Origin of the sequence: Tistrella bauzanensis, from assembly GCF_014636235.1 — a bacterium.
Taxonomy (GTDB): domain Bacteria; phylum Pseudomonadota; class Alphaproteobacteria; order Tistrellales; family Tistrellaceae; genus Tistrella; species Tistrella bauzanensis.
Map to the genome: position 1 here is coordinate 115,344 of NZ_BMDZ01000002.1, position 56,486 is coordinate 171,829.

Consider the following 56,486-nt stretch of genomic DNA (forward strand, 5'->3'; position numbering starts at 1 on the left):
GATACCGCTGGACAAGCGACCGGCTGTCCTGCTGACCCCTGCCCTGCTGTCGCTGGACGCTCGCGGCCGGGTGGGCGTGAAGGTCGTGGATGGCGACGATCGCGTGGCATTCGACGTGGTGTCGATTCTGTCGGCCAGCGACGAGGGGGTCTGGGTGACCGGGCTTGACGAGGATGCGCGCGTGATCGTGGTCGGCCAGGGATATGTCGCGACCGGCGAGCGTGTGGCACCGGTGGAGGTGACGCCGGCCGAACTGCGCGGCCTGGTGCCGCTGCCCAGGGAGATCGAGGACGCGCTCGACGCCATGGAGATGTCGCGGGCAATCCCGGCGGCCGGCATGGACGCGCGGTCGGATGCGGAGGACCGCTCGTGAGGGCGCTGATCAACGCCTGCCTCGCCCGCACCCGCACGGTGATGAGCCTGCTGGTGCTGCTGCTGATTTCCGGCGCGGTGGCCTATAACGACATCCCGAAGGAAAGCGACCCGGATGTCGCGATCCCGATCCTGTACATCACCATGAAGCATGACGGCATTTCGCCGGAAGATGCCGAACGGCTGCTGGTGCGGCCGATGGAACAGGAATTGCGGTCGATCGAGGGCCTGAAGGAGATGCGGGCGACGGCCGAGGAAGGCTTCGCCACCGTCGTTCTGGAATTCGAGGCCGGATTCGACGTCGAAAAAGCCAAGCGCGATGTCCGTGAGCAGATGGATATCGCCAAGGTCGAACTGCCCGGCGAGACCGAGGAACCCGAACTGAACGAGGTCAATGTCGCGCTGTTCCCGATTCTGGTCGTCACCCTGTCGGGCGATGTCGATGAACGGCTGCTGATCCGGCTGGGGCGCGATCTGAAGGACAAGATCGCGGCTCTTCCTGGCGTGCTGGAGGTCGATGTCGCCGGCGATCGCGAGGATCTGGCCGAGATCGTGGTCGATCCGCGGGCGCTCGACAGCTATGGCATCTCGCAGGACGAACTGGTGCAACTGGTCGGCCGCAACAATCAGTTGGTGCCGGCCGGCGCACTCGACAGCGATGCCGGCCGCGTGTCGATCAAGGTGCCCGGTCTGATCCAATCGGTCGACGACATCCTCGACATGCCGGTGAAGGCGGTGGACGGGCGGGTGGTCACCTTCCGCGACATCGCGGTCGGCCAGCGCGGCTTCAAGGATCCGGCATCCATTGCCCGCGTCGACGGCCGGCCGGCGATCGCGCTGGAGGTCACCAAACGCATCGGCGTGAACATCATCGACACGATCGACGAGGTCCGGGCACTGGCCGAGGCCGAAAGCGCGCTGTATCCCGACGGCGTGGAGGTTTCGTACAGCCAGGACAAATCCGAGCAGATCAAGATCATGCTGTCGGATCTGTCGAGCAATGTCGCGAGCGCCATCATTCTGGTGATGATCGTGGTGCTGGCCGCCCTCGGCCTGCGCTCGGCAATCCTGGTCGGCATCGCCATTCCGGGATCGTTCCTCACCGGCATGCTGGTGCTGTCGTCGATGGGGTTGACCGTCAACATCGTCGTCCTGTTCGCCCTGATCCTGGCCGTGGGCATGCTGGTGGATGGCGCGATCGTGGTGACCGAATATGCCGACCGGCGGATGCTGGAAGGTGCGCATCGGGTCACTGCCTATCGCGAAGCCTCGAACCGCATGGCCTGGCCGATCATCTCGTCGACCGCAACCACGCTCGCGGCCTTCCTGCCACTGCTGTTCTGGCCGGGCATCGTCGGCGAATTCATGAAATATCTGCCGATCACCCTGATCGTCACGCTCACCGCCTCGCTCGCCATGGCGCTGGTGTTCGTGCCGGTGACCGGCAGCATCATCGGCAAGCCCACCGCCGGCAGCAGCCGGGTCGCCGAGATGATGCAGGCGGCCGAGGAAGGCGATATCCGCTCGGTCGGCGGCATGGCCGGGCTGTATGTCCGCACTCTGGACAAGGCGGTGCGCTATCCGTGGGTCGTGATCGCGATCGCGATCACGACTGCGGTTCTGGTGTTCACGGCCTATGGCACCTTCGGCCGCGGTATCGAATTCTTCCCCAAGGTCGAGCCCGACAACGCCCAGGTCCAGATCCGGGCGCGCGGCAATATGTCGATCCAGGAAAAGGACGCCCTGGTCCGCGAGGTGGAAGCCGAGGTTCTGGAACTGGACGGGTTCAAGACCGTCTATACCCGCACCGGCACGATCCGTGGCGAGGATTTCCCTGCCGATACCATCGGCATCATCACCCTGGAATTCGCCGACTGGCGGACCCGCCCACATGCCAGCGAGATCCTGCAGACCATCCGCGAGCGCACCGCCGAACATCCGGGGCTGGTGGTCGAGGCCCGCGAAGAGGAATCAGGGCCCCCGGTCGGCAAGGTGATCCAGATCGAGCTGTCCAGCCGCACGCCCGAAGCCCTGCCCGATGCGGTCGAGCATGTTCTGAAGGGGTTGAACGCCGTCGGTGGCTTGATCGACATCGCCGACAGCCGGCCGGTGCCGGGTATCGAATGGGAGATGGTGGTCGACCGTGCCCAGGCGAGCCGGTTCGGCGCCGATGTCATGGGCGTGGGCAATGCCGTGCGCTTCGTGACCCAGGGCGTGAATGTCGGCACCTACCGCCCCGACGATACCGATGACGAGGTCGAGATCCGGGTGCGCTTCCCCGAGGTCGACCGCACCGGCGACCGGCTGGACCAGTTGCGGGTACAGACCGCCATGGGCCAGACGCCGATCAGTAATTTCGTCATCCGCCGCGCCGCGCCCACCCAGGGCACCATCGAACGGGTGGATGCCCGCCGGGTGCTGACGGTGGATGCCGACGTGCCGGATGGCGTCCTGCCCGACAACAAGATGCGCAAGATCCGTGCCTGGATCGCCGCCAACCCGCTCGATCCGCAGGTGGAGATCGCCTATAAGGGCGAGGATGAGGAACAGCGCGCCGCGCAGGAATTCCTCAGCCGCGCCTTCGGCATCGCGTTGTTCCTGATCGCGATCATCCTGGTCACGCAGTTCAACAGCTTCTACCAGACCGCACTGGTGCTCTCGGCGGTGGTGTTCTCGTCGCTGGGCGTGCTGATCGGCATGATGGCGACGGCGCAGCCCTTTGGCATCGTGATGGCCGGCATCGGGCTGATTGCGCTGGCCGGCATCGTGGTCAACAACAATATCGTGCTGATCGATACCTATAACGAGATCCGCGCGCGTGGCGTGGGTGCTGTGGAAGCGGCGCTGCGCACCGGCGCTCAGCGCCTGCGGCCGGTGATACTGACCACCGTCACCACCATGCTGGGGCTGGTGCCGATGATGCTGTCGGTCAATGTCGACATTCCCAACCGGGTGATCGCGGTCGGCGCGCCATCCACCCAGTGGTGGACGCAGTTGTCGACCGCCATCGTCTATGGCCTGGGCTTCGCCACCCTGCTGACCCTGATCCTGACCCCATCCATGCTGGTGCTGGGCGACCGGGTCGGCGCCTGGGCGCGGCGGATCATCCGGCGCGAGCCGCGGCCCGCCGCATGATCCGCAAGCAGCCGGGCGATCCGTCCGGCTGCCTCATCCGATGATGACCTCGCCGACCAACTGGCGGAGCCGGTCGAGTTCGGCCAGATCGCGCGCGCCCATGTCGGTGACCAGCAGATCGATCCGATGGGGGCTGCAATAGCTGACCCGGCTGCGCTGGCCGATCTTGGCGTGATCGGCCAGGATCACCACCCGATCGGCCCGATCGGTCATCGCGCGCGCGATCTCGGCCTCGTCATGATCGAAACTCGTGGCGCCATCCGTGCTGTCGATGCCGACCGGCGACAGCATGGCCATGTCGACCCGATAGCGCGCGATAGCGGCGATGGCCGCGGCCCCCAGCGTGGCCGCGGCGCCGGGGGCGACCTGGCCGCCGATCTGGAACACGCGATGGCCGCGATCCTCGCGCCCCGTGGCCATGATGCGCGTGGCGACGTCGAAGGAATTGGTGATGATGGTCAGGCCGTTGAGGGTGGCCAGTTCAGCGGCCAATGCCGATACCGTGGTGCCGGCATCGATGAACAGGGTCTGACCGGCGCGCACGATCGATGCGGCCGCGCGGGCGATGCTCCGCTTCTGCGCCTGACGGATCAGCACCCGTTCGCCCAGCGACGGTTCGGCGGGCGGTTCGATCGAGACCACGCCGCCATGCACCCGGCGCAGCGCGCCCCGGGCATCGAGTTCCAGAACATCGCGGCGCACCGTCTCACGCGACACCGCCAGATCCGCCGCGATCCTGTCGGTCGACATCCGGCCGAAGGTTGCGAGCATGGCCAGGATGCGCTGATGGCGTTCGTCCTGAAGCATGATGTTCCGGTCTTCCAGCGATCGACTTTAAGAAGGGGGACGGCCCGTCCGCGGACCGGCCCCATGACGTGCCAATAGTTACCGCACCGCCGGCATGGTCTGGCCGGTCGCCACGTTCAGCACGCTGCCATCTTCCAGGCTGATGCGATAGATCTCGCGGGTGACATTGCCGGCAAAGCCCAGTTCCACGATCGATACCGTGGTGAAGCGGGTGTCGATCGGCGCGGGGATGATCTGGTTGAAGGCGCTGGCGGTCTTGTCCATGGCCGCCTGCACATCGGGCGTGAACCGGGCCATGCTGTAGACCAGGGTGGTATGCGGATTGTGCGACCGGACTTCCGTGCCGTCCTTCATGACATTGACGCCACTGACGCCCACCGTTTTGACCAATTCCTTGCCGGCGTCGCTCATCGCCGCATAGACCGGGCCGGTGACACGCGGCAGGGGGCCGTCGCGCAAGGGAGTCAACGCTGCGGTGGCCGTGGTATCGAAGGCCATCATCGCCTCGTAGCCAGCCCCCTCCTTCACCACGCCCAGATCCAGCCACCAGGGCTGACCGGCACCCTTGGCCGCCTCGGTGGTGTAGAACCGGGTCAGGGACACATCCAGCACCGGCGGCAGATCGGGCAGCGCCGCCAGCATGCGATCCGGCGTCGTCGGATCGGCATTGTGGACATGGACCACGGTCACATGCGGAATGTTGGGCGTCACCGCCTCGGCAATCAGCCCTTCAGTCAGCAGCGCCTGTTTCAGCGGACCGGCAATGGTGCGGGCAAGCTGCTCATTCACCGCCGCCGGCAGCGTGTAGACCAGCCCGAAGGTCCGCTCATGGGCGCGGAAGCCCGTCTCCGACAAGGCGCTATTGTCGATCTGGTCGGCGGCAACCGCGGCGGCCGGGGCCATGAACAGGCTGCCGCCGATCAGCATGGCGGCAGCGATGGTGGCGGTGGCACCACCTGCGAGGCGCTTGAACATCTGTCCGATCCTTCATGCCCGTCTGGGGATATCCAGGTCATGCGGCACTGCCGGGTGTGCAGGTCGCTGCCGGATCATGGGGACCAGCCTTTGCGGAAATATGGCGGCATTATGTATTTTTGTGTTTTTTTGTATTGTTGTGGATATTAACCCGCAAACGGCGCGCGACAGCCCTCATCGGAACTGCCGCATCGCCGCGGCGAAGCGGGTTGCGGTGGTCAGCAGGCACAGGCTGCCGAAGATCCATGCCGCCCATGGAAACAGGCCCGGCCACAGGCAGATCACGATGAACAGGGCGATGGTCTCGGTGCCCTCGGTCAGCCCGCCCAGATAGTGGATCGCCTTCAGGCCGGTGTGCGGCGCCGGTGGCAGGCGGCGCCGGGCCGCGATGGCGGCGAAGGCGAGAAAGCTGGATCCGGTACCGACGAAGCCGACGATCAGAAAGGCCGCCGGCAGAGCATTGGCGGCCGGGTCGGCCAGCGCGAAGCCGAAGGGCACGGCCGCGTAGAACAGAAAGTCACAAGCGATGTCCAGAAACCCGCCGCGATCGGTGCCGGCAGCCGGGCCAACGGCCGTCGCCGGCGGACCGGCGCGTGCCAGGGCGGCACGTGCCACAGCACCATCGAGCCCATCTGCAATCCGGTTAACCAGAATGCAACCAAGTGCGATCCAGAATGCGTGCAACGCCAGCGCCGGCACGGCGCCGAGCCCGATCCCGAACCCCGTCAGGGTCAGGGCATCGGCGGTGATGCCGGCGCTGGCCAGTCTGTGGCCGATCCGGTTCAGGGCCGGGTCGATCCGGCGGCGGATGATGATGTCGAACATGGACCCGATGATGCGCGCGGCGGATGCCCTGTCACAAGTCACGAGCCCGTGTTCCGGCGGCTCTTTATCCGGCGGCCTTGCCCGATCGCCATACCTGACATTCCGTGGCGTTCGTGCCTATAGTCTTAATGAAGAGCCGGCGGGTCCAGTGGGACCGGGGCCGCAAGCCATGGATTGATCGACAATGACCGACCGTGCAGGCCATGAAGGCGCAGACATGACCGCAAGCGGCCAGACGGGGGGCGCGCGCAGCGGCATCAGCCCCTATCAGGGGGAGACGGCTGCACAGCGCCGTGAACGGATGATCCGGTTCATCTCGTCGCAGCCGCTGCCGATCATGCCGATGAGCGTGAGCATCGGGTCGGACGGCGAGTTCAAGCGCAATGACAGCCTCCAGCCGCTGCGCTTCACCTTCCGCTGGCGCAACATCGCCTATACCGGCACCTTGCGCAATGCGCCGGAAGGCGTGTTCCTCAGCCTGATCGCCGATCTGGGGGTGCTGCCCTATTCCGCCGAGGCGCCAGAACGCCGGCAGCGCTATCTGTCGCTGGTGGGCCGCAAATCCTGGTCGGGCCGCACCGGCATCGGCGTCGAGGTGACAAATCGTCAACATATCGTGGTGGTTAACCAGGAACAGCTGATGTCACCTCCCTATACTGCCAATGCGATCGTGGGCGAGGTGGCCCGCCTTGCATTGACCGCGGCACCGGTGGTGAACTGGCTGCACGCCGAAATCGCCCCCGACAAGGCCGAACCGGATGCCTCCGCCCCCGGCCGCAGTGCCGGACCACGCCCGCGCAGCACCCGCGCCTTCACCGCCGACCGGCGCCCGACCGACCGGCCATAACGACCGAGCGGCCATAATGACCGAGAGGACATAGCGGTCGCGGAACCCGCCGAGCCCCGGCGGGTTGGTCTCGCCCCACCCCCATAACGGGAGACGAGACATGACCGCGATCGATCAGGCCCGGGTTCTGATTCTGGCCACCGATGGATATGAGCGCGCCGAACTGGTTCAACCGCGCGACGACCTGCGCCGCCGCGGTGCCGAGGTGCGGGTCGCCGCCCCCAGATCCGGCCGCATCCGCAGTTGGGACAAGACCGACTGGGGAGATGAGGCCGATGTCGACCTGACGGTCGCCGATGTCGCGATCGACGACTTCGATGCCCTGATCCTGCCCGGCGGCCAGATCAACCCCGACACGCTGCGTCAGGACCGGGATGCGGTGAAACTGGTGGCGGATTTCGTCGCCAGCGGCAAACCGGTGGCGGCCATCTGCCACGGCCCGTGGATGCTTGTCGAGGCCGATGTCCTGCGCGGCAGGACCGTGACCTCCTATCCCTCCATCGCCACCGACGTCAAGAATGCCGGCGCCACCTGGATCGACGAAGAGGTCGTGACCGATCAGGGCATCGTCACCTCGCGTAATCCGGGCGACCTGCCGGCCTTCATCGACAAGCTGGTCGAGGAGATCGGCGAAGGCCGCCATGCCCGTTGAGTGCATCCCGTTGCGCCGACGCGGCTGGCGGCGTCAACGCGGCAGCATGCTTTGCGGGGTTTGATAGACCTCGGCGAAATAGCCGCGGAACAGCTTCATCGCCGGCGTCAGGTCCACTCCCTGGCGCCAGGCGAGGCCGACATTCATCGGCGGCACCTCTTCCGCCATCACCACGGTTTCGATGCGTTTGCCCTCCAACGACCACGGCCGATAGACCATGTCGGACAGGATCGAGATGCCCTGGCCATTGGCGACGGTCGAGCGCACGGCCTCGATCGACGAGGTACGCAGCCGGATATTCGGCTGGAGAGACGAGCGGTTCCAGTATTTCAGGGCCGAATGTGCCGCTTCGTCCACTGTCAGCATGATATAAGGCTCGGCTGCGATATCGGCGAACCGGACCCGGCCGCCGCCGAGCAGTGGGTGGCCGGCGGGTAGCCACAGCCGCCGCTGGCTCGACATCAGGGTCTCGGTGACCAGTTCCGGATTGTTGACGTTCGACGTCAGCACCACCGCCATATCGAAGCGGTTGGTCACCAGCCCATCCTCGATCATCTCACGGCTGAGTTCATACAATTGAATGCGCAGATTGGGATAGCGACGCTCCAGTCGCTCAAGGTGCTGCGGCAGGAAATAGCCCAGCACGGTATAGCTGGCGGCCACCGACAGCGTCCCTGACAACTCGTCATCCGTCGTGCCGGGGTGCAGCGCTTCCTCGATACTGGCCAGAATCCGATAGCCGGCGGCCAGAAAGCGCCGCCCGGCATCGGTCAGTTCCATGCCATGGGCGGTGCGGTCGAACAGCCGGGTGCCGGTTTCCGCTTCCAGTTCCTTGATCGCCGAGGTGATGGCCGATTGCGAAATCGACAATTCCTTGGCGGCTCGCGATACCTGCCCCAGCGTGGCGGTGGCAACGAAGTACTTCACGTGACGGAAGTTCAGCGACATCGGCCGGTGGCCTTCTGATTTTTCGATAGAGATGGGGCATGTTTTCCAATGAAATGGATAATCCGCCCTGTCATGATCCGATCATAAGATGATGAGCGAAGGATTTGGAAGGCTGAAGCGCAGACAGTAATTTCTGATTTTTCGATAATATATCCTCAGAAAATAGAAATTGCGAAGATGACAGACTCTCCCGCACGATATGTGAAGAAACCGGCGCTCACGACCGCATGCCATCGCGGCGGTTCGCCAGAACGGGAGAGAGACGCTTGGCAAACAGACTGGTCGATCTCAATTGTGATCTGGGTGAAAGCTTCGGCCACTGGACCATCAGCGAAGCATCGGACGACGTCCTGCTCGACCTGATCAGTTCGGCCAATGTCGCCACCGGGTTTCATGCCGGCGATCCCAATCTGATGGACAGGGTGGTCCGTCTGGCCGCCGAACGGGGCGTGGCGCTGGGTGCCCATCCGGGCTTCCGCGACCTTCAGGGCTTCGGCCGCCGGGTGATCCAGGCCAAGCCCGACGAACTGGTCAACGACATCCTGTATCAACTGGGCGCGCTGCGCGAATTCGCCCGCCGTCACGGCGTGCGGTTACAGCATGTGAAACCCCATGGCGCGCTGTACATGGAGGTCGCCCGTGACGAAACCCTGTCACAGCTTCTGGTCGAGGCGTTGCTGAAGTCGAGCCCAGAGACCTATCTCTACTGCATGGGCGCATCGGTCACCTATGACATCGCCCGCCATGCCGGCCTCCCGGTGATCCGCGAATTCTATGCCGATCGTGATTACGACCGGTCGGGCTCGATCGTCTTTGCCCGCCGCATGCGCGCGCTGGCCCCCGATGAGGTCGCGCGCAAATGCGTCCGTGCCTGCCTGGAAGGCAAGGTTCGCACCGTCGATGGCGACGATATCGAGATCGCCTTTGACTCGATCTGCTTCCATTCCGACACGCCCGGCGCGCTGAAGATCGGCACCACCCTGCGCGCCGCGCTGATCGATGCCGGCATCCGCATTGCAAACGCCGCCGAAGTGTCCGCCGTCCCCGCGGCCTGATCGCACCAGCCCGCTGCCGCCTGCTCCGCTCCCCCGCGCCGACATCGAGTCACCGCCCCTGCCGACCTGACCCTCTCCAGAAGGACTATATCGATGGCCGAAATCCGCTCACCGCTTCCCGGTACGTTCTATCGCCGGCCCGCGCCGGACCAGCCGCCCTTCAAGTCCGACGGTGACACGGTGACACCCGGCGAGGTGATCGGTCTGATTGAGGTGATGAAGTCGTTCATCGAGGTGAAGTCCGAGATCGGCGGCACCATCACCCGCTTTCTGGCCGAAAACGAAACCCCGGTGATGGCAGGCGCCGTCCTGGCCGACGTCGAAGGCTGAGGCCGATGGCGATCAAGCGGCTCTTCATCGCCAATCGCGGCGAGATCGCGGTCCGGATCGTGCGCGCCGCCAGTGCGCTGGGCATCGAGACGGTCCAGGCCCATTCCGAGGCCGATGCCGACATGCTGGCGGTGCGGCTGGCCGATCGGGCGGCGTGCATCGGGCCGGCACCGGCCAAGGCCTCTTACCTGAATGCCGCGGCCATCATTGCCGCTGCCCGGGAAACCGGCTGCGACGCCATCCATCCGGGCTATGGCTTCCTCGCCGAGAATGCCGCCTTCGCCGAGGCGGTCGACGCCGCCGGCCTCGTCTTCGTAGGCCCCACGGCCGCAACCATCCGGATGATGGGCGACAAGGCCGCCGCCCGGGCGGCAGCCATTGCCGCCGGCGTGCCGGTCGTCCCGGGATCGGATGGCCGGCTTGCCGACACCGACGCCGCATTGGCCGCCGCCGAGGTGGTCGGCTATCCGGTGATGATCAAGGCTGCAGCCGGCGGTGGCGGGCGTGGTATCCGCATTGCCAATGATCCGGCCGAATTGCGCAAGCTGGCCCCGCAGGCGGCATCCGAAGCCGAGGCCGCCTTCGGCGACGGCGGGCTGTATCTGGAACGGGTGATCATCAACGCCCGCCATATCGAGGTTCAGATCCTGGGCGATGGCAGCCGCGCGGTGCATTGCTTCGAGCGCGAATGCTCGCTGCAGCGCCGCCGCCAGAAAGTGTGGGAGGAAGCGCCCGCCGCCTGCCTGGACGACGCCACCCGCGCGACACTGTGCGCCTCGGCCGTCGCCCTGGCCGAAAACGTCGGCTATCGCGGCGCCGGTACGCTGGAATATCTCTATGACGAGCCGTCCGGCCAGTTCTTCTTCATCGAGATGAACACCCGCATCCAGGTGGAGCATCCGGTGACCGAAATGGTAACCGGTATCGATCTGGTCGCGGAAATGATCCGCATCGCCGGCGGCGAACCGCTGAGCCTGGTCCAGGACGACATCCGGATCAGCGGTCATGCGATCGAGGTGCGGATCAATGCCGAGGATCCGGCGAATAATTTCATGCCCTTCCCCGGCGTGGTCGGCCGGATGGAGATACCGGAGGCCCCCCATATCCGGTTCGACGGCATGATCTATGAAGGCTATCAGATCCCGCCCTTCTACGACTCGCTGCTGGCCAAGCTGATCGTGGGCGGGTCCGACCGGCTTCAGGCGATCGATAACCTGGCGGCAGCACTCGACGCGCTGGTGATCGAGGGGCTGAAGACCACCATCCCGCTGCACAAGGCGCTGGCCGCCGATCCTGTGATACGCGATGGCCAGGCCCATACCCGGTTCCTCGAAGCCTGGCTGGCCGACGGCAAGCTTGCCGCCCATTCCGCCATTGCCCAAACGCCCGCCACGGCCCAGCCGCCCGCCGCCGCCCACTCGCCCGCCGCCAGCTAGGAGGACCGGATGAAGACGCGCTATTCCTTCGGAGGTGACGAGCACATTTTCGTCGAAATGGACGAGGAAATGTCGCTCGACGCCTTCTTCAAGGCCCTCACCATGAGCAAGGCGGTCCGTGCCGCCGACATCGACGGTGTCACCGAGGTCTGCCCCGCCAATGCGAGCTTCCAGGTGAAGTTCGATCCCGACCGGATCAGCCCGGAGGAGATGCTGGCGCGGCTGAAGGCGTTTGAGGACGAAGCCGGGACCGCGACCAAACGGCTCGACACCAGGATCATCGAGATCCCGGTCTATTATCAGGATCCCTGGACCCACGAGACCCTGATGCGCTTCCGCGAGCGCCATCAGGATCCAAGCGGCACCGATCTGGATTATGCCGCCCGCATCAACGGTTTCGACAGCGCCGCCGAGTTCATCACCGCCCATCATTCGGCGCCCTGGTTCGTGTCGATGGTCGGTTTCGTCGCCGGGCTGCCCTTCCTGTACCAGCTGGTCGACCGCGACCGGCAGTTGCAGGTGCCGAAATATCTGCGGCCGCGCACCGATACCCCCAAGCACACGGTCGGCTATGGCGGCTGCTTCTCGTGCATCTATTCGGTGCGGGGTGCCGGCGGCTATCAGATGTTCGGCATCACCCCGATGCCGATCTACGACCCGGAACAGTCGGTGTCGTATCTGAAGGACTTCATGGTGTTCTTCCGCCCCGGCGACATCGTGAAGTGGAAACCGATCGACCGGGCCGAATTCGACCGGATCACCGCCGAGGTCGCGGCCAACCGCTACAGCCCCCGCATCCGCGAGGTCTCGTTCGATCTCGACGATTTCAAAGCGGATATCGACGGCACCAATGCGCGGCTGATGGAGGCTCTCCATGGCGATTAAGGTTCTCAACCCCGGCCTTGCCACCACCGTGCAGGACCAGGGCCGCCCCGGCTATTTCCATCTGGGGATTCCGGTATCGGGGGCGATGGACAGCTATGCGCTGACCGCCGCCAACCTGCTGGTCGGCAATCCGGCGACCGCCGCCGGGCTGGAGGCGGTGTTCCTGGGGCCGCAACTGGAATTCCAGCGCGACGCGACTGTTGCGATCACCGGCGCCGATCTGCCGCCGAAACTGGATGGCGAGCCCCGCCCCGGCTGGACCGCCTTCAAGGTGCGGGCCGGTCAGGTGCTGTCCTTCGACTATCTGAAATCCGGTGCCCGCGCCTATATCGCGGTCTCGGGCGGCATCGATACACCCCTGGCCCTGGGCAGCCGGTCGACCTATGCCCTCGGTGCTCTGGGCGGCATGCATGGCCGCGCGATCGCCGCCGGCGACCTGCTGCCGATGGGTGATGGCCCCGGTGCCGATGACGGCCGCAGCGTGGCGCCCACCCTGCGCCGCATGCCCGGCAATCCGGCCGAACTCCGCGTGCTGCCGGGCCTGTACTGGCGCCTGATCACCGAACAGGCCGGCCGCAACTTCTTCGACGACGAATGGAAGGTGGCACCTGAAGCCGACCGCATCGGCTATCGCTTCCGCGGTGGCCGGCCGTTCAGTTTCGAGCCGCGCGAACAGCCCTTCGGCGCCGGCTCCGACCCGTCGAACATCGTCGATGGCTGCTATCAATATGGCTCGATTCAGGTGCCGGGCGGGTCCGAACCCATCGTGCTGCACCGCGATGCCGTCTCGGGCGGCGGCTATTTCACCCTGGGCGCGGTGATCTCGGCCGATATGGATCTGGTCGGGCAGTTGCAGCCGCACACCCCCACCCGCTTCGTGAAGGTCGACATGCAGGCGGCGCTTGCCGCCCGCAAGGAGCGGGCGGCGCAGATCGCCCGGCTCCACGACGCCCTGAGTTGACCCCCGCCCTGAGCTGACCAACGGCCTGAGTTGACCCCCGCATACCTGCATCCGGACGTGGGAGAGCGTCCGGATGCAGCCCTCACCGCCAAGGCCTGAGCAGGAAAACCTGCCGAAAACAAGAACAAACACGCAACAACGTGAACGCACAAGACGACATCAGAGGCTCCATGTCATGAAAAAGCTCGCGATCGCACTCATGGCCGGCACGCTGTTTGCCGGCATCGCCCAGTCGTCCGGGTCCGCCCGGGCCGCCGACTGGTTTCCCTATCCCGCGGCGGAGATCACGCCTGCCTTCGCGGCCGACGGCACCTCGGCGGATGTCGATTACGTGCCGCTCGACAAGGCGTCCCAGCCCTGGAACATCTGCGTCTCGTTCCCGCATATGAAGGACGCCTACTGGCTGGGCGTCGATTACGGCGTGGCCGAGGAAGCCCGCCGGCTGGGCGTGAAGATGAACGTGGTCGAGGCCGGCGGCTATACCGAGCTTGCCAAGCAGATCAGCCAGATCGAGGATTGCGTCGCCGCCGGCGCGCAGGCGGTGGTGATCGGTGCCATCTCGTTCGACGGCCTGAACAATCTGGTCGGCGAGCTGGCCGCGAAGAACATCCCCGTGGTCGACGTGATCAATGGCATTTCCTCGCCCAAGCTGGCGGCGAAGTCGCTGGTGTCGTTCTACACCATGGGCAACGAGACCGGCCGCTATCTGGCGGCCAAGCACCCCGCCGGATCGGACCCGGTGAAGGTGGGCTGGTTCCCCGGGCCGGCGGGCGCCGGCTGGGTGGAAGCGGCCCATAAGGGGTTCATGGAGGCCGTGAAGGGCTCGGCGGTCGAGGTGCTGGAGCCGCGTTATGGCGACACCGGCAAGGAAGCCCAGCTCCGGCTGGTTGAAGACGTGCTTCAGGCAACGCCGGATGTCGCTTATATCGCCGGCACCGCCGTCACCGCCGAAGCGGCCCAGGGCCTGCTGCGCGAACGCGGTCTGACCGACAAGGTCGGCATCCTGGCGTTCTATATGACGCCGGGCGTGTATCAGGGCATCAAGCGCGGCTTCATCGAGGCGGCGCCGGCCGACAGCATGGTCATTCAGGGCCGGATCGCCATCGATCAGGCGGTGCGGGTTCTGGAAGGCAAGGATTACGTCAAGCATGTCGGCCCGAAGATCTTCGTGGTCGACCAGAAGACCATCGGCGATGTGGCGCGCGAGAGCATTCTGCCGCCCGAAAACTTCAGCCCGGTCTTCAGCGTGAACTGAGGCACGGCACCGGTTCCATGCCGGTGCCTCGCCGTCAGACCGGCACAGGCCGCCGGGGTTCAAGCCCCCGGCCCGGCGGCCCGCCGGCCGACCTGCCACGTCCCCCCGCTGGACATGTTCACACGCAGGCAAGCCCGAGGCCATGAGCCAGACACTGATCGAAACCCGCGCGCTGACCAGGCGCTATCCGGGTGTCGTGGCGCTGAACGCGGTCGATTTCGACCTGAGGCGCGGCGAAGTCCATGTGCTGTTCGGCGAGAATGGCGCCGGAAAGTCCACCCTGATCTCGATGCTGGCGGGCGCATCGACACCCAGTGACGGCCAGATCCTGATGCATGGCCGGCCGGTCACCTTCCAGTCGGTGGCCGACGCCCGCGCCGCCGGCATTTCAGCGGTGTTCCAGGAATTCTCGCTGGTGCCCACCCTGACCGTGGCCGAGAACCTGTTTCTGGGCAACGAGCCGCGCAAGGGACCGTTCGTCGATCGCGCCGCCATGCGCCGCGGCGCCGAGGCGCTGTTCGCACGCCTGGATTTCCGGATAGATCCGCGCCGCCGGGTGTCGGAGCTCAGCCGCGCCGAACAGCAGATGGTCGAGATCGCCAAGGCCCTGCATGGCGATGTCGCCATGCTGATCCTCGACGAACCCACGGCATCGCTGACCGATCGTGAGGTCGATCATCTGTTCGCCGTGGTCGGCGCCATGAAGGCACAGGGCGTCGGCATCATCTATATCTCGCACCGCATCCAGGAATTCGCCCGGATCGCCGATCGCATCACCGTGCTGCGTGACGGCGCAAAAATCGACACGGTCACCATGGCCGGTACCAGCGAGGCAAAGCTGGTGGAGATGATGGCCGGCCGCGCGATCACCGAAATCTATCCCGCCATTGCCCATTCGCCCGGGCTGTCGGTGCTGACTGTCCGCGATCTGGCGGCCTGGGGCGTGCATGGCGTGGATATCGACATCCGCCCCGGCGAAGTCCTGGGCGTCGCCGGGCTGGTCGGCTCGGGCAAGTCGCGCGCCTTCAGGGCGATGATGGGCCTGTTGCCAATCGCGCGCGGCCGGGTCATTCGCCATGATCCGGCACCCGATGCTGGCGCGGCGACGGCCCTGGATCTGACCGGCGCCAGCACCCGCCAGATGATGCAGGCGGGGGTCTATTACCTGCCGCCCGACCGCAAGACCGAAGGCCTGCAGATGGCCTTCACCGTTCGAGACAATCTGGTCCAGGGCATCATGCCGGCCATGGCCAGCCGGGGTGGGCTGCTGCCCTGGCGCCGCATCCGCGCCCATACCGAAGAGGTGGCGACCCGTGTGGAGCTGCCGGTGGCCTATCGTGGCCGGCTGGCCGCGCAGCTTTCGGGCGGCAATCAGCAGAAAACCCTGTTCGGGCGCGGGCTTGGCCAGGATTACGACATCTATATCTTCGACGAGCCCACGGTCGGTGTCGACATGGGGGCCAGGGCCGCGATCTACCGGCTGATCCGCGATCTGGCCGAGGCCGGCAAGGCGGTGGTGGTGATTTCGTCGGACCTGCCCGAAGCCATGAACCTCGCCCACCGGCTGGTGGTGTTCTCTCGCGGGAAGATCGCGGCCGAACTCGACCGCGCGGACATCAACGAAGCGGCCGTCCTGGCCCATTTCTTCGCGGAAGACGCGGAAGAGGAGATCGGTGCATGACCGAGACGCCCGCAACCCAATCCGGTCCCATGGCCACTGTCACCCCGGGCCGCGCCACCACGATCGCGGCGGTCGCCCGTCGCCTGTTCATCCGGCTGGGGGTTCTGCCGTTCTTTCTGGCCGGTGCGCTGATCATCTTCTCGATCACCTCCGACCGCTTCCTCAGTGTCGACAACCTGGTCAATGTCGCGCGCCAGTCGGTGTATCTGCTGCTGGTGTCGCTGGGCCAGATGCTGGTGCTGATCACCGGCGGCTTCGACCTCTCGGTGGGGGCGGCTGTCGCCGTCACCTCGGTGGTCTCGGCGCTGGCCATGACCACCCTCGGCGCAATGTTTCCGGATGCCGTCTGGCTGGTGATCATCGGCGGCGCCCTGGCCGGCTTCTGCGCCGCCGCGCTGATCGGGCTCGGCAACGGCATCGGCGTCGCCTATTTCGGCGTCTCGCCATTCATCATGACCCTGGGCGTCAGCTCGGTCGCGGCCGGCATATCGTTGTTCCTCACCGGCGGCGTGCCGGTTTCGGGGCTGCCCTTCGCGTTCGCCGATCTGTTCGGCTTCGGGCGCCTGTTCGGCGTGCCGGTGCCGGTGCTGGTGGCGATCGTGGCGGCGCTGGCCATGTGGGTGGTGATGACCCGCACCCGCATCGGCATGCATGTCTATGCGATCGGCGGCAACATGAAGGCGGCGCATCTGTCGGCCATCCACACCCGGCGCACGCTGATCTTCGCTTATGTGATCTGTGCGCTGATCGCCTCGCTGACCGGGTTGCTGCTGACCGCACGGGTCGAATCGGGCGAGGCCAATCTGGGCGGCACCATCGCGCTTGAAAGCATCGCCGCCTGCGTTATTGCCGGCGTGTCACTGCGTGGCGGCATCGGCCGGGTCGAGAATGTGGTCCTCGGCGCCTTCTTCATCGTTCTGGTCCAGAACGGCATGAACCTGGCGCAGGTCAGTTCGTATATGCAGATGGTGCTTCTGGGCCTGTTGCTGATCCTGGCGGTGGTCTTCGACCAGATCCGCTATCGGATGCTGATGGGGCGGGGTTGACCGCTATTCATCCAGTCGTGGGGCGTCGGGCGTGCAATGCGAGGCGCGGGGCGCGGCCAGGAAAGACGCCCCGCCTCGGTCTTGCCGGCGACGCCCCCGGCACACACAATAACCTGTGGGCCAATTTGGATGATCCTATTTACGCACCACTTGTTCTCACTCGTGTACCTCTGATAGAGTGATGGCCGTTACAAATAGCGTCTGACCGCAAACTACCTTCGTCAATGGTGTTGATTATCCCATTTTCGCAAAACTCCGTCTTTGCGAAATATGACAACAATAAACCCGAAGGGTCGGCAGAATGGCATCCATCACCCTCACGGTCGACAATCTGTCGGCAGTTCCCGATACCGACTTATACCTTGGATTCTGGGGCTCATCGCTCAACGCGAGCATCAATGGCACGGCCATGACCGCGCAGAGCTGGTACGCCCTTTCAACAATCAACAGCTTCATTATCAACAATACGACCAGTGGTCGTATATATGTGGCTTATGCAAAAAATGGCTGCACTATAAATCCGAATGCATCGATCCTGTCAGACAATGACAATGTCTTCGACAAATTCGAGCTGACCTTCGATGGAACCGTCTACAGTTGCGCGGATCTGACCGCGATCGACTTCTGGAGCATTCCGATGAGCCTGTCGACCTCGCTGAATAAGGTGCCTGTAGGGCATCTGGCGGGGCTGACCGGTACAACCACCGCCGCCGACCTCTACACAGCACTGGCGGCGCTGAGCAATCCCGTGCAATCGACACCGACGGCAAAGGCGGTGATCGAAGCCTTCGCCAAGGACGGCAACGCCCTGCCAACCGGCGTTGCCGATCAACTGCTCTCACCCGCGTCAGGCGTGGTCACCAACGGGGCTGGCGATTTTGTCAGGATCATCGGCCCCAACAGCTATCCGCCCTTCGGATCGCCCTCAACCGATGCCCTGCCCGGCCTTCCCGCCACGCCCTACAACACCTTCCTGTCCTATTACGATGCCTTGATCAGCAGCTTCGGCCCCGGCACGGCCTCGCCCGCCCCTGGTTTCACCAGCCTCGGTAATGGCCGCATCGCCACGATCAAGGGACAATTTGCCGGCAACTCCCAAGAGACTGGTCCAAGCTATGCGGCCCAGTCCTACGATCTCAAAGCCTCAATCGATAAGGCCGGCACGATCACGCTCGCTGGCGGCACAGGCCACTTCCCCAGCGTCACCATCACCATCGACCGCTGGAATCTGCTGAACCCAGCCGCCAGCTATGGCGCCTCCCCCGCCTTCTCGCTGAACGGTGGCGCGCTTCAGACGCCGGGCAACGACGTTTATGGCTGGATCCTTGGCGATTTCTTCGCCGGCCTCAACATTGGCGCCATCGGCTCGGCCACAACGGTCAAGGTCTCCGGCAACGGTGTCGCGGTTGGCGACATGGCCAGTTCCGACTGGTTTACCACCCTGCCGGCCAAGGGATTGCTGTTCGCGGCCTTGTGGCCCGCGGGCGTCACCAACCACTGGAACCAGTGGGCCGCCACCTTGAACCCCAGTTCCCAGGCCTACAACTTCGCGTTCGCCGAACGCTTCTCGGCCCCGCAGCTCAATCTCGATCCCGCGATGGTCGACACACTGACCGTCACACTCCTGGACCGGACGGTGACCTCCGGCTGAGCGCCAGTTCCCCCTTCCGCGACACGCCGGTTCGGCTATGCTGCGCCACGATCCTCTCCCCCCAAAGGATTCGTGGTGCCGCCGATGTCCAGTTCCTGTCCACCATCACCATCGCATGCCGCTGCCGAGATGAGGGGCGGCCTGCCGGGCTGGGCGGTGGCTGCCCTGATCGCGGCGGTGGCCGGCATCGGCACAGAAGCCTTTGCGGTGGCGCCGCTGCTGATCGACATCGCGGCCGATTTCGCCATGGATGTCACCGATGCGGCGCTGGCAATCAGCGCCTATGGGCTGGCGGTGGCCGTATCGGCGCCGCTGTTCGGGTTGTTTGCCGGCCATCTGCCACGGCGGCGGCTGATCGCGGGCGGCATGGTGCTGGCGGCCGTCGCGGGCGTCATCGCCGCCACGGCGCAGAGTTTCGGCATGCTGCTGGCGGCACGGGTGCTGTCGGGCTTCGCCTGCGGCGCAGTGTTGCCCACGATCTATGCCTATGTTGGCGACATGGTGCCGTTCGCGGCCCGCGGCCGGGTGATGGGCCGGGTGATGTTCGGCTGGGCGATCACCATGGTCACCGGCGTGCCGCTGGCCGGCATTGCGGGCGAGTATCTGGGCTGGCGCGGCACGTTGTTCCTGGCGGCCGGGCTGATCCTGATCCTGGCCATGACCGTGCTGCGGCTGCCGCAGCCGCCATCGGTGGCGAGCCGGATGGGTGGGGTTCCGCAGGCGGCCGGTCATGGCGGTGCCGGATTTCTGGAACGACTGGCCCATGCCGTGACCCGGCCGGGGGTGGCGGCGCTGCTGGCCACCAACCTTGCCAACATGGTCTCGTTCTATGGCATCTATGCCTATGTCGGCACGGCGCTGCGCATGGCTGAGGGTAGTGGCGCCGCCGCCGCCGGAGGCATCGTGCTGTGGTACGGGCTGGGGCTGGCGGGATCGACGCTGAATGCCCGCCTGGTCGACCGGGTCGGCAAGGACCGGGTGCTGACGTTGGCCCTGGTGGTGCTGGCGATCACCTTGGTGGCCTTGCCGCGCGTCATGGGCGTTCCGGTCGCCTTCCAGGCCGTGCTGATCCTGTGGGGGTTGGCCCAGGGACTGGTGGTGACGGCGGTCAACACGCTCGCCACGGAACGCGCCGGCCTTGCGCGCGGGCTGGTGATGGCGCTGATGAGCGCCATCACCTATCTGGGCATCAGCATCGGCGCCGGCGCCATGGGGTTGGTGATGGCCGCCTGGGGCTTCGGCGCGGTGGGCATCGTCGCAGGCGCGATCAGCCTTGTGGGCGTGGTGGCGGCGCTGGTGTCAAGCCGGCGGGCCGGCGGCTGAGGCCCCGGCCCTGCCCGTCTCAGCTCTGCCCCTCGGGCAGCACGAAGACCTGCCCCGGATAGATCAGGTCGGGGTTGCGGATCTGGTCGCGATTGGCTTCGAAGATGGTGGTATAGCGAAGGCCCTGGCCATAGGTGGCACGGGCGATGCGCCACAGATAATCGCCGGGCTGGATGACGACATAGGTCTGACCTTCCGGCAGCAGCATCGGCGATGCGGCACGCGAGAACGGCGTCTCCAGCCGAGCCAGAACCGTGCCGTCGCCATCGATCAGATCCAGGCGCAGCGTCGCCTTGCCCTCGGGGATCCGGCCCTCGGGGGTCACCACCCACAGACCGCCACGATCCGGATCGGGCCGGGCGGTCGCGATCAGGTCGTTGTCCAGATAGATCCGCACTTCTGAACCAGCCTTGGCCCGCCCGGACAGGCTGACCCGGCCTTCGGCGTCGTAATCGATCACCTCCAGGCTGAGCGGGCCTTGCGACACGCCGGCGGCATCCGGGTCGCTGCGCTGAAGCAGCCGGCCCACACCGTCGCCGTCACGCGGCACCAGCACGGCCAGGGGTTGTTCCTGTGTGGCCGGTGGCACCGCCTCGCCCCGGTCGGCGACAGTGGCCGTGGCGGCCTCCGGCGCATCATCGGGCACCACCAGCATCACGACGTCGTCGGATTTGACATGGGCGCCACCCGGCAGGGTCGCGTCCAGGTCCAGTTCGCGGGTACCACGGTTCAGCGGCTTGTCGGGAAGGATCACCCATTCGCCGCGATCATCGGCCCGCGCCCTGCCGATTTCGGTGCCGCCGTCGCGCAGCACGACGTCCGATCCGGGTTCGGCCCGGCCCGCCACCACGGTATCGCCACGCGGATTGACCCGGACGATGTCGAAGCTGGGTGCCAGGGGTGTGGGAACCGATCCCGTGGCCGGTGCCGCCACCGGCGCCATATCGGCATCGGGCGCCTTCACCAGCACGTCACGGCCGGCTGCATCCGCGGCGGGTGTCGCCGGCGCCGGCGCCGCCGTGGATGCGGGCGTTGCAGGCGCAGCGGGCGTCGCGGGTTCCGAAGGTGCCACCACCTGAGCGGCTGGCGCTGTCTGGGTCGGCGCTGTCTGGGCCGGCGCTGTCTGGCCCTGCGCTGTCTGGGCCGGTGCCGTCTGGCTGGCGGAGGTCGGGACGTCCGGCGCCGACGGCGCCGATGGCGCCTGCGCGGAAGCGGGGGCCGGCGGCGCCGGCAGGTTGGCTGAAACCGGGGCCGCGTCGTCGCGTCCCCACAGCAGCCAGCCGGCCGCGATGGCAATGATCGCGGCCAGGGCCGCGCTGATGGCAATTCTGCGTGACGTCACCGATGCCTCCCCTGCGGACCGGCGCCGCCCTGGCGTGGTCACGCGTTCCCGTCCGCTCGGAACATTAAACGCCACGCGGTTCTGCTTCAATGTGCAACGGGGGCGGCCGGCCGCTTCTTTTTTCCGCTCAAGCGCTTGCGGGCGCAGGCCCGCCGGCCTCGAATGCCTCGGGTCAGCCCGGCAGGCCCGCGCCCACCAGCATTGCGATCGCCACCGCGATCAGCACCGGCACCACCGCCACGGCGGCCAGGACCACCAGCCCTGCCAGCCGCGCCCAGATACTGCCGAGCCTGCCGCCGATACGGGCGGTGATCCGCCGCGCGGGGCCATCGGCAAACGGCACCAGCAGCAGGATCGCCAGACAGGCGGCGATCAACCCGCTTGGCCGCGACATCACCAGATGGGCCGCGATCAGGGCCAAGGCGCCGACAGCCGCGACCACCCCGGCCGCCCCGAAACCGGCACGGCCGGGCAGCAGCAGCCAGGGCAGGAAGCCCAACCCAGCCGCCGCCAGCATGAAACCGGCCTGCGCGATCGATGCCGTGCCGCCATGGAGCGCCACGGCGCCGAGACCCGCGGCGCCAAGGATCACCAGCACCATGCGGCCGGCGCCATCGCTATCGGCACGCAACGACAGCCGGGCAATCAGCACGCCAAGCCCCAGGCCCAGCCCGCCCAGCAGCAGCACCAGATCGACGGTTTCGTAACGCTGCAGCCGGCCGCCCAGCATCCACAGCACGCCACCACCGACCACCAGCACACAGGCAAGGCCGGATGCGAACCGTGCGACCCGCCCGTTCAACAGGCCGATCAGTGCCGCGGCAGCGGCGGCGGCCGTCAGCACATAGGGCAGTTTCTGGGTGCTGGATGGCGGCGGCAGCGCCGGCCGGCCCAGCATCAGCACCAGCCCGGCCAGCAGGCCCAGTGGCACCGCCACCACCGCCACCCGCCAGCCGGTGGTGCTGCCGGCCAGCCAGCGCAGCGCCGGCGGCAGCAGCAGGCCGATCATCAGCGGCCAGATCAGGGTGACCGCCATCGGATGCTCGATCAGGCTGGGGATGTCGGACACGGGGCAAGCGGCCTTTCGGATCGCAGACAATGGACGGATCATGGTGGCTGGCAGGCCCAAAGGTCGGCCGATGTCGGCCGCCGGTCAAGGTCCGCGACCGGTGACGCCATCCCGGTGCGCCAATCCGCGACCCACCGGTTTGCAAGTGCGGCGCAGGGTGCTATGTTGCGCGCCGATCGCGACCGGCGTTCTGCCGCCCGCAGCCGTCCCGGCTGCGGTGCCGCCCCGGTCGCAACGGTGCCCTTTGGGTACCGGTATCGCCGAGGAGATCGTCCGCATGACCAAGATCAAGGTCGCCAATCCCGTCGTCGAACTGGACGGTGACGAGATGACCCGCATTATCTGGCGGTTCATCAAGGACAAGCTGATCCTGCCCTATCTCGATGTCGATCTGCTCTATTACGATCTGGGCGTCGAGCATCGCGACGCGACCGGTGACAAGGTCACGGTGGATGCCGCCGAGGCGATTGCCAAGCACGGCGTCGGCGTCAAATGCGCGACCATCACCCCCGACGAGGCCCGCGTCGAGGAATTCAATCTGAAGCAGATGTGGAAGTCGCCCAACGGCACGATCCGCAACATCCTGGGCGGCACCGTGTTCCGCGAGCCGATCATCTGCCAGAACGTGCCGCGCCTGGTGCCGGGCTGGACCCAGCCGATCGTGATCGGCCGCCATGCCTTTGGCGACCAGTATCGCGCCACCGACTTCAAGGTGCCCGGCAAGGGCCGCCTGACCATCCGCTTCGAGCCCGAGGGCGGCGGTGAGGTTCAGGAATACGAAGTCTTCAAGTTCCCGGGTTCGGGCGTCGCGATGGCGATGTACAATCTTGACGACTCGATCCGCGGCTTTGCGCGCGCCTGCATGAATTATGGCCTGCAGCGCAATTACCCGGTGTATCTGTCCACCAAGAACACAATCCTGAAGGCCTATGACGGCCGCTTCAAGGATCTGTTCCAGGACGTGTTCGAGGCCGAGTTTGCCGACCGGTTCAAGGCAGCCGGCATCACCTATGAGCATCGCCTGATCGACGACATGGTCGCCTCGGCCATGAAGTGGGAAGGCGGGTTCGTCTGGGCCTGCAAGAACTATGACGGCGACGTCCAGTCCGACACCGTGGCGCAGGGCTTCGGCTCGCTGGGGCTGATGACCTCGGTGCTGATGACGCCGGATGGCAAGACCGTCGAGGCCGAAGCCGCCCATGGCACCGTCACCCGTCATTTCCGCGAGCACCAGAAGGGTCGCGAGACCTCGACCAACCCGATCGCCTCAATCTTTGCCTGGACGCGCGGCCTGGGCTATCGCGGCAAGTTCGATGATAACCAGCCGCTGATCGATTTCGCCGAGACTCTGGAACGCGTCTGCGTCCAGACGGTGGAAGACGGCCACATGACCAAGGATCTGGCGATCCTGATCAGCAAGGAGCAGCCCTGGCTCAACACCACGGCCTTCCTCGACAAGATCGACGAGAACCTGAAGAAGGCCATGGCCTCCTGATCGGGTTCTGATCGCTCGCCAGGTACATGTCCGACCAGACGACGCCCCGCAAGGTCCACGCCTTGCGGGGCGTCGTCGTTCGCCCTTACTGTTGTCGCCTCGATCCATCGCCTGCCGGAGACCTGCACGCATCATGGCCGAACGCATTATGCCCGAGTGCATTGTGGCCGAACGGCGCATTCCCGTTCTGGTGATCACCGGCTTCCTCGGTGCCGGCAAGACCAGTCTGATCGCCGACATCTTCCGCGGCCGCCCGGATCTGGCCCCCGCGACCGCGCTGGTCGTGAATGAATTCGGCGAGACCGGCATCGATCATGTGCTGCTGCGCGCGGCGAGCGAGCGTCAGGTGGCGATCGACGCCGGCTGCATCTGCTGCACCATGCGGTCGGACCTGACCGACGCGCTGATGCGCCTGCATCTCGATCACGCCCGGGGCGTCATCGACCGGCTGGACCGGGTGATCATCGAAACCACCGGGCTGGCCGATCCGGCACCGATCATCCACACGCTGGCCGCCCACCCCCTGATCGCGGCGCGGTTCGCGCTGTCGGGCATCATCGCCTGCATCGATGCCGAACATGGCGCCGGCCAGATCGACCGTCATGAAGAAGCCCTGCGGCAAGTGGTTCTGGCCGACAGGATCGTGATCACAAAAACCGATTTGACCGACGCCGGGACCATCACGACGCTCATGAAACGGATAATGGCCCTGAATGCCGGCGCCCGGATCATGGACCGCGACGTGGCGCTGAATGCCGTCGATACGCTGATCAGCCCCCTGCCCTATGCGCCCGATGCCCATGGCGACACCGCCCGAGCCTGGCTTGCCGCCGAAGCCGCCGCCGACCGGATGGCCTGCGCGGACGGCAGTTGCACGGTGCCCGGCCACCGGCATCATCATGAGCACGGGCACGATCATGACCATCATCAAGCCGCCGATGCCCGGATCGCCACCGCCATGCGGACCCTGCCCGCCGGCACGCCGCAGGATCGGATCGTCAGGGCGGCGGACCATCTGGCGGCGGCGATGGGACCGGGGCTGTTGCGGCTGAAGGGCCTGCTGCCGGCCGAGGGCGAGCGCCCGCCGCTGGCGCTGCACGGCGTTCAGCACCGGCTCTATCCGCCGATGCCGCTCAACGCCGATGCCTCGCTGCCGGACAAGCCAACCCTGGTTGCCATCACCATCGACGCCGATCCGGCGGCAGCACTCGACAGCCTTGTCCGCGAGGCGCTGTCATGACCGGCAATCGGGTGATCTTCAGCTGGTTCGGCATGAACCGGGCGCCGGATGGCCCCTCACGTCAGCAGCCGCACGACCTGCATCTGCGCATCGCCGACGCCGACCCGGCCGCCTATCTCGCGGCCTATCGGGCCGTGGGGGCACCACATGGCTGGTCGCGACGTCTGGACCTGGCGCCTGAGGCCCTGCGCACGATCCTGGCCCGGCCGGGACGGCGGGTGATCCTGGCCGAGGACGGCAATGGCACGGTGCTTGGCTTCGTCGAACTCGATCTCGCCCACGGCACGCCGGAGGCACCGGCTGCCGAGATCGTGCATTTCGGCCTGGCCCCCGCCGCACAAGGCCGCGGCTGGGGAGCGTTCCTGCTCGATCACGCCATCCGCCACGCCTTCGCTGCCGGCTGCGGCAGCGTCGTGCTGCACACCGACGACACCGACCACCCGCGTGCCTTCGCCACCTACCTGAAGGCCGGCTTCCACCTGTTGCGGGTGACGACCGCCGAGCCGGACGACTGGAATTGAGGGCAATCCGCCAACGAACCGTGTCGGAACGACATTGCGGCTGCGCCGGCCGCGCCTGCGATCAGAGCGTGAGCCGGCAGCCGGTCCGGGTCCTCATCACATTCACCTTGTCGACCGCATCGAGCAGCCTGGTCAGATTGCGATAGCTGGTGTCGTCATCGAGAACGGCGATGTCGAACATCCACCGCCCGCTGACATAATCCTGGTCGATGGTGACCGGCTCCGCGACTGGCGGATGCGCGATCAGGTCGACGGCGGGGCTGGCGCCGAGATCCGCGCGCCAGAGGCCGATCGAGGCCTTGTGGTGGCTGATCGAGACGACCAGCCATACCAGCGGGTATGACCGTGTCTGGCTGCGCACCCGCCATTTCATGTCTTCAGCCAGCATCGTCAGATGGCTGGTCCAGGCGGGATATGCGCCCGAAACCGGCTCAGGGCTGACCAATGCCAGCAATTCCGACGGCAGTGCCGCGGATGGCCCCGTGAACGAGAAGCGGCCGGGAGAGAGCTGTCCGGGCGTGGTGTACGGCAGCTGGGTCATCGCATAAGCCCAGCTATCGGCCTCCCAGCTCTCGGGGCCCGGGGCCCGGCTGGCATTGATCCACCCGGCCACCATGCCCGCCATCCCCGGCATGACCGAAAGCGCGCGCGTCATGCGCGGCGTCACCTCACCGGAGGTCAGCACCAGAAGGCCGCCGATGCCGGACGGTCCGATCTCCAGGGGCGTCAGCCCGCCATGCCTCAAGGCCATATAGCTGTCCTCCGTCCGCCGACACGCAGCACACCGCCGGTGATCGACCTGATTCGCAACGGACCGTCCATCCATGGGCGATACGAACATGAAACATACATCCGAAGGCTGTGGCACCGACAGCCCTATCCCGCGCCCTCATCCGGTGAACCGGTGGCGGGCAGAAAAAACGGGCGGCAGGTCCGATGCCTGCCGCCCGTTCGGACGCTTTCACAATCGCAACAGCCGGTCAGCCGGCGAGTGCGGCCGCCACGGCCTTCACCGCATCGGCGGCCTTGTCGGCCTCAGGGCCACCGGCCTGCGCCAGATCGGGGCGGCCGCCACCGCCCTTGCCGCCAATCGCCTCGGCGGCGGCGCGCACAAGATCGACGGCGCTGAACCGGCCGGTCAGGTCGTCAGTGACACCGACCACGACACCAGCCTTGCCGTCATGAACGCCGACGATCGCGACCACGCCCGAGCCGACCTGTTTCTTCAGCGCATCGGCGACACCGCGCAGCTCCTTGGCCGGCACGCCATCAAGCACGCGGCCGGCAAAGCGCACGCCGCCGATCTCTTCGATCTGCGCCTCGCCGCCCCCCGATGCGCCACCGGTCGCGATCTCGCGACGCAGCTTCGCAAGCTCGACATCCAGCTTCTTGCGCTCGTCGAGCAGGCTGGAAATCCGGTCGACCAGATCGCCCGGCGCCACTTTCAGGGTCGCGGAGGCTTCGGCCAGCCGGTCCTGCTGGATTTCCACAAAGGCCAGCGCCGCATCGCCGGCCACCGCCTCGATCCGTCGGATACCGGCGGCGACACCGCCCTCGGCCACGATCTTGAACAACCCGATATCGCCGGTGCGGCTGACATGGGTGCCACCGCAGAGTTCAACCGAGTACGGCATGTTGCGGCCGTCTTCGCCCAGGACCGCGCCCATGTCGACGACCCGGACCTCGTCGCCATATTTCTCGCCGAACAGCGCCATGGCGCCTTGAGCGATCGCCTCATCCGGGGTCATCAGCCGGGTGCCGACCTCGGCATTGCTGCGGATCAGCCGGTTGACGTCGGCCTCGATCGCCCTCAGATCCTCACGCGCGATCGGCGTCGGCTGCGAGAAATCGAACCGCAACCGGTCGGGTGCCACCAGCGACCCCTTCTGGGTGACATGGTCGCCCAGGCGACGACGCAGGGCCGCGTGCAGAAGATGGGTGGCCGAGTGATGGGCGCGCAGCGCATCGCGATGCGCCACATCCACCGCAAGATGCACGGCCTCGCCCACAGCGATCCGGCCGGCCACGACATGGCCGATATGAACATGCAGATCGCCCAGCTTCTTCGCGGTCTCGGTGACCTCGATATCCAGCCCGTCGGGCGTGGTGATCCGACCGGTATCGCCCATCTGGCCGCCGCTCTCGCCATAGAACGGGGTCTGGTTGACGATCACCGACACCTTGGCGCCGGCCTCGGCGGCATCGACCTGCGCGCCATCGACCAGAATCGTCTTGACCACGCCATCGGCGTCGGTCGCACCATAGCCGAGGAATTCGGTGGCACCGGCCGTGTCGCGGACATCGAACCACACCCGGTCGGTCGCAGCCTCACCGGAGCCCGCCCATGATGCCCGCGCCCGGGCCCGCGCCTCGGCCAGTGCCGCGTTGAACCCCTCGGTGTCGACGCCGCGGCCGTCGGCGCGCAGCACGTCCTGGGTCAGATCGAGCGGGAAGCCATAAGTATCATAGAGCTTGAAGGCGACATCACCCGGCAGCCGCTCGGTCGCGCCAAGGGTCTGGGTGGTTTCCTCAAGCAGCCGCATGCCGCGATCGAGCGTCTGGCGGAAGCGGGTCTCTTCCAGCTTCAGCGTCTCGGTGATCAGGGCCTGGGCACGGCGCAGTTCGTGATAATGATCGCCCATGGTCTCGATCAGCGCCGGAACCAGACGATACATCAGCGGCTCGGGCACACCCATCTTGTGGGCATGACGCATCGCGCGGCGCATGATCCGGCGCAACACATAGCCGCGGCCTTCATTCGACGGCATCACGCCGTCGGCGATCAGGAAGCCGGCCGAGCGCAGATGATCGGCGATCACCCGATGCGACATCTTGTAAGGGCCGTCGGTATCGGTGCCGCTGGCCTGGGCCGAGGCGGTGATCAGCCGGCGGAAGATATCGATGTCGTAATTGTCGTGATGGCCCTGAAGGATCGCGGCGATCCGCTCCAGCCCCATCCCGGTGTCGATCGACGGCCGCGGCAGGTCGAGGCGGTTGCCCGGTGCCAGTTGCTCGAACTGCATGAACACCAGGTTCCAGATCTCGATGAACCGGTCGCCATCCTCGTCAGGACTGCCGGGGGGACCGCCGGGGATGCCCTCGCCGTGATCGAAAAAGATCTCGGAGCACGGGCCGCACGGACCGGTGTCGCCCATCGCCCAGAAATTATCGCTGGTGGGGATGCGGATGATCCGATCGTCACCAAGCCCGGCAATCTTGCGCCACAGCGCCGCCGCATCGTCGTCGGTGTGGTAGACCGTCACCAGCAGCCGGTCCTTGGGCAGGCCGAATTCGCGCGTCACCAGGTTCCAGGCCAGCTCGATCGCCTGTTCCTTGAAGTAATCGCCGAACGAGAAATTGCCCAGCATCTCGAAGAAAGTGTGGTGCCGCGCCGTATAGCCAACATTGTCCAGGTCGTTGTGCTTGCCACCGGCGCGAACACATTTCTGGGAGCTGGTCGCGCGATCATAGGGCCGCTTTTCGGCGCCGGTGAAGACGTTCTTGAACTGGACCATGCCAGCATTGGTGAACAACAGCGTCGGGTCGTTCTGCGGCACCAGCGGGCTGGACGCAACGACCTCATGGCCGTTCTTCGCAAAGAAATCGAGGAAGGTCCGGCGGATCTCGGTCGCGCTGGTCATGGTCGAAACGCCATCCCGTGGTTGAACGCAAAGGGGGCCTCGGGCTCTGGAGTGCCCGGAACGCAGACGAGGGCGAGCGCTCCGCGCGGGTGCCGGGCGTGCAGGTGGTCCATCCGCATCCCACACCCGTCCGAAGGCTCAGCCGCGAAGGTCCAGCCGTTTTACCTGCGTGTACACCACTTGTCCACGGCGCGTGTACACGGATCGTGGACACCACTCGTCCACGGCTGCCGCATCTGCGGCAGCCGTGCGCGGCCGATGGCGCCGGATCACTCGGCCTCCGGCGCCAGCTTCAGAGCCGTGCCGCCAACCACCGACAACGGGGTCTTATTGGCGCCAAGGCCATAGGCCTCGCGCACCCGGTTCTCGATATCACGGGCGATGTCGGGGTTGTCGCGCAGGAACGTCTTGGCGTTCTCCCGGCCCTGACCGATGCGCTGCTCGCCATAGGAATACCAGGAGCCCGCCTTTTCGACGATGCCCTGCTTCACACCCATATCGACCAGCTCGCCGCTCTTCGACACGCCTTCGCCATACATGATGTCGAATTCGACCTGCTTGAACGGCGGAGCCACCTTGTTCTTCACCACCTTCACGCGGGTCTGGCTGCCGACCACCTCGTCTTTACACCACGCAGCGCGACCTGGAAATCGAGCCGGTCAGCTTGCGCAGCGCCTGGCTCATCAACCGGGCCTGAAGGCCGACATGGCTGTCGCCCATCTCGCCTTCCAGCTCGGCCTTCGGTGTCAGGGCCGCGACGCTGTCGATGACCAGAACGTCGATCGCGTTCGACCGCACCAGCGTATCGGCGATTTCAAGCGCCTGCTCGCCGGTATCGGGCTGGCTGATGATCAACTCGTCGATGTTGACGCCCAGCTTGCGGGCATAGGACGGGTCCAGCGCATGTTCCGCATCCACGAAGGCGCAGGTGCCGCCGCCGCGCTGCGCCTCGGCGATCGCGTGAAGGGCGAGCGTCGTCTTGCCTGAACTTTCAGGACCGTAAACCTCGACGACCCGGCCGCGCGGATAACCGCCGACGCCGAGTGCGATATCGAGTGCGAGCGATCCCGTGGGCACGACATCCACGTCGACCAGCTCCTGCTGGCCGAGCTTCATGACCGAGCCCTTGCCGAACGCACGCTCGATCTGACCGAGCGCCGCTTCGAGTGCCTTCTGCTTGTCCATCTCGTCCTTGCCTATCAGGCGCAGTTCGGTTTGAACCATGGGCACCATGGCCACGCCTCTCTTGTTCCACAGGCGCTCAACCGATGCAAGCACCGCCGCTTGCCATCACTATGTACTCATTTTGTTCTGGCGCGCAAGAGCCGCGTGCGGATAAACCGGCCCCTGATCGCTGACCGTGCCCTTGCCCCGTCAATCGCAATTTCCGGCTGTGGCTCAACCCATGAACCCGGTGGGTCGCGTCCCGGCCCGCCGCCCTGCGGCACCCTCTCGTGACATCCGCCGTCCTGCTTCTGTCACAGCTTTGTCCGTGTCGCGGCCGCGGCGACTGAGAGCATCATCCGTACCGAGGGGCGGGTCGCAGTCGGTTCAGTAGAGGATCGATCCGGTCGAGGGACCGCGGGCCGCCCCGCGGATTTGCATCGGACGGCGGACGGGAACAGGAGGGTCATGTGATGACCGACAGCAGCGCGAAACGGATGGACAGTCTGCTCGCCATGGCCTTGGCGATCGCCTGTGCCGGCGCAGTGGCAACCATCACCCCGGCACTGGCAGAAGATCCGATGGAGCGCCCCGGCCCTGTCGATGCTCAGACACTGGAAGCCGCGCCCGAAACCGACCCCGGGACCAATCAGCCGGTGCCGTTGCGCAACTCCCTGCCCGGCACCGCCGAGGAAAGAGTACGCTTCGAACAGGCGGCCGGGTCCGAGATCCAGCGGTGGGATGCCGAGGTGTCGCTGCGGGTTCGTGAACTGCAGCTTGCGGATGACTACGGCTCGAATCGCGCCCGCACTGAATTGACCAAATCGTGGGAAGACGTCACCCAGCGCTATCAGGAACTGCAGGCGGCACCCGATCGGCGGTTTGACGAGAAGAAAGAGGCCTTCCTCACCGCCTGGAGCAATTTTGAAGAGACCTGGCGGCGGACCCGCGCGACCTGAGGCGCCGGTCCCTCGCCAGCCGACGCCGGAGCGGTTTCGCGCCGCGCATCCCGTCCCCTCCCCGCAGCCGATACGGCTCCGGCGTCACCCCGTCCATCGTCCGCTCATCATCATGCCCGGCATTCGGCATCTGCAATCTGTAGCGGTTATTCGACGGCCTCGTCCATGGCATCGCGCACCGTCTGAACCAACTGCTTCAGATTGAACGGCTTTGGCAGGAAACGCACATTCGGGTCGTCGCCCAGACGGCGCCGGAAGGTGTCTTCGGCATAGCCCGAGATGAACACGATCGAGATGCCCGGCAGCCGCTCGCGGACCTTCTCGGCCAGGGTCGGCCCGTCCATGCCCGGCATGACCACATCCGTCACCATGACGTCGATACCGGCCTCGACCAGTTCATCCAGGCGAGCGGCCGCGGCATCGGCACTTTCGGCCTCTTCCACGGTGAAGCCGCGCTGGCGCAGCGCCCGGGCGGCAAAGGCACGCACCGGCGCTTCATCTTCCACGAACAGAACACGTCCACCGGTCTCGCCGATATCGGACCGGCGCGCCACCGGTGCCTCGGGCGCCAGATCGATCTCCAGACCGGTGGTCTCGACCTCGGTATGGCGTGGCAGAAGAATGCGGAACGCCGTGCCCCGCCCCGGCTCGCTGCGCACGAACAGGAAGCCGCCGGTCTGCCGCACGATGCCATAGGCCGTGGCGAGCCCCAGCCCGGTGCCCTGCCCGGCCGCCTTGGTGGTGAAGAACGGCTCGAAAATCTTGGGCAGAATATCGCGCGGGATACCCGATCCGGTGTCGCGCAGTTCGACCATCACATAGTCGCCGGTCGGCACCCGCTCGCGCCCGCCCGCCATCATCCAGTCACGATCCATCGCCAGCGTGTCCTCGCTGGCGAAATTGCGGGTGGCGACCGAGAGCTGCCCGCCGCTCGGCATCGCATCGCGGGCATTGACCGCCAGGTTGATGATCACCTGTTCAAGCTGGCCCTGATCGACCCGGACCGGCGCCAGATCGCGGCCGTGATGCACGTCCAGCACGATCGCCTCGCCCAGAAGCCGGCGCAGCAGATGGGTCAGTTCGGCCAGAACGTCGGTGATGTCCAGCACACGTGGCTGCAATGTCTGCTGGCGCGAGAAGGCGAGCAACTGACGCACGAGATTGGCGGCACGGTTGGCGTTCTGCTTGATCTGCATGACGTCGGCGAAGGATGCGTCACCGGGTGGATGCCGCATCAGCAACAGGTCGCAGAAGCCGATCATCGCCGTCAGCAGATTGTTGAAATCATGGGCGACGCCGCCCGCCAACTGCCCCACCGCCTGCATCTTCTGCGACTGCGCGAACTGGACCTCAAGTTCCTTGCGCTCGGTGACGTCGATCACATGGACCAGCGCCGCCGTCATGCGTTCCTCATCGGCACGTCGCAGCAGCAGCGAGGCCACCCGGTCGGGCCGCTGGCGGAAAGAGACCTCGATCGGCACCCCCGGGCGCTCAGTGCCCCTGAACACCCCGTCCAGCGCCTCGGCCAGCGCGAACCGCCGGTCGGCCACGATCAGCTCGGCAAGGGTCTGGTCCGGCTCCAATGCCTCTTCGCCCGCCAGCCGGGCCAGGGCCGCGTTGCCGGCAATGATGCCACCACGATCGTCGACCAGCGCGATGCCGATCGGTGCCAGATCGAACAGCCGGCGAAACCGGATCTCGTTGGTATCCTGCGGCATGACATCGAGGTCGAGCCGGCCTTCGGGCAGTGCCTCGGCCAGGGCCGGCGGCCCGTCCTCCATCACCAGCCGGGGCATCACACCTGGCTGATCGTCGGATGGCTCCCGTCGGGATGCCTCCGGCAGCCCGGTGCCAGGCATCGCCGCGACGACCGCGGATGCCGGCACCCACGCGGCCGCGACGTCACCCGACGCCATCGCCAGCATGCAACTGCGCGCCAGCCGCGTGCCGGCCAGGATGATCAGCAACAGGCCCGCAGCGATGACCACAGCCGCGGGGACGACCGCCACCATGCCCCCCAGCACACTTCCGGCACCGCCCGCAACCGCCGCGATGCCGGCGATTCCGAGAACAAGATCGCGCATCAGTGCCGTCGCTGCCGCTTTCATGCTGTCGCTCGCCATGCCGGTCCCGACCCCGATCCGCTTCCGTCTGCCATCACGCCGCCATCTGCTCGCATGGCGCCGGCCGCCACATCATGCCACGAAGACGCTCATCCGCGCACCCGTCGGCCTTTCGCCCGGAATACATAGCCGATCACTTCCGCCACCGCCTGATAATGCTCGAACGGAATTTCGCGATCGATCTGGGCGGTATCCCACAAGGCCCGTGCCAGCGGCGGATTTTCCACCACCGCCACGCCGCTTTCCAGCGCCAGATCACGGATGCGGAAGGCAACCGCGTCCACGCCCATGGCCACCACCACCGGCGCCGGCATTTTGGGCGGATCGTATTTCAGGGCAACCGCAAAATGCGTGGGGTTGGTGATGACAACGTCCGCGGTCGGCACCGCCGCCATCATCCGCTTGCGGGCGCGTTCCATGCGGATCTGCCGCAGCCGCGACTTGATGATCGGATCACCTTCGCTCTGCTTCATCTCGTCGCGAACCTCGCGCTGAGACATCTTCATCTTCTTCATGAACTCAAAGCGCTGGAAGGCGTAGTCGGCGGCGCCCACCACACTCATCACGCAGGCTGCCGCCATCACGATGACGAAGGCGTCATCGGCGATGCGCTCGATCAGCGTGATCGGGGCCTCGCGTGCCACCAAGTCCAGATCGTCCAGCCGCGGTCGCGCCACCAGCCAGGAGACGCCGGCAACAATCAGCAGTTTGATCAACCCTTTCAGGAATTCCACCAGGGCTTTGGCCGAGAACTGCCGCTTCAGCCCGCCGATCAGCGAAATCTTGCTGAGCGACGGCTTCAGCGATTCCGCCGACACCGTGCCCCCGCGCTGTGCCAGCCCCGAGGCCAGGGCTGCAACCATGAACACCAGCACCGGCAGCATCAGCCAGAGCAGCATCTGCAGGGCCAGCTCGCGCAGCAGCCTGCCGATGGCGCCCGGGTCCATCGGTACCCTGTCGACACCGGCGTAAAGGGTCTTCAGGCCAACCCCGATGTCGCGCACGACCGCCGGCAGAACCGCGGCGATGACGATGGTGATGGCCACCAGCATCAGCCAGTGATTGATTTCCTGACTATAGGTGACCTCGCCCTTCTTGCGAGCGTCCTCCAGCTTTTTCGGCGTTGGTTCTTCGGTTTTTTGGCTGTCGTCTTCGCTTTGCTCGCTCATTCACCCACCCTACGGCACCATGCTGTCGAGCCGCATACCGAACCGGTCCAGCCAGACCAGCATGGCAGCCGACAGGGTGATTGCAAGGATGCTCAGCCCGATCAGCATCTGAATAGGGATGGCGATGAAGAACACCTGGATGGTCGGCATCAGGCGCGCCAGAAGACCCAGCGCCACCTGGAACAACGTGCCCACCAGCAGCAGCGGTGCGGCGACCTGAGTGGCCAGCACGAAGGCCGCGTCGAGCAGGCGCCCGAGCAACTGGGCCGCATCGCCCAACGGCAGGGCCTCGCCGACCGGAAACACCCGATAGCTCTGCGCCACCGCATCCAGCATCATCAGATGCATGCCGCTTCCAAACAGCAGCACCAGCGCCAGTGCCGACAGGAAATTGCCCGGCAGTGCCCCCTGGGCCTGCTGATTGGGATCGTACATCATTGCGGTGGCGAGGCCCGACTGCATGGCGATGACCACACCGGCGGTATGCAGTGCCGACACCATGAAGCGCAGCATCGTGCCCAGCATCGCGCCGATCATGGTTTCAATCGCCACCAGCCGTACTATCTCGGCCGGTTGGTCCGGCGTGGCCGGGATCTCATTTCCGATCGTGGGCGCCAGCGCCACCGACAGCAGAATGGCCAGAACCAGCCGGATGCGGGTCGAAACCGTCGCCTCGCCGATGCCGGGCATCAGGGTGAGCGCCGCCCCCAGCCGCAGGAAGACCAGCATCACCGAGAACAGCTCGATCTGCATCTCCGGCATGTGGCGTGTCTGGCTCCCGCTTCAGGTCGGTCATGCCGGCCCGCCAGCCGACGGGACGGCACCATCAATCCTGGCCGATTATGGTGCGGCACCGATCGCTGGAATGCGCGCATACAGAACCGCCGTGTAATCGGCAAGGCCAGTCCACATAAACGGCAGGAAGATCACCAGCGCCACGACGATGGCGATGATCTTCGGCACGAAGGACAGGGTCATTTCCTGAATCTGGGTCAAAGCCTGGATCAGCGAAATCACCAGGCCAACCGTCAACGCCACCAGCATCACCGGTGCGCCGAGCTTGATCATGACCCAGAGCGCCTCGCGCCCGATGTCGATGGCCTCGTTGGGCGTCATGGGGCCTCGTTGGGCATCATGGGGACGTCATGGCGCGTTCACCGTGTCCTCCGGGGCTCATGCCGCCGTCAGATCGGCATCCGCATGATTTCCTGATAGGCGCCGATCACGCGGTCGCGGATCGCCACCACGGTCTGCAACGAAACCTCGGCGGCGGAAACCGACGTCACCACCTCGTGCAGGCTGGCGGTGCCGGAAATCGCGCCCAGGCTCGCCCGCTCCGAGGCACGGCTGCTGTCGACAGTGCGGCCGACAACGTCCTGAACCATATCGGCAAAGCCGCCGGCCCCCGACGTCCCGGCGGTGTCACCACCAGCGGCGCCCGGAACCTTCAGCCCGCGGGCGGCATTGGCATAGGCGGCTGCGGCAGAGGCGAACTTGGCATCCATTGGTCTGGTCCGTCCATGTTCAGGCAGGGCTGTCAAGCGGTCACGGCCGTTCACCGCAACAGATCGATGGCCTTCTGCAACATCATCCGCGTGGTCTCGATGACGCTCAGATTGGCTTCGTATCCGCGCTGGGCTTCACGCATGTCAACCATTTCGACCACCGGGTTGACGTTCGGCATCAACACATAGCCGTTCTCGTCCGCCGCCGGATGGCCCGGGTCGTATTCACGGCCGAAGGCGGACTGGTCAGTGCCGAAGCGGCTGATGCGCACAGTCGACAGGCCCAGTTCGCGATCGAGTCCCTCGGCAAATGTCACCGTGCGGCGACGATACGGCTCGCCGCCGGCTTCGGTCGCCGTGCTGTCGGCATTGGCCAGATTCTCGGCCACCACCCGCAGGCGTTCCGATTGCACCTGCATACCGGCGGAAGAGATCCGCATGGTCTTCATCAAATCCATCGCGTCGCCTCCCCGAACAGGTCATGGATCTCGTAGATCGGCCGTCGACGGCCTATCACAGACACGCGATCAGGCACGGGCATCCGCCATTCTGTCAGCCACCACCACCGCCACCACTCCCAAGAGCCGTGCGGATCATCTGGATATGCTTCTTGTACAGGCTGGTTGCAAGCTGGAACGATGCCGCAGTGTCGGCAATCTTCATCGCCTGGTCTTCGATGTTGATCTTGTTGCCGTCGATGCTGACCTCGACAGGCTTGCGGTCATCGACGGCACGGGCATCCGAGCCACCGCCGGCCGGCCCCATGTGATGGGCGTTGGTGGCGGTCATCTTCAGGGTGCCGGACATACCTGTCCCGCCACCGGCAGATTGCTCCGCCATTGCGCCGAAATCGACGGGCCGAAGATCCCGCGGCTTGTAGCCCGGCGTATTGGCGTTGGCAATATTCTGCGCCAGCACCGCCTGCCGGTCCGTCAGCCAGCCGAGCCGCTTTGTTACGGCGTCGAACAGTGGTATGCGCGTTATGTCCATCGTCGGGTCCGGCTTGATCGGATATCCTGCAAACGGTGCGGGCTTGCACCGTCGCGGATCGTGCGGTCTTCAATCGGGTCTTCCACAGGGTGGTTCATCGCCAACAGGGCTGCCTGTGGAACGGCATCTTCGGCCCGGTAGGAACCTGTCAGGGCCAAGGTCCGTGGCGGGACGTGCCGCCACCATAATCCCGTGTCGTGACAGGCTGTGTCGTAACAGGCTTCTCTGTCGGGCCGCAGCAGGTGTACAGGCAGATGAGGATGCCCGTTGCGGACCGATGGATCAATAAGATACCCATCGGCCTTAAGAAAGCGTAAAGCGATCGACGGGCCGGATCAAGCATGGCAGGCGCGCCGGAGGATCCGGCTGTGGGCGGATCACCAGAGCCCGCTCTTCATCCTTCGCCACCGGACATATCGTTCAGCGCATCATGATTGGAAAGGGCCATCGATGCTGTACCTGACCCGCAAGGTCGGTGAGGCCGTGATCATCAACGACGAGATCGAGGTGACCGTCGTTGAGGTGCGCGGCAAGACCGTGCGCCTGGGTCTGGCCTTTCCGGCAGATGCCACCGTTCTGCGCCGCGAGGTCTATGACCGGGTCCAGGCCGAGAACCGGGCGGCTCTGGGGCTGGACGAGGCGGCCGTGGACGCGGAGCCCGACCAGCCGGCCTTCATCGCCCGCAGCCCCGACGCCCCGTAAAGCTCCCCTCGACCCCGGCGACACCGGCGGCGGATCGGCCATGATCGTTGCACGCCGACACGGAAGGGGCCATGATCAGAACAGTGACCATGACGTCGAAGACTCCAGCCTCAGAAGGCGGTGCCGCGCTCCGGCCGGCGGATGCCATGCCAGGAGCGACAACCGATGAGCGCCGGGCCATGACCGACAGGCCGACACGCCAGGTGGCGGTGGCCCTGAGCTTCGACCCCCAAGGCGACGCGGTGCCAACCGTGGTGGCCGCGGGTCATGGGGTTCTTGCTGAAAAGATCCTCGCCATGGCTTTCGCCGCGGGCATTCCGGTGCGGCGCGATGAAGATCTGGCGGCAGTCCTCGACGCTCTGGAGCCCGAAAGCCCGATACCGCCGGCCGCATTCGCCGCCGTGGCCGAAATCCTTGCTCATCTGTATCGGCTGAATGGCCGTCTGGGCGAGACCAACAGCACGGGCGGCCGCGTGGCCGGCCAGGACGACTGACGGAGGACCGGGTCGATGACGCCCCATCAGGGCAGCCGACACCCCATGGACAGCGGCACCGGCCAGAGCGCTTCGGGCCATCATGGCACGGGCGATCATGGCACTGGTTCGCAGCAACAGGACACCGACGGCTATCCGCGCGATCCCGCGGCGGCTCTGGATGCCATTGCCGCCGAGATCGCTGCCGCGCGGGCCATTCTTGCTCGCGGCGACGCCGTCGACCTTGCCAGCGTCGAGGCGCGGGTGAACCGCTTCTGCCAGAACCTGAACGCCTTGCCGCCCGGCAGCGGCGACGGCATCCGCCCGCGGATGCTGGGGCTGATCGACGCCCTGACGGTACTGGAGCGCGAGATGCGCGCGGTGTTCGCCGAGACCCGCAAGGAAATGGACGGGTTCACTGCCCGCCAACGCGCCACGGCCGCTTATGGGCGCCCGGACGGGCGCTGAACGGCGCACGCATTCCTGACCATACCCGCTTCCCCGTCTTCCCTGTCATCTGCCGGACTGCTTGAATGACATCGATCGAGATTCTGCGCACTGTTCTGGGCTTGGCGCTGGTGGCCGGCCTGATCGGGCTGGTCGCTCTGGGCGTCCGGCGCTGGGGAGACCGGTCGGGCGCCCCCGCCCGCGGTCGCGGCCGGCGCGTGACCGTGGTGGAAACCCGCCAGGTCGACCCCAAGCGCCGGCTGATCCTGGTGCGCCGCGATGATGTGGAACACCTGCTGCTGATCGGCGGCGACGCTGATCTGGTGGTCGAGCGGAACATTCCCGTCACGGATCCGATGGCCGGTGCCGACACGCCTGTGCGCGTCATGCCGGGTGCTGGCTATGGCGCGGCGGGCACGGCCGGACGACATGATCCGATCTATGACGACGACGAGGATGATGGCCCGGTGTTGCGGGTGGACCGCCGTGGCGGCGAACCGCGCCATGGCCTGCGGCCGCAGACGCGCCGGATTCCGCCGGAGCTGGACCGGTGACATCGGCCTTGCGGCATCCGCCGCGGCCGATGCCGATCAAGGGCCGGACCACCGGCCTGACAGCCCGTGCGTGGCGTCTGTCGGGCATTCTGGGCATCGTTCTGCTGACGGTGACGGTGCCGGCCATTCCGGCACTGGCTCAATCGGTCACGCTCGACATGGGCGCCGAGGATCCGGGCGGCTTCACCGGTCGGATCATTCAGCTGGTCACCCTGGTGACCGTGCTGTCCCTGGCGCCGGGGCTGCTGGTGGCTGTGACCTCGTTTACCCGGATCGTGGTGGTGCTTTCGCTGTTGCGCAGCGCGCTTGGCGTGCAGCAGACACCGCCCAACGCGGTGCTGATCGGGCTTGCCATCTTCCTCACCGGTTTCGTGATGACACCGACCTTCGATCGGGCATGGACCGAAGGCGTGGCACCGCTGCTTGCCGAGGACATCTCCGAGGAAGAAGCCTTCCCCCTCATTTCGACGCCATTTCGCGATTTCATGACCGCCCATGTGGGCGAACAGGAATTGACCGCCTTTGTCGAAATGGCAGCGCTGACGCCTGAACCAACCACTGTGGAAGACGTCCCGCTTCAGGTTCTGATTCCGGCTTTTATGGTCAGCGAGTTGCGGCGCGCGTTCGAAATCGGCTTTCTGGTCTTTCTTCCGTTTCTGATCATCGACATGCTGGTCGCATCGCTGCTGATGTCGATGGGCATGATGATGCTGCCGCCGGTGATGATCTCTCTCCCCTTCAAGCTGATCTTTTTCGTCCTCATCGATGGCTGGTCGATGATCTCAAGCAGCCTCGTGCGCAGTTTCGGTGGCTGAACGCTAACAATACCGTCCCCATCTGCGCCATATCTGCCGGTCCCCCTGAACAGGCGGCATACTTTCATCATTTCGATGCTATGCTGCACTGCGATATGTCTTCGGGGGAACGGCGACGATGGCTTGGATGTCCACATCCCATATCCGCAACGTCCGGCAGAGCGGCGACAGGGTTCCGCTCTGCGCCCTGGCTGTCATGACGCTGGCCGCCTGTGTCGCGGACGGGCCGCCTTCGGTGGTGACAGCATCCGGCACCGCAACGGCGCCGACCACCATGGCGGTCGCACCGGCTGCAAAGCCCCCGCAGCATCCGGTCGCCATCGCCCTGTCCGATACGGCCAACCGCTTCGCCGATGGGGGTGTGCGCATGCGGCTGACCCCGCGTCCCGACGGCACCGGCCAGCTCTCGCTCGACATGTGGGCTGTCCCCAGATTGTTCGGCGCCTATGCGCAGACCAATGTCGTGGTCCTGCTGGTTGGAGAGGATGGGCGGATCACCGGAGAAAAGGCGCAGCGCTGCACCAAGATCCAGCGTGGCCTGACAGCCTCCGGCAGCTATGATTGCGCCGTCGAGGCCAGCTTCAGTGTCAGCCAGATGATGCCGGCCGATCATGTATTCGTACTGAACCGGCTGTGCAGCTGGCAGACCCTGAGCGGTGAGGTCCGTCAGGCATCACCCTGCGCCGGCCAGGGAGACACGGTCGATCTGGTCCGACAGTTCATCAGCACCGACCTGCCGACTGTGCTTGGCAGCACCGCGCTCGCAAGCGGAGGCGAGATGGCGATCGGGAATAACTGGCGCGGAAGGTCGCTGCGATAAGCAGGCAGGCAGGCGGGCCGTGCCGTCAGCGATCAGCCATACCCGCCTGCTGCCAGCGGCGCTCCAGATCCGGATCGTTCAGGATGGCCAGCAGAGCGACACACAGATCGGCCTGATCACCCGGCCGCCCCGTCGCCTCGGCCGCGTCCAGCAATGCAATGGTCGCTTCGGCAAAGAACCGGAAATGGCCGGGATCCTGCTCCACCGCCCCTGAGCCGGAGGTGGTCTCGAAAATCGCCGTCCGGCATCGTTCTGCGGACACCGACGTGAAGGCGCGGCACGACAACGGCCGCACGGCATACACCATGCAGGCATTGTCAGGCCCCAGCAGGGCGCAGGGTTGCCGGACCTGCGACGGATCCGCAGCGGCGTTCAGCGTCGCCACCGCCGCTTCCAGGCGCCGCATCAGCGCCGCGCGTTGGCCGGCATCGAAATGTTCGGTGATGTGGCGTGCGATCAGAAAGGCGGATTGCGGCGGTACATGCACCTGCAGGTGACAACACATGGCACATCCCGTCCGGCACGCCATGGCGCGCTGTCGCGGAAATGCGCTGTGCAGGGCCTGTGCCGCGCGTCCGGCGACAAGATTGGCCGCCGCCGCCGCAGCGGCCGGGTCCGCGGCAGTGACTGCGTGGGCGCGGACGGCTGCGCGAAGATCGGTGAACAATGCCTCGTAACGCGCCGCCATGGCACGGGTTTCCGCGCCCACGGCCTCAATCCGCCGGGCGCTCTCGTCGGCCGTCTGCTCGGCCGTCTCGCCGCGGCGCTCGTGCATCAGTCCCGCCTTGTCTGAAACATGCAGTACCCGGCAGTGTCGGTGCGGCATGCGCTCTGCGTCAACGCCCTTGATGGTCGCCAACCGGCCCGTGATGGCCAGGCGGGATCAGGCATCCGGTGCCGCGATCGCAGCCAGCGGCGCCAGCAAGGCGTGGCCGATCGCCGTGGACGCCGTCGCCTGAAGCCGCGCGCGCGGCAAAGGCGGTAGATCGAGTGCCGCCGGTGCCGTCGGCAGACCGTCATAGCGGCCGATGCCGGGAACCGCGCCGATGCCAAGCCCGGCGCTCAACGCCGCCATCAGCGAGCGAGCATCGGTCGCCTCGTGGGCCAGGCGCCATCGGCGACCGGCGCGGCCCAAAGCCGCGACGGCGGCAGCGCGAAACACGCAGGGCGCCCGAAACGCCACCACTGGCAAGGCAATGTCCGGATCGGCGACGAGCGCTGGCGCATCACCACGCCACAGCACCGGCACCGACCCTGCAGCACCGGTGTCCTGCCCGCGGGGGCCAGCGTCACCTGCACCAGCGCCCTCCATCCGGTCGTCCGCATCCTCGGTCAGCAGCATGAAGGCCAGGTCCAGTTGCCCGGCCGCAAGATCGGCCGTGATCTGGGCGGTGGCACCGATGCGCAGGTCCAGGGCAAGCCCCGGCCGCAGGCGTCCGGCTTCGGCCACCAACCGACCCAGAACCGCGTCACTCGCATGCTGATGCATGCCAAGCCGGAGCACGGCAGCCACGGGCGCCGCGCCGGTCAGATCGGCCACCATACGATCATGCATGCCGATCAGCCGCCGCGCCTGACCGGCCAGCCGCTCCCCCGCCTCGGTCGGGCGCGGCGCCTGGGCCCGGCCCGGGGCTGCGCGTTCGATCAACCTGCAGCCAAGCAGATCCTCCAGCCGGCGGATCTGCTGGCTGACCGCGGGTTGGGTTCGGCCGATCACCGCCGCGGCCCGTGCGAAACCACCTTCGTCGAGCACCGCCAGAAAGCTGCGCAACAGCACGATGTCGACATCCGGCCGGGCCATCGGCGGCTCCTGAAAGCTATAAGCATTGGTGATAGGGTGGATCAGACCTTTCGATTTGGCAAGAACTTGGGTCAGGAACCACACTCCCGGGGTCAGCCACCGCCGCCACGACCGCGCGGCCCCCGGAGACCCGCACCATGTCCGTGTGTCCATCCCGTCCCGCACCAACATCTCTGCCCGCCTCCGCCCTCGCCGCCGATGCCGGGGCACCACCGGCCGCACCCGGCCGGCAGCTGATGCCGGGGGCATTCGTGCTGCTGTGGAGCACTGGCTATATCGGCGGCGCCATCGCCCTCGGCGGCATCGAGCCGCTGACCATGAGCGTGCTGCGCTTCGCCATCGCCACAGCGCTGATGGCGGCAATCGCCTGGGGCACCGGGGCGATCCGGCCTGTACGGCGCGGGCTGATCGTCCATGCGGCGATCACCGGCATGCTGATGCACGGTCTGCAATTCGGCGGGCTGTACAGCGGCATGGCGGCCGGCGTTTCCGCCGGGGCGGCGGCGCTGATCATCGGCCTGATGCCGGTGGTGGTGACGGTGCTGGCCGGGCCGATGCTGAACGAATGGCCCCGGCCCCGGCATCTGGCGGGGCTGGGCCTGGGCATCGCCGGCGTGGCGCTGGTGGTGGGGCCACGGCTGGCGGGCGGTGTCGGCGGCCCGGCCGTCGGTTATGGCCTGGTGGTGCTGGGCCTGCTGGGCCTCAGCCTGGGCACGGTGTGGCAGAAGCGGTTCTGTGCCGGGCTGGATCTCCGGCTCGCGGGGACCGTACAGACCGCAGCCGGCGGTCTGGTGCTGGTGCCGGCGGCGCTGCTGCTGGAAACCGGCCATGTGCTGTGGAGCGGCGAGGTCGCGGCCGCGGTGCTGTGGCTGGCGGTGGTGAACTCGATCGGCGCCATTGCCCTGCTGGGCCTGCTGATGCGCCAGGGCACCGCCGCGCGCGCCGCCGGCCTGTTCTTTCTGGTGCCGTCCGCCACCGCCGTGATGGCCTGGATCGTGCTGGGTCAGCCGATCACGCCGCTGATGCTGGCGGGCATGGCGCTGTCCGCGGCCGGCGTCAGGCTGGGGCGGCGTTGACGCGGATCAGCCCATCCGGGGAATGGTGAACAGCGGGTCAGTGCTCAGGGTCAGCGGCTCGGTGATCAGATCGGCCAGGGCCAGCACCCACGCCCGGTCGAGAACCAGCCGGCCGCCCCGGTCGTGCAGAACACCGGCATCGATGAGGGCCGCGATGGTGGCCGCGGGGTCAATCCCGGCCCGAGGCGCCGCCCCGGCGGCACCAGCCGCCCCTGTATGGCGCAGAAGGTCGAGCGCGCCGGGCAGGCCCAGCGCCGCAAATGCAGCCGATGCGTCATGCGTCGCCATCCTCTCCTCCCTCTCAAGCCCCGCCTTCTGGTCAAGCCTCGCGCAGCGGATGACGGCCGCGAACCACCTCATAGAGCATGATACCGGTCGACACCGCCAGGTTCAGGCTGTCGGCCCGGCCCAGCATCGGGATCTTCACGGTCTGGTCGCAGGCCGCGACCATCTCGGGCGGCAGGCCGGATTGTTCATTGCCCATCATCACCAGCATAGGCGGGCGATAATCCACCGTCCGGTAATCGACCGCCGCAGTCAGCGCCGTGCCGACCACCCGACCGGTCCAGTCCCGCCGCCAATCGAGAAAGCCGGCCTTCGTTGTCCGCACGATCCGGTTCACGAACAGCGATCCCATGGTGGCACGTACGGCCTCCACCGACCAGGGGTCGCAGGTGTCGCCCACCAGAACGACGCCATCGCCGCCCACCGCGTCGAGCGTGCGCAGGACCGTCCCCAGATTGCCAGGATCCTTGATGCCCTCCAGCACCACCCACAGCGCGCCGGGGGCCGGTGTCACCGCATCCAGGCCGTGATCACGCCTGTGGAAGGCGCCGATCACGGTTTGCGGATTGTCGCGCCGGGCGATCTTAATCATCACCTCCGGCGTCACCTCCAGCGCCCGGGCGCCGGTGCCGGCAATCAGCCGGGCCAGCCTGCGCCCCGGCGGCAGGTCGCGCAGCCGCTCGACGAAGACCAGTTCGTCCAGGTGGAAGCCCAGTTCCACCCCTTCGATCACCGCTCGCAACCCTTCCACCAGGAACAGGCCGCTCGCCTCGCGGTTCTTCTTCAGATGCAGGCCGGCCAGCCGCTTCACCGCCGGATTGGACAGGCTGCTGACCGGTTTCGCGTCGAAGCTGTCGGACATGTCAGGCACCTCGCGCAGGGTCGGGTGATGCGGCGGCAATCGCTGGATCGGTCGCCAGCGCCCGATCCGACATCCAGCGGGCAAACAGGGCGGTGGGCAGCACCCGGCCGGCCGATAATTCGGCGGTGGCGATCTCGCCACAAAACACCCTGCCCCCCAGCCGCGCCATATGCTCGCCCATCAGCCCGGCCAGGGCTGCGGAAGACAGACGGGTGGCATAGGCAGTCAGGATCACGAACAGGGCGTCGGGTGCCGTCACTGCCGCGACATCGGCCAGGATCGGCGGCAGGTCGTCGAACAGTTTCCACACCTCGCCCTTGGGACCGCGGCCGAATTTGGGCGGATCCAGCAGGATCGCGTCATAACGGTTGCCGCGCCGCACCTCCCGGGCCAGAAATTTCCGCGCATCTTCCACCAGCCAGCGCACCGGCAGGTGATCGAGGCCCGCCGCCGACTGGTTTTCGCGTGCCTGCATCACCGCCTTCTTCGAGGCATCGACATGCACCACCTCGGCACCGGCAGCCGCGGCGACCAGCGATGCCACACCGGTATAGCCGAACAGGTTCAGCAGCCGCGGCGGCGGCCCGCCCTCGGCCACCCGCGCCTTCAATCGCGGCAGCATCCAGCCCCATTGCGTCGCCTGCTCCGGAAAGAAGCCCAGATGCCGGAACGGCGTGAACCGGCCCAGGAAGCCGACCCCCTGAAAGCGCATCGGCCAGGTCTCGGGCATGTCGCGGCGGGCGAAATCCCAGCGGCCGCCATCGTCGTCGGATGCCTTGTCGGCATCGAACATCGCATCGGCACGGTCCCATTCGGCTGCGGTCAGTGCCGGCGACCACATCGCCTGTGGCTCGGGCCGGATCACGGTCATCCGGCCGGCACGCTCCAGCTTGCGACCATGGCCGCTGTCGAGCAGCGCGTAATCGCCCCAGCCCTCGGTGATCATCAGCTCGGGAACGGGCCAGATGGCGCGATGGCTGGGCGTGTTGGGCGGGGTGGTGGATCTGGTGGTCAAGGTACCGACAAGGCTCCGGAGGCGGCAAAGGGGTTAGAGCAGATCCCGATCAGGTGGTTCCACCTGATCGGGTGAAGATGCTCGATAAACGAATAACTTAGAGCGATTTCCGTGAACCAGATGACGCGACAATGGCTCTAGCTGCCGGATGGCGATCGATGCAGCGGCCGGCATCCTAGCCGAATGCACCGCCACCGCAAGGCCATGGCCGCACCGGCCTGCCACGGCCGGGGCGCACCGATCAGTTGATCGTGCTCAGGCGCTGGGTCGCGACCTGCTGGCGATAGGCGGCCAGGAAGCTCTCATAACTGCCAATCTGGCCCAGCGCCGACCTGAAATCGGCGCTTTCCGGCCGGGCAATCGGGTCGGTGACGAAGCGGAAGGCGCCGGCAACGGCGGTATTGGACATGCGCTCCCCCATCTGGCGGCGCAGATCGCGGCGCAGCGCGTCGTTTCCGGCCAGCACCGCCGCGATCGCGGCCTTCAGGGTTTCACGTGCGGCCACGTCGTCGACCCGGGCCGCCGGATTGGCGATCAGCGGCTCGATGACCCGGCGATAGGCGTCGGCGGCGGCGGCCCAGTTCTCCTGGGTCCAGGCGAACTCGGCGCGCAGCCGTCGTGCTTCGGCGCCATCATCGCCCTGTATCGCCGCGCGCGCGCCATCGAATTCACCCAGATCTGCCAGGGCACGCGCTTCAAGGCGCTGGCGCTGGTTGATAAGGGCCGGGGTCATCTCGGCGGTGACACTGTCCTGAAGGGCCTGACGGGCACCGGCCGGGTCGCCATCAAGCAGCCGGATCAGCGCCAGACGCGCACCGACCCGCGAGCGATCGGCGCCGCTCAGACGGAAGGCGACCTGATGGCGCAGCAGTTCGGACGCCTCATCCAGCAGATCCACGGCCGCCAGCTTGTCGGCCATGATCCGGATCATTTCGTCGCCGCGCTCCCCAACCGGGGTCAGTTCGCGATAGTCATAGAACAGCGCCAGGGCATCGAGCGGCGCCAGCTTCGATGATCCGCCCTCAACGAACAGCCACACGAAGGTATCGCTCATGCGTCTGGCCAGTTCCGCCGATTGCGGCGCGTCCGGATAATAGGTCACCGCCTCTTTCCAGGCGCCGAGCGCGCCGTGATAGTTGCCGGCCTTCTCGCGCATCTCGCCCAGAATCTTGAGCATGTTCATCTCGATCTGGTCGCCACGCCAGTCGAAACGCAGCTTGTCGATCGCCGCCGCGCCATCGGCCGGCTTCATGCTGCCGGTCTCGACCGCCGTCTCGATCTGCGCCAGCCTCGCCAGCACCGAAACCTTGCGGTCGACACCGGCATCTGCGATCGCCCGCCAACGGTCGATCGCAATATCCGCATTGCCCTCCACCTTGTCGGCCAGCGCCGACAGATATTCGACCATCGCCGCCTGTTTGGGATCGAGGCTCATCTGCGTCAGGTTGTCGATCATGGCGCGCCCGGCTTCCAGGCGGCCACTCGCCAGGGTGGAATGGCCGATGCTGATCAGCATCTGCGCCCGCAGCGGTGTCGGGAAATCGATCGGCACATTGACGCCGCCTGAGGCGAATTCTCCCACGACGTTGTGACGTTCGCGGCCCGCGGCCACCGCGGCCCGCCACAGCGCATAGGCCGGATCCTGATCGAAACGCGCGTCGTTGAACGCGGTTTCAGCCTGATCGTAATGGCCCTGCATATAGGCCGCGGCCCCGGTCAGCGCCACGACGTCGACCCGGTCGGCGATCGCCGGTTCGCGAGACATCGCGGTTTCGACCACGCCCATCGCCTCGGCCGCGAAACCATTGGCCAGCAGAAACCGCGCCAGCGTCAGCCGCGGCCCGGTGCGCAGGGGTGGCGCCACCGACACGACCGCCTGCTGCAAAGCCTGCCGGGTTTCCGCGATCAGTTCGGGCGAGCGGACCCAGCGGGCGAAATCGAACGGGTCACGGCCGCCGATGGCCATTTCGGTCAGCAGACGGGTTGCCTCGGTCTCGGCCAGCACCGGTGCCAATGGCGATGGCGGCAGAGCCGCGGGCGCCAGCGCATCGGCGGAAATCGCCAGACCGCCGCCGCCGCCGATTTCCACGCCACCGCGACGACTGGCCACCGGCAGGGCATCGGGGCGGGGGCGGATCGCCACCCCTTGAGCGGTTTCCAGCAGGTCGAACGGCACGAACTGCCGGCCGGGAACGACGCCCCGCGACGAGCCACGGATCGGTACCACGATCATCCGGATGCCGGATATGGGGTCGATGGCATTGATGGCGGCGGCGCCGTCACTGCCCTCGATGACCAGCCCGCCCGATGCGCCGCCGGTCATGATCAGCGGCTGGTCGGGCAATGGTGCATCTTCCAGCAGCCGGACGCGCCAGGTGTTCTCATCGCGCCGCACATGCGGCCGCAGGCCCGGCCGGGTGTCCAGCCGCAGCAGCAGCGACCGGTCGGGATTGTCGACCACCATCACCCGCTGGATCTGCCCGGCCGATCCGCCGGTCAGATCGGCGGTGGCGACATTGGCCGGCCGGTCGAAGGCGATCCAGGTGACATCGCCCCAATGGAACACCGCCGCCGCCGGCGCCGTGCCGGCCCAGGCGAAATCGATCAGCACGCCGCGATCGGTGGGGCTGGTGGTGATGGTGACACCGGTGCTTTCGTCGCCGCCGCCATCGCCCGCCACCTGACCAGGAACATAGGGGCCAGGAACGGTGGAGCCAGGAACGGGGGGCTCGGAGGCAGGGGAACCGGATGCGGGCGGTGGTGCCGCCGGCGGCACCGGCGGTGGCAGATCCAGCGGCTGGGCGGGGCCACCGGGCGTGGTCGCGATCTGAACGGGTGGCGCCGGCTCGGCCGGCAAGGGCTCAGGCGCCGCCTGCGCCGGCCGGCCCACCAGTTGCGCCAGATCGGCGATCGGCGCCTGCCCTGCCGCCCGTGCGGCCGCATCGGCCGGTTCGTAGATGTCGATCACCACCCGGTTGCCGACGTAGAAATGCCTGATGCGGGCATCCGCCTTCACCGTGAAGCCGGCGGCGGTGCGATTATCCCCGGTCTCGACGGCGGCCGCGGCGACGTAACGGCCCAACCGCACCGGCACGTTGCTGACATCGATGGTCACCGGCTGGTCGAAGCGGATGGTCAGGGCATTGCCATCGACATTCACCTCATAGCCGACCCGGCCGGTCCAGTCGAAGACGATGCGGCCAAAGGTGGGGTGCAGCCCGGTCCGCACCCGGATATCCGGCAGGGACCGCACTGTCTGCGCCGGCGGGGCTTGATCTCCCTGAAGCTGCCCGCCCTGGGCCTGTGGTGTCAATGTCTGCTGGGCGTCGGCCCGCGGCATCAGGCCGACCGACAGCAGGATGGTGGCGGAAAAGGCCATCACCAGCCAGGCCGCGGATCTCCGCCGCACCTCTTGCCTGCCGCCTCCCTTCAGATCACTCACGATCCGAAGCCCTCCGCTTCCGGCTCATCGATCACCACGTCCACGCGGCGGCTTCTTGCGTAACGCTGGTCGCGCGGCAGCCGGATATCCACATCGTCGAACCGCGACGACCCGTGACCATAGGTCGCTATGGTCCTCGTGTAGCCGCTCTGGCGCAAGACCCGTGCGACAGTGGCGGCACGATCGATCGACAACTCCCAGTTCGACGGATAGCGGTCGGTCTCGATCCGCACCGGATCGGTATGTCCTTCCACCGTGATCCGGTTGGCGAAAACCGACAGGCTCTCGCCCAGAAGGATCAGGCTGCGGCGCCCGGCCGGCAACAGCGCGGCACTGCCTGGCGCGAACAGGGTGTCGGCCGGCAGCGACAGCGTCACCCGGCCATTGGCGTGGACCAGTTCCAGATCGTTGATCTTCTCAGGCGCCGGCAACTGGGCGAGCTTGGCGCCGATGATCCGGCGCAGATAATCCAGGTCGACGGCACGCGGGATCAGCACGCTCGGCATGTCGACGGATGCCGATGGCTGCGGGGCCGGCACAGACTGGGTCAGGTTCAAGCGTGCGCCGAGTGAATTGGCCACCTCGCGGAACCGGTCATCCTGGAGCGACGACATGGCGAACAGCATGACGAAGAAGGTCAGCAGCAGCGACACCAGATCGGCGAAGGTGTACATCCAGTCCGCTTTTGCCGGCGCGCCGTGGATCGGGGCGTCGTCATCATCCTCGATGGGAGGGGCGTCGATCGGGCGGGCGGGCGTCATGCGCTGCGGCTGCTTCATCGGCCGCGACCGGCGTCAATCGGGACCGTACCGATCTGCGGCGGGCTGCCCATGCGGAATTCAATCACCAGATCGTTGCCGGACTGGTCGCCGATGCCGGTTGCTATCAATCGCTCAGGCACGCCATGCGACACCACGGTCCGCGCCAGAACACCGGCGCGCAGAATGCCCATCCGCTCCTCGCCATCACTGGGCCCGCCGCCAAGGCCGATGCTGAACACCACCTCGCGGACCTCGGTCCCGCGTGTCACCAGCAGATCGGACACCCGGTCGAGCAGGCCGGTCACCTGCGGCAGCACCCGGGGTTCCCCTTCATAGAACACGTCGGCCATCGGCACGCGCACCTGAAGCACGTTGCCGTTGTCGAAAGACTGCACCCGCGCATGGGGGATCGCCGCCTGAAGCAGTTCGAACAGGGCATTCTGGAACGCTTCGGAAATGCTGCCCGGACCATACAGGATGGCCAGCGATTCAATCCGGCCTTCCGACTGGGTTTCCGTCGCGAAGGTGGATTGAAGGCTGTCGACGGTTGCCTTCACCCGATGGTCGCTGACATGGGAAATCACGTTCAGCATGATGAAGAACGACAACAGAATGAGGTAAAGCCCCAGATAAAGGGCGACGTTCGTGTCCGCATGCTTGCGCACCGGATGACGTCCCTCGTCCTGCATGGTGGCGCTCCCTCAGGCTGCGGTGGACAGATCCGGGCCGGCTGGCGGCCAGATGGCCGCGCGCCGGCATGTCCGGACAGTCTCAGTCGAAACAGGGCTCAGTCGAACAGGGCGTCGATATCCTCCTGGCGGATCGCATCGTCGTTCGAGGCCGGCCCCTCAAGGGTCTGGTCGTCATCGACGCGGGCCACGACATCCTTCCAGCTCTTGTGAGTCGGATCGTCGGACGCCTTGCCCGATGCCTGATCGACATCGCCGAAGATCGAGATCATCGCGTCGATCTTGACCTCGATATACTTCAAGGTCTTGACCACCTTGCCGATCCGCTGACCGGTGACGTCCTGGAAGTTGCACGCCTCGTAGATCCGGGTCACCTGATCGCGCATGCGGTCCGGCGCCTCGCCATGCAGGCCGTCGAGCGACGCTTCAATGGTCTCGACCGCGTCGAGGATGTTGCTGGTCGCGACCTCGGTGGCACCGATGATCGCGTCCAGCTCGTCGGTCGCCGACGGAATATGATCGGTGCGGATCTCGTGCGGGCTGAGTTCGGCAATCTCGGCCTTCGCGCGCTGGATATAAGTAGCAAGCTCGTTGAGCTCGCCATAGAGCTGCAATTCCTGGACGGTGATATCACCGTCCATAGTGCCAAGCAGCGCCTCGACCACCTCAGTCACCTCGGACAGGCGGACGTTGTCGCCCCGCTCGGCGCGCAACAGGTCGATACGCTGTTGCAGATCGGCACGCAGATTGCCTTTGACGTTCATCGCACGATGCTCCCGATGAGCCCGCGAAGGGCCGGCGGCGCCGGGATGCCAGCGGGGCGGTTCAAGCCGCACCCGGCACGATCCGGAGAGGTTGATACAGAAAACCGCGACGTCAGAAGGGACCGAGCACGCTCGTCAGCTTCATCTTCAAAGTCTCGGCATTGAACGGCTTGACGATATAGTTGTTCACACCCGCCTCCTTCGCCGCCAGCACGTTCTCGGTCTTGCTTTCGGCGGTAATCATGATGAAGGGGGTATCCTTCAACTTTACGTCCTTGCGCACTTCCTTCAGAAGCTGAAGCCCGGTCATCGGCTCCATATTCCAGTCGGAAATCACCAGACCATACTTCTTCTCGCGCAGCTTGCGCAGCGCCATGCCACCATCCGTCGCCTCGTCAACATTGTTGAACTCAAGCTGCTTCAGCAGGTTACGGATGATCCGAAGCATCGTCTTGTAGTCGTCGACGATCAGGATCGGCATGTTGAGGTCGACACTCATAGGGGTCCCACTCCGTTGGTTCTTCAGTTGCCAGTTCCGGGATCGGCCGGGTTCGCGAGTGCCCCGTCCTCCGCTGCGCCTTCGGCACCGGGCGGCAGCTTGCGCCGCTCGGCGAGTTGAGTCGTCACCGCCCGTGCCCTGACCGGGTCCATCTGCGCCAGGATCGGGGCGGTCCGCCGTTCCTTCATGCGCTCGACCACCTGCATCAGCACCGGCATGTCGAGCCCCTGAAAGATCCGGGCGGCATCTTCAGGTTCCATCACTTCATAGATCTTCACGAGACGCTGATATTCAGCTTCCTCGGCCGCGCCCACTTTGCCCAGCAGGTTTTCGACCTCGGTCTGCATGCTGCGCAGTTGCGCGATCTTTTCGTCGATCCGCGTCTCCATCGCCGCCAGCAGACGTTCACGTTCATCGACCGAGGTCTCGCGGGTGTCAAGCTCCCGGCGACGCTCGGACAGGCGCTGCAGCACCGCCACCTCGCCGCGTGTCAGTTTGCTGATGTCGATCGGCTGGTCACGCTCATCCTGCGGCGGCATGTCCGGGGCCCGGAACTGGCCACGGTCCAACGGCCGGTCGACCGGTGGCTGGGCGGCACTGACCGCAGCCGGCTCGGCTCCCGCCGCCGCATCGGCCTCGGGCGTGCCCGGCTTGGCATCGGGCGGTGTCGGCGCCACGGCCTGTGCCTCGGCCGGCGCGCCACCGACGTCAATGGTCAACGCCGGATCCTGAGCGTCGAACATGTCGACCACCCGCACCGACAGCATCAGTGCCGCCACGAAGATCGTGGCCGGCAGCAGCCGCAGCCCAAGCGGACCGGTCCGGCGGTGGACCGTCGAGACGCTGACCAGGGGACGGGCGGCAGCCGCGGCCTGCCGCGCTTGGCCCTGTGCGGCCTGCGGCGCCGGCTGTGCGGCAGCCAGCCGCTTGCGGCCACGCCTGACGATCGAAAATCCGGAGGCCATCAGTCACCCCCTTTCAGCATACGCAGGATCGCGGCCGTGGTTTCGGCGCGGCTGCGTGGTGCCCGTCCCGCCGGTGCCTCGGCGGCCGGTGGATGACGTTCGGCCTTCAATGGCTGGTCGTCATCCTCGTCGTAATAATCGGCCGGCGCCGGCTGCTGGGCGCCGCGACCGCCGGATGCCGCACCGTCGGCGCCGTTCCGCCGGGCCGTCACCGGCGCCTGTGCCGGCATGGCCTGCTGCTGGCGCGCCACGGTCTCGGCCCGCGCGACACGAACGCTCGCTTCCAGTCGATCGGCCAGTTTGGTGCCATGATCGATCATGAACGCCAGGTCTTCACGCAGCACCTGCGCCTCGTTCAGACGCGGCCCCATCTCTTCGGCGGCACCGCTGCTGGCAACCTTCAGGTCGGCGATGCCGGCCTCGGCGCGCCGCGTCGCCTCGACGAAGCTGTCGATCAGCCGGGGCAGTTCGCTCTGTGCGGCGCGCAGGTCGCCCAGGCGGCGATGCAGCGCCACGCAATAGCCGATCGTGGCGCCCAGAAGCACCACCAGCGTCACATCAAGGATCAGGCCCAGGCTGAAGGTCATCGCGTCATCTTCGACTTGCGGACGCTGTCCTTGAGCTGGACGGCGATATTGTCCATCACCCGCCCCAGCCGGCCGCGCGCCAGCGGCACGCTGCCACAGCGCATCAGCACATCGGACTGGGGACGTGCATTCAGCTTCAGCGTCGTGCCCACCTTGAACCGCATGACTTCGCCGAGGGTCAGGGTCTGTTCGTCGAGCAGAGCCTCGACAGTCACGTTCGTATACCACAGCTCCTGCGCCAGATGCGTCTCCCAGATCGTGTCACGGCCGAACTTCTCGCCCATGAACATCTGCAGCAGCAGTTCCCGGACCGGCTCCAGGGTCGCATAGGGCATCAGGATTTCCAGGCGGCCGCCACGGTCGTCCATATCCACCCGGAAGCGGGCGACGATCGCCGCATTGGCCGCACGCGCGATCGTGGCGAAGCGCGGGTTGGTTTCAAGCCGTTCGAACTTCATGTTCACCGGGCTCAACGGGTCGAAGGCCGCCGACAGATCGTTCAGCACCACCCGGATCATCTGTTCGACCAGATTGCGCTCGATCGTGGTATAGGGCCGGCCTTCGATCCGCATGATGGTGGTGCCGCGACGCCCGCCCAGCAGCACGTCCACGATCGAGTAGATCAGCGAGCTGTCGACTGTGACCAGCCCGTAATTGTCCCATTCCTCCGCCTTGAACACCGCGATCATCGCCGGCAGCGGAATCGAATTCAGATAGTCGCCGAAACGGATCGACGTCGTGCTGTCGAGCGACACCTCGACATTGTCCGAGGTGAAGTTACGCATCGAGGTGGTCATCTGCCGCTGCAGGCGGTCGAACACCACTTCCAGCATCGGCAGGCGTTCATACGACACCAGCGAGCTGTTGATGATCGCCCGGATGCCGGAGCGTTCCTCATCGCCCTCGTCGCCCTGGTCGAATCCCAGAAGGCTGTCGATCTCGTCCTGGCTGAGCGCACGCGTGCCCTCTTCGGCGAAGAGCGCATCGACATCGCCCTGCCCGCCTTCGCCGGCACCAGCCTCATCGGCCGCCATCATCGCTTCCCATTCGGCAGCGATGGCGTCGTCGTCGGGACTGCCGTCTTCGTCGTTCGGATCGGCCATGGACGCAACTCCTGTCAAACCCGGATGAGGTGCCGTCACCGGCACCCCGTCCGGATTTACTGGACGAGCATTTCGCGGAACAACACGTCGTTGACCGCAACGGGCTGTGCCGCGACATTCACACGGTCCAGCAATTCCTCCCGCAAGCGATAAATGCCGGCAGATCCGCTCAGATCCTCCACCCGCATCTCACGCAGATAGACCTGAAAGCTGTCGACGATACGCGGCATCACCTTCTCGATCAGGGCTACATCTTCCTGCTTCTGAAGCTCCAGCGATACCTTCAGCTTCAGAAAGCTGACCCGCTTGCCACCGGTGTTCAGATTTACCAACATTTCGGGCAGGTCGAAATACACGGCCGTCAGCGGGTCGCGGGCCTTCGCCGCGCCTGGCGCCGCCCCGCTGCCATGACCGCCGGCACCCTGGCCGCCACCGGCGGCGGCCTCTCCCTCGGCATGCTCCTCGCCGCCACCGATCATGCCGGTCAGGAAAGCCGCAGCCCCGCCGCCGCCGATCAGCAGCAACGGCAGTACAATCAGAAGGATCAGCTTCATGCCACCCTTCTTCTTGCCACCGTTTTCAGCGCCGTCCGCGCCGAGTGCTTCGTCTGCCATGGTTTTCCGTTCCCGCTGTCTGCCAGTACATGTGATCTGCAGGCTTGCTCGCCCGGTGGTCCCGTCCCGCGGGCTGCTCACCTCATCACCTTAAAGGACATCGTCCATTCGGATGAGGGCTGCAACCCCTGCCGTATCGGCCCGGTACCGGAACCTGCCGGGCGTGCAGATGTCATACCCGATCAGCCGTACCCTAATCGCAACACGGTTAACAAGCTCTTGCACTGCACCCAGGACCGGCAATTTTTTCCGATCCGATGCCCGGCCGACCACCCCGGCCCGGCCGGCATTGCCGGGCAGGCATGGCAACCGGCCCCACACGGAATATAATGTCCTTATATTTCAATTCAGTAACTTGTTGGCACGAGGCCTGCATGGAGGGAGGCGACCCGCCGCACGCCGGCATGACACCGTGTTCGAGGCCTCATCCCCATGCAGAACACCAGCTATATCGCCCTGTCACGTCAGATGACGATGGCCCGCGAACTGGAGTTGGTGGCCAACAACATCGCCAATGCCGAAACCACCGCCTATCGCGGCGAGCGGATGATGTTCACCGACTTCCTGCACGACCCCGACAACGCCCCCCAGACCCATTTCGCCCGGGACGTCGCCGTGGTCCGCAATCTGGCGCAGGGCCGGCCGATCGAGACCGGGGCGCCGCTCGACGTCATGATCGACGGCGACGGCTATTTCCAGGTCGAGACCCCGTTCGGCCCCCGCTACACCCGCAACGGCAAGTTCAGCACCGATGCGGACGGCCGGCTGATCACCACCACCGGCGATCCGGTGATGGCGGCGGGTGGCGGA

55 protein-coding genes and 1 pseudogene (2 of these 56 cut by a window edge) are annotated in these 56,486 nt (G+C 66.3%); 26 read left to right on the forward strand and 30 right to left on the reverse strand.

The genetic code is table 11. The features are described from left to right. Both IEW15_RS01650 and IEW15_RS01655 read left to right on the forward strand, forming a co-directional pair. A protein-coding gene (locus tag IEW15_RS01650) for an efflux RND transporter periplasmic adaptor subunit (RefSeq protein WP_188574217.1) crosses the window boundary here: on the forward strand, nt 1–373 show its end. 872 nt of this gene lie to the left of the window's left edge; only the last 373 of its 1,245 coding nucleotides appear in the window; its start codon lies off the left edge, out of view; it ends in the stop codon at nt 371–373. Further along, nucleotides 370–3,507, forward strand: a complete 3,138-nt coding sequence (locus tag IEW15_RS01655) for an efflux RND transporter permease subunit (RefSeq protein ID WP_188574218.1) — start codon at nt 370–372, stop codon at nt 3,505–3,507. Before IEW15_RS01650 ends, IEW15_RS01655 begins: the two co-directional genes overlap by 4 nt. Nucleotides 3,508–3,540: 33 nt before the next feature. Here the strand turns inward: IEW15_RS01655 and IEW15_RS01660 are convergent, their stop codons facing one another. The 3 genes from IEW15_RS01660 to IEW15_RS01670 all read right to left on the reverse strand — a co-directional run bounded on the left by IEW15_RS01660 (nt 3,541) and on the right by IEW15_RS01670 (nt 6,114). Beyond that, nucleotides 3,541–4,314, reverse strand: a complete 774-nt coding sequence (locus IEW15_RS01660; protein ID WP_188574219.1) for a DeoR/GlpR family DNA-binding transcription regulator — start codon at nt 4,312–4,314, stop codon at nt 3,541–3,543. A gap of 78 nt (nt 4,315–4,392) precedes the next feature. Further along, the gene (locus IEW15_RS01665; protein ID WP_188574220.1) at nt 4,393–5,289 is read right to left on the reverse strand and encodes a hypothetical protein; all 897 of its coding nucleotides are present in this window, start codon (nt 5,287–5,289) and stop codon (nt 4,393–4,395) included. 174 nt (nt 5,290–5,463) lie between these two features. Continuing rightward, a complete protein-coding gene (locus IEW15_RS01670; protein WP_188574221.1) occupies nt 5,464–6,114 on the reverse strand; it encodes a CDP-alcohol phosphatidyltransferase family protein in 651 nt (216 codons plus the stop codon). 184 nt (nt 6,115–6,298) lie between these two features. Between IEW15_RS01670 and IEW15_RS01675 the strand changes: the two genes are divergently transcribed. Then, nucleotides 6,299–6,961 (forward strand): hypothetical protein, encoded by a 663-nt coding sequence (locus tag IEW15_RS01675; protein ID WP_188574222.1) that lies wholly within the window; start codon nt 6,299–6,301, stop codon nt 6,959–6,961. A 100-nt stretch (nt 6,962–7,061) separates the two neighbouring features. After that, the gene (locus IEW15_RS01680) at nt 7,062–7,613 is read left to right on the forward strand and encodes a type 1 glutamine amidotransferase domain-containing protein (protein WP_188574223.1); all 552 of its coding nucleotides are present in this window, start codon (nt 7,062–7,064) and stop codon (nt 7,611–7,613) included. Between the two features lie 33 nt (nt 7,614–7,646). Here IEW15_RS01680 and IEW15_RS01685 read toward each other — a convergent pair whose 3' ends face one another. Continuing rightward, complete coding sequence (locus IEW15_RS01685; RefSeq protein ID WP_188574225.1) at nt 7,647–8,561, reverse strand: LysR family transcriptional regulator; 915 nt, start codon at nt 8,559–8,561, stop codon at nt 7,647–7,649. Nucleotides 8,562–8,827: 266 nt separating this feature from the next. On the opposite strand from IEW15_RS01685, the gene IEW15_RS01690 reads away from it, so the two are divergent. The 10 genes from IEW15_RS01690 to IEW15_RS01735 all read left to right on the forward strand — a co-directional run bounded on the left by IEW15_RS01690 (nt 8,828) and on the right by IEW15_RS01735 (nt 20,184). Further along, nucleotides 8,828–9,616, forward strand: a complete 789-nt coding sequence (locus IEW15_RS01690; protein ID WP_188574227.1) for a 5-oxoprolinase subunit PxpA — start codon at nt 8,828–8,830, stop codon at nt 9,614–9,616. A gap of 93 nt (nt 9,617–9,709) precedes the next feature. Next, nucleotides 9,710–9,946: an acetyl-CoA carboxylase gene (locus IEW15_RS01695; RefSeq protein WP_188574228.1), complete on the forward strand. Its 237-nt coding sequence runs from the start codon at nt 9,710–9,712 to the stop codon at nt 9,944–9,946. Nucleotides 9,947–9,951: 5 nt separating this feature from the next. Beyond that, nucleotides 9,952–11,382: an acetyl-CoA carboxylase biotin carboxylase subunit gene (locus IEW15_RS01700; protein WP_188574229.1), complete on the forward strand. Its 1,431-nt coding sequence runs from the start codon at nt 9,952–9,954 to the stop codon at nt 11,380–11,382. A 9-nt stretch (nt 11,383–11,391) separates the two neighbouring features. Beyond that, nucleotides 11,392–12,267 carry a 5-oxoprolinase subunit B family protein gene (locus IEW15_RS01705; RefSeq protein WP_188574231.1) on the forward strand — a complete coding sequence of 292 codons (876 nt, stop codon included), beginning with the start codon at nt 11,392–11,394 and terminating at the stop codon, nt 12,265–12,267. After that, nucleotides 12,257–13,228, forward strand: a complete 972-nt coding sequence (locus IEW15_RS01710; protein WP_188574234.1) for a 5-oxoprolinase subunit C family protein — start codon at nt 12,257–12,259, stop codon at nt 13,226–13,228. Before IEW15_RS01705 ends, IEW15_RS01710 begins: the two co-directional genes overlap by 11 nt. A 175-nt stretch (nt 13,229–13,403) precedes the next feature. Further along, nucleotides 13,404–14,483, forward strand: a complete 1,080-nt coding sequence (torT, locus tag IEW15_RS01715) for a TMAO reductase system periplasmic protein TorT (protein ID WP_188574236.1) — start codon at nt 13,404–13,406, stop codon at nt 14,481–14,483. A 142-nt stretch (nt 14,484–14,625) separates the two neighbouring features. Beyond that, entirely contained in the window at nt 14,626–16,164 is a 1,539-nt protein-coding gene (locus tag IEW15_RS01720) for a sugar ABC transporter ATP-binding protein (RefSeq protein ID WP_188574239.1), read from the forward strand. A gap of 29 nt (nt 16,165–16,193) precedes the next feature. Then, on the forward strand, nt 16,194–17,210 hold the full coding sequence (locus IEW15_RS01725; RefSeq protein WP_188574440.1) for an ABC transporter permease: 1,017 nt from the start codon (nt 16,194–16,196) through the stop codon (nt 17,208–17,210). Nucleotides 17,211–17,511: 301 nt separating this feature from the next. Next, nucleotides 17,512–18,861 (forward strand): hypothetical protein, encoded by a 1,350-nt coding sequence (locus IEW15_RS01730; RefSeq protein WP_188574241.1) that lies wholly within the window; start codon nt 17,512–17,514, stop codon nt 18,859–18,861. An 84-nt stretch (nt 18,862–18,945) separates the two neighbouring features. Beyond that, the gene (locus IEW15_RS01735) at nt 18,946–20,184 is read left to right on the forward strand and encodes an MFS transporter (protein ID WP_188574243.1); all 1,239 of its coding nucleotides are present in this window, start codon (nt 18,946–18,948) and stop codon (nt 20,182–20,184) included. 19 nt (nt 20,185–20,203) lie between these two features. Here the strand turns inward: IEW15_RS01735 and IEW15_RS01740 are convergent, their stop codons facing one another. Both IEW15_RS01740 and IEW15_RS01745 read right to left on the reverse strand, forming a co-directional pair. After that, entirely contained in the window at nt 20,204–21,526 is a 1,323-nt protein-coding gene (locus IEW15_RS01740; protein ID WP_188574245.1) for a LysM peptidoglycan-binding domain-containing protein, read from the reverse strand. A 172-nt stretch (nt 21,527–21,698) separates the two neighbouring features. Next, nucleotides 21,699–22,595, reverse strand: coding sequence for a hypothetical protein (locus tag IEW15_RS01745; protein WP_188574247.1), 897 nt, complete (start codon nt 22,593–22,595; stop codon nt 21,699–21,701). Between the two features lie 277 nt (nt 22,596–22,872). On the opposite strand from IEW15_RS01745, the gene IEW15_RS01750 reads away from it, so the two are divergent. From IEW15_RS01750 to IEW15_RS01760, 3 genes are all read left to right on the forward strand, one after another. Then, nucleotides 22,873–24,090: an NADP-dependent isocitrate dehydrogenase gene (locus tag IEW15_RS01750; protein WP_188574248.1), complete on the forward strand. Its 1,218-nt coding sequence runs from the start codon at nt 22,873–22,875 to the stop codon at nt 24,088–24,090. 133 nt (nt 24,091–24,223) lie between these two features. After that, nucleotides 24,224–25,330 carry a CobW family GTP-binding protein gene (locus IEW15_RS01755; RefSeq protein WP_188574250.1) on the forward strand — a complete coding sequence of 369 codons (1,107 nt, stop codon included), beginning with the start codon at nt 24,224–24,226 and terminating at the stop codon, nt 25,328–25,330. After that, nucleotides 25,327–25,851 (forward strand): GNAT family N-acetyltransferase, encoded by a 525-nt coding sequence (locus IEW15_RS01760; protein WP_188574252.1) that lies wholly within the window; start codon nt 25,327–25,329, stop codon nt 25,849–25,851. The genes IEW15_RS01755 and IEW15_RS01760 overlap by 4 nt, the downstream gene beginning before the upstream one ends. Nucleotides 25,852–25,912: 61 nt before the next feature. Here IEW15_RS01760 and IEW15_RS01765 read toward each other — a convergent pair whose 3' ends face one another. From IEW15_RS01765 to recA, 3 genes and pseudogenes are all read right to left on the reverse strand, one after another. Then, nucleotides 25,913–26,602, reverse strand: a complete 690-nt coding sequence (locus IEW15_RS01765; protein WP_188574255.1) for a hypothetical protein — start codon at nt 26,600–26,602, stop codon at nt 25,913–25,915. Between the two features lie 229 nt (nt 26,603–26,831). Further along, a complete protein-coding gene (gene alaS, locus IEW15_RS01770; protein WP_188574257.1) occupies nt 26,832–29,492 on the reverse strand; it encodes an alanine--tRNA ligase in 2,661 nt (886 codons plus the stop codon). A gap of 269 nt (nt 29,493–29,761) precedes the next feature. Then, a pseudogene (recA, locus tag IEW15_RS26445) lies at nt 29,762–30,716 on the reverse strand (recombinase RecA). Between the two features lie 413 nt (nt 30,717–31,129). On the opposite strand from recA, the gene IEW15_RS01780 reads away from it, so the two are divergent. Next, nucleotides 31,130–31,615, forward strand: a complete 486-nt coding sequence (locus tag IEW15_RS01780; protein WP_188574259.1) for a hypothetical protein — start codon at nt 31,130–31,132, stop codon at nt 31,613–31,615. A 146-nt stretch (nt 31,616–31,761) separates the two neighbouring features. Here IEW15_RS01780 and IEW15_RS01785 read toward each other — a convergent pair whose 3' ends face one another. The 7 genes from IEW15_RS01785 to flgB form a co-directional block, all read right to left on the reverse strand. Then, nucleotides 31,762–33,738: an ATP-binding protein gene (locus IEW15_RS01785; protein WP_188574261.1), complete on the reverse strand. Its 1,977-nt coding sequence runs from the start codon at nt 33,736–33,738 to the stop codon at nt 31,762–31,764. An 89-nt stretch (nt 33,739–33,827) separates the two neighbouring features. Beyond that, complete coding sequence (flhB, locus tag IEW15_RS01790) at nt 33,828–34,907, reverse strand: flagellar biosynthesis protein FlhB (protein ID WP_188574263.1); 1,080 nt, start codon at nt 34,905–34,907, stop codon at nt 33,828–33,830. A 9-nt stretch (nt 34,908–34,916) separates the two neighbouring features. Next, the gene (gene fliR, locus IEW15_RS01795; RefSeq protein ID WP_188574265.1) at nt 34,917–35,669 is read right to left on the reverse strand and encodes a flagellar biosynthetic protein FliR; all 753 of its coding nucleotides are present in this window, start codon (nt 35,667–35,669) and stop codon (nt 34,917–34,919) included. Nucleotides 35,670–35,747: 78 nt separating this feature from the next. Continuing rightward, complete coding sequence (gene fliQ / locus IEW15_RS01800) at nt 35,748–36,023, reverse strand: flagellar biosynthesis protein FliQ (RefSeq protein ID WP_188574267.1); 276 nt, start codon at nt 36,021–36,023, stop codon at nt 35,748–35,750. Nucleotides 36,024–36,091: 68 nt separating this feature from the next. Next, nucleotides 36,092–36,412 carry a flagellar hook-basal body complex protein FliE gene (locus IEW15_RS01805; protein WP_188574269.1) on the reverse strand — a complete coding sequence of 107 codons (321 nt, stop codon included), beginning with the start codon at nt 36,410–36,412 and terminating at the stop codon, nt 36,092–36,094. 50 nt (nt 36,413–36,462) lie between these two features. Continuing rightward, nucleotides 36,463–36,870 carry a flagellar basal body rod protein FlgC gene (gene flgC / locus IEW15_RS01810; protein WP_188574271.1) on the reverse strand — a complete coding sequence of 136 codons (408 nt, stop codon included), beginning with the start codon at nt 36,868–36,870 and terminating at the stop codon, nt 36,463–36,465. 94 nt (nt 36,871–36,964) lie between these two features. Further along, on the reverse strand, nt 36,965–37,402 hold the full coding sequence (flgB, locus tag IEW15_RS01815; protein WP_188574273.1) for a flagellar basal body rod protein FlgB: 438 nt from the start codon (nt 37,400–37,402) through the stop codon (nt 36,965–36,967). A gap of 450 nt (nt 37,403–37,852) precedes the next feature. On the opposite strand from flgB, the gene csrA reads away from it, so the two are divergent. The 6 genes from csrA to IEW15_RS01845 all read left to right on the forward strand — a co-directional run bounded on the left by csrA (nt 37,853) and on the right by IEW15_RS01845 (nt 41,213). Continuing rightward, the gene (gene csrA / locus IEW15_RS01820) at nt 37,853–38,104 is read left to right on the forward strand and encodes a carbon storage regulator CsrA (RefSeq protein ID WP_188574275.1); all 252 of its coding nucleotides are present in this window, start codon (nt 37,853–37,855) and stop codon (nt 38,102–38,104) included. A gap of 179 nt (nt 38,105–38,283) precedes the next feature. After that, nucleotides 38,284–38,598, forward strand: a complete 315-nt coding sequence (locus IEW15_RS01825; RefSeq protein ID WP_188574277.1) for an EscU/YscU/HrcU family type III secretion system export apparatus switch protein — start codon at nt 38,284–38,286, stop codon at nt 38,596–38,598. Nucleotides 38,599–38,613: 15 nt separating this feature from the next. Then, entirely contained in the window at nt 38,614–39,045 is a 432-nt protein-coding gene (locus tag IEW15_RS01830; protein ID WP_188574279.1) for a hypothetical protein, read from the forward strand. A gap of 65 nt (nt 39,046–39,110) precedes the next feature. After that, complete coding sequence (locus IEW15_RS01835; protein WP_188574281.1) at nt 39,111–39,578, forward strand: flagellar biosynthetic protein FliO; 468 nt, start codon at nt 39,111–39,113, stop codon at nt 39,576–39,578. 29 nt (nt 39,579–39,607) lie between these two features. Then, nucleotides 39,608–40,393 carry a flagellar type III secretion system pore protein FliP gene (fliP, locus tag IEW15_RS01840; RefSeq protein ID WP_188574442.1) on the forward strand — a complete coding sequence of 262 codons (786 nt, stop codon included), beginning with the start codon at nt 39,608–39,610 and terminating at the stop codon, nt 40,391–40,393. 127 nt (nt 40,394–40,520) lie between these two features. Continuing rightward, on the forward strand, nt 40,521–41,213 hold the full coding sequence (locus IEW15_RS01845; RefSeq protein ID WP_188574283.1) for a hypothetical protein: 693 nt from the start codon (nt 40,521–40,523) through the stop codon (nt 41,211–41,213). Between the two features lie 25 nt (nt 41,214–41,238). On the opposite strand, the gene IEW15_RS01850 is transcribed toward IEW15_RS01845, so the two are convergent. Next, on the reverse strand, nt 41,239–41,988 hold the full coding sequence (locus IEW15_RS01850) for a YkgJ family cysteine cluster protein (RefSeq protein ID WP_188574285.1): 750 nt from the start codon (nt 41,986–41,988) through the stop codon (nt 41,239–41,241). 108 nt (nt 41,989–42,096) lie between these two features. Beyond that, complete coding sequence (locus IEW15_RS01855; protein ID WP_188574287.1) at nt 42,097–43,014, reverse strand: LysR family transcriptional regulator; 918 nt, start codon at nt 43,012–43,014, stop codon at nt 42,097–42,099. A gap of 236 nt (nt 43,015–43,250) precedes the next feature. Between IEW15_RS01855 and IEW15_RS01860 the strand changes: the two genes are divergently transcribed. After that, nucleotides 43,251–44,090 (forward strand): DMT family transporter, encoded by an 840-nt coding sequence (locus tag IEW15_RS01860; RefSeq protein WP_188574289.1) that lies wholly within the window; start codon nt 43,251–43,253, stop codon nt 44,088–44,090. 6 nt (nt 44,091–44,096) lie between these two features. Here the strand turns inward: IEW15_RS01860 and IEW15_RS01865 are convergent, their stop codons facing one another. The 12 genes from IEW15_RS01865 to IEW15_RS01920 all read right to left on the reverse strand — a co-directional run bounded on the left by IEW15_RS01865 (nt 44,097) and on the right by IEW15_RS01920 (nt 55,676). After that, on the reverse strand, nt 44,097–44,378 hold the full coding sequence (locus IEW15_RS01865) for a hypothetical protein (protein WP_188574290.1): 282 nt from the start codon (nt 44,376–44,378) through the stop codon (nt 44,097–44,099). 31 nt (nt 44,379–44,409) lie between these two features. Next, nucleotides 44,410–45,237, reverse strand: coding sequence for a TrmH family RNA methyltransferase (locus IEW15_RS01870; RefSeq protein ID WP_188574292.1), 828 nt, complete (start codon nt 45,235–45,237; stop codon nt 44,410–44,412). Between the two features lies 1 nt (nt 45,238). Then, nucleotides 45,239–46,183, reverse strand: a complete 945-nt coding sequence (locus IEW15_RS01875) for a class I SAM-dependent methyltransferase (RefSeq protein ID WP_188574443.1) — start codon at nt 46,181–46,183, stop codon at nt 45,239–45,241. 310 nt (nt 46,184–46,493) lie between these two features. Continuing rightward, on the reverse strand, nt 46,494–49,661 hold the full coding sequence (locus tag IEW15_RS26275; RefSeq protein WP_188574294.1) for a tetratricopeptide repeat protein: 3,168 nt from the start codon (nt 49,659–49,661) through the stop codon (nt 46,494–46,496). Nucleotides 49,662–49,690: 29 nt separating this feature from the next. After that, on the reverse strand, nt 49,691–50,455 hold the full coding sequence (locus tag IEW15_RS01885; protein WP_188574296.1) for an OmpA/MotB family protein: 765 nt from the start codon (nt 50,453–50,455) through the stop codon (nt 49,691–49,693). A 14-nt stretch (nt 50,456–50,469) separates the two neighbouring features. Next, on the reverse strand, nt 50,470–51,144 hold the full coding sequence (locus IEW15_RS01890; protein WP_188574298.1) for a hypothetical protein: 675 nt from the start codon (nt 51,142–51,144) through the stop codon (nt 50,470–50,472). A 98-nt stretch (nt 51,145–51,242) separates the two neighbouring features. After that, entirely contained in the window at nt 51,243–51,908 is a 666-nt protein-coding gene (locus IEW15_RS01895; RefSeq protein WP_188574301.1) for a chemotaxis protein CheZ, read from the reverse strand. A gap of 112 nt (nt 51,909–52,020) precedes the next feature. Beyond that, on the reverse strand, nt 52,021–52,407 hold the full coding sequence (locus tag IEW15_RS01900) for a response regulator (RefSeq protein WP_188574305.1): 387 nt from the start codon (nt 52,405–52,407) through the stop codon (nt 52,021–52,023). A gap of 23 nt (nt 52,408–52,430) precedes the next feature. Further along, entirely contained in the window at nt 52,431–53,372 is a 942-nt protein-coding gene (locus IEW15_RS01905; RefSeq protein ID WP_188574307.1) for a MotE family protein, read from the reverse strand. After that, nucleotides 53,372–53,959 carry a DUF6468 domain-containing protein gene (locus tag IEW15_RS01910; protein WP_188574309.1) on the reverse strand — a complete coding sequence of 196 codons (588 nt, stop codon included), beginning with the start codon at nt 53,957–53,959 and terminating at the stop codon, nt 53,372–53,374. Before IEW15_RS01910 ends, IEW15_RS01905 begins: the two co-directional genes overlap by 1 nt. Beyond that, nucleotides 53,956–55,062, reverse strand: a complete 1,107-nt coding sequence (fliM, locus tag IEW15_RS01915; RefSeq protein WP_188574311.1) for a flagellar motor switch protein FliM — start codon at nt 55,060–55,062, stop codon at nt 53,956–53,958. Before fliM ends, IEW15_RS01910 begins: the two co-directional genes overlap by 4 nt. Nucleotides 55,063–55,118: 56 nt before the next feature. Continuing rightward, on the reverse strand, nt 55,119–55,676 hold the full coding sequence (locus tag IEW15_RS01920; protein WP_188574312.1) for a flagellar basal body-associated FliL family protein: 558 nt from the start codon (nt 55,674–55,676) through the stop codon (nt 55,119–55,121). A gap of 432 nt (nt 55,677–56,108) precedes the next feature. On the opposite strand from IEW15_RS01920, the gene flgF reads away from it, so the two are divergent. Further along, nucleotides 56,109–56,486 carry the 5' portion of a flagellar basal-body rod protein FlgF gene (gene flgF, locus IEW15_RS01925; RefSeq protein WP_188574315.1) on the forward strand. 342 nt of this gene lie beyond the right edge of the window, so 378 of the gene's 720 nt are visible here — the first part of the coding sequence; it begins with the start codon at nt 56,109–56,111; the stop codon falls past the right edge of the window.

Excerpts from the sequence above, each read along its gene's own strand:
- IEW15_RS01700 (WP_188574229.1), top strand. The coding sequence starts at position 9,952 with ATGGCGATCAAGCGGCTCTTCATCGCCAATCGCGGCGAGATCGCGGTC.
- IEW15_RS01845 (WP_188574283.1), top strand. The coding sequence starts at position 40,521 with ATGTCCACATCCCATATCCGCAACGTCCGGCAGAGCGGCGACAGGGTT.
- IEW15_RS01705 (WP_188574231.1), top strand. The coding sequence starts at position 11,392 with ATGAAGACGCGCTATTCCTTCGGAGGTGACGAGCACATTTTCGTCGAA.
- IEW15_RS01890 (WP_188574298.1), bottom strand. The coding sequence starts at position 51,144 with ATGCAGGACGAGGGACGTCATCCGGTGCGCAAGCATGCGGACACGAAC.
- IEW15_RS01735 (WP_188574243.1), top strand. The coding sequence starts at position 18,946 with ATGTCCAGTTCCTGTCCACCATCACCATCGCATGCCGCTGCCGAGATG.
- IEW15_RS01725 (WP_188574440.1), top strand. The coding sequence starts at position 16,194 with ATGGCCACTGTCACCCCGGGCCGCGCCACCACGATCGCGGCGGTCGCC.
- IEW15_RS01895 (WP_188574301.1), bottom strand. The coding sequence starts at position 51,908 with ATGAACGTCAAAGGCAATCTGCGTGCCGATCTGCAACAGCGTATCGAC.
- IEW15_RS01825 (WP_188574277.1), top strand. The coding sequence starts at position 38,284 with ATGACCGACAGGCCGACACGCCAGGTGGCGGTGGCCCTGAGCTTCGAC.
- IEW15_RS01760 (WP_188574252.1), top strand. The coding sequence starts at position 25,327 with ATGACCGGCAATCGGGTGATCTTCAGCTGGTTCGGCATGAACCGGGCG.
- IEW15_RS01730 (WP_188574241.1), top strand. The coding sequence starts at position 17,512 with ATGGCATCCATCACCCTCACGGTCGACAATCTGTCGGCAGTTCCCGAT.
- torT (WP_188574236.1), top strand. The coding sequence starts at position 13,404 with ATGAAAAAGCTCGCGATCGCACTCATGGCCGGCACGCTGTTTGCCGGC.
- IEW15_RS01780 (WP_188574259.1), top strand. The coding sequence starts at position 31,130 with ATGACCGACAGCAGCGCGAAACGGATGGACAGTCTGCTCGCCATGGCC.
- IEW15_RS01865 (WP_188574290.1), bottom strand. The coding sequence starts at position 44,378 with ATGGCGACGCATGACGCATCGGCTGCATTTGCGGCGCTGGGCCTGCCC.
- IEW15_RS01720 (WP_188574239.1), top strand. The coding sequence starts at position 14,626 with ATGAGCCAGACACTGATCGAAACCCGCGCGCTGACCAGGCGCTATCCG.
- IEW15_RS01765 (WP_188574255.1), bottom strand. The coding sequence starts at position 26,602 with ATGGCCTTGAGGCATGGCGGGCTGACGCCCCTGGAGATCGGACCGTCC.
- IEW15_RS01920 (WP_188574312.1), bottom strand. The coding sequence starts at position 55,676 with ATGGCAGACGAAGCACTCGGCGCGGACGGCGCTGAAAACGGTGGCAAG.
- IEW15_RS01665 (WP_188574220.1), bottom strand. The coding sequence starts at position 5,289 with ATGTTCAAGCGCCTCGCAGGTGGTGCCACCGCCACCATCGCTGCCGCC.
- IEW15_RS01885 (WP_188574296.1), bottom strand. The coding sequence starts at position 50,455 with ATGACGCCCGCCCGCCCGATCGACGCCCCTCCCATCGAGGATGATGAC.
- IEW15_RS01830 (WP_188574279.1), top strand. The coding sequence starts at position 38,614 with ATGACGCCCCATCAGGGCAGCCGACACCCCATGGACAGCGGCACCGGC.
- fliQ (WP_188574267.1), bottom strand. The coding sequence starts at position 36,023 with ATGACGCCCAACGAGGCCATCGACATCGGGCGCGAGGCGCTCTGGGTC.
- IEW15_RS01860 (WP_188574289.1), top strand. The coding sequence starts at position 43,251 with ATGCCGGGGGCATTCGTGCTGCTGTGGAGCACTGGCTATATCGGCGGC.
- IEW15_RS01680 (WP_188574223.1), top strand. The coding sequence starts at position 7,062 with ATGACCGCGATCGATCAGGCCCGGGTTCTGATTCTGGCCACCGATGGA.
- IEW15_RS01900 (WP_188574305.1), bottom strand. The coding sequence starts at position 52,407 with ATGAGTGTCGACCTCAACATGCCGATCCTGATCGTCGACGACTACAAG.
- IEW15_RS01750 (WP_188574248.1), top strand. The coding sequence starts at position 22,873 with ATGACCAAGATCAAGGTCGCCAATCCCGTCGTCGAACTGGACGGTGAC.
- flhB (WP_188574263.1), bottom strand. The coding sequence starts at position 34,907 with ATGAGCGAGCAAAGCGAAGACGACAGCCAAAAAACCGAAGAACCAACG.
- IEW15_RS01660 (WP_188574219.1), bottom strand. The coding sequence starts at position 4,314 with ATGCTTCAGGACGAACGCCATCAGCGCATCCTGGCCATGCTCGCAACC.
- IEW15_RS01710 (WP_188574234.1), top strand. The coding sequence starts at position 12,257 with ATGGCGATTAAGGTTCTCAACCCCGGCCTTGCCACCACCGTGCAGGAC.
- IEW15_RS01670 (WP_188574221.1), bottom strand. The coding sequence starts at position 6,114 with ATGTTCGACATCATCATCCGCCGCCGGATCGACCCGGCCCTGAACCGG.
- IEW15_RS01695 (WP_188574228.1), top strand. The coding sequence starts at position 9,710 with ATGGCCGAAATCCGCTCACCGCTTCCCGGTACGTTCTATCGCCGGCCC.
- IEW15_RS01685 (WP_188574225.1), bottom strand. The coding sequence starts at position 8,561 with ATGTCGCTGAACTTCCGTCACGTGAAGTACTTCGTTGCCACCGCCACG.
- IEW15_RS01905 (WP_188574307.1), bottom strand. The coding sequence starts at position 53,372 with ATGGCCTCCGGATTTTCGATCGTCAGGCGTGGCCGCAAGCGGCTGGCT.
- IEW15_RS01855 (WP_188574287.1), bottom strand. The coding sequence starts at position 43,014 with ATGGCCCGGCCGGATGTCGACATCGTGCTGTTGCGCAGCTTTCTGGCG.
- IEW15_RS01875 (WP_188574443.1), bottom strand. The coding sequence starts at position 46,183 with ATGATCACCGAGGGCTGGGGCGATTACGCGCTGCTCGACAGCGGCCAT.
- fliR (WP_188574265.1), bottom strand. The coding sequence starts at position 35,669 with ATGCCGGAGATGCAGATCGAGCTGTTCTCGGTGATGCTGGTCTTCCTG.
- flgC (WP_188574271.1), bottom strand. The coding sequence starts at position 36,870 with ATGGATTTGATGAAGACCATGCGGATCTCTTCCGCCGGTATGCAGGTG.
- csrA (WP_188574275.1), top strand. The coding sequence starts at position 37,853 with ATGCTGTACCTGACCCGCAAGGTCGGTGAGGCCGTGATCATCAACGAC.
- IEW15_RS01850 (WP_188574285.1), bottom strand. The coding sequence starts at position 41,988 with ATGCACGAGCGCCGCGGCGAGACGGCCGAGCAGACGGCCGACGAGAGC.
- fliP (WP_188574442.1), top strand. The coding sequence starts at position 39,608 with ATGCCGATCAAGGGCCGGACCACCGGCCTGACAGCCCGTGCGTGGCGT.
- fliM (WP_188574311.1), bottom strand. The coding sequence starts at position 55,062 with ATGGCCGATCCGAACGACGAAGACGGCAGTCCCGACGACGACGCCATC.
- IEW15_RS01870 (WP_188574292.1), bottom strand. The coding sequence starts at position 45,237 with ATGTCCGACAGCTTCGACGCGAAACCGGTCAGCAGCCTGTCCAATCCG.
- alaS (WP_188574257.1), bottom strand. The coding sequence starts at position 29,492 with ATGACCAGCGCGACCGAGATCCGCCGGACCTTCCTCGATTTCTTTGCG.
- IEW15_RS01675 (WP_188574222.1), top strand. The coding sequence starts at position 6,299 with ATGACCGACCGTGCAGGCCATGAAGGCGCAGACATGACCGCAAGCGGC.
- IEW15_RS01805 (WP_188574269.1), bottom strand. The coding sequence starts at position 36,412 with ATGGATGCCAAGTTCGCCTCTGCCGCAGCCGCCTATGCCAATGCCGCC.
- IEW15_RS01785 (WP_188574261.1), bottom strand. The coding sequence starts at position 33,738 with ATGGCGAGCGACAGCATGAAAGCGGCAGCGACGGCACTGATGCGCGAT.
- IEW15_RS01910 (WP_188574309.1), bottom strand. The coding sequence starts at position 53,959 with ATGACCTTCAGCCTGGGCCTGATCCTTGATGTGACGCTGGTGGTGCTT.
- flgB (WP_188574273.1), bottom strand. The coding sequence starts at position 37,402 with ATGGACATAACGCGCATACCACTGTTCGACGCCGTAACAAAGCGGCTC.
- IEW15_RS01755 (WP_188574250.1), top strand. The coding sequence starts at position 24,224 with ATGGCCGAACGCATTATGCCCGAGTGCATTGTGGCCGAACGGCGCATT.
- IEW15_RS01835 (WP_188574281.1), top strand. The coding sequence starts at position 39,111 with ATGACATCGATCGAGATTCTGCGCACTGTTCTGGGCTTGGCGCTGGTG.